The sequence below is a fragment of the Paraburkholderia sp. GAS32 genome, assembly GCF_050434225.1.
Taxonomy (GTDB): domain Bacteria; phylum Pseudomonadota; class Gammaproteobacteria; order Burkholderiales; family Burkholderiaceae; genus Paraburkholderia; species Paraburkholderia madseniana.
The window spans coordinates 1-45693 of record NZ_JBNPVS010000067.1; the positions used below are offsets into that span (position 1 = coordinate 1).

Annotated in this window: 42 protein-coding genes and 6 pseudogenes; 36 read left to right on the forward strand and 12 right to left on the reverse strand. The window is 57.1% G+C overall.

Features of this window, described 5'->3' with window-relative positions; translation table 11 throughout:
* The coding region (locus P3T25_RS44220; RefSeq protein WP_429363682.1) for an aldehyde dehydrogenase family protein at positions 1 to 542 on the reverse strand (542 nt) is incomplete at its 3' end.
* 120 nt (positions 543 to 662) lie between these two features.
* Between P3T25_RS44220 and P3T25_RS44225 the strand changes: the two are divergent.
* Positions 663 to 1200, forward strand: a pseudogene (locus tag P3T25_RS44225) (IS6 family transposase); the annotation flags it as partial.
* A 36-nt stretch (positions 1201 to 1236) separates the two neighbouring features.
* On the opposite strand, the gene P3T25_RS44230 reads toward P3T25_RS44225, so the two are convergent.
* A complete protein-coding gene (locus P3T25_RS44230) occupies positions 1237 to 1935 on the reverse strand; it encodes a GntR family transcriptional regulator (RefSeq protein ID WP_429363684.1) in 699 nt (232 codons plus the stop codon).
* A 151-nt stretch (positions 1936 to 2086) separates the two neighbouring features.
* On the opposite strand from P3T25_RS44230, the gene P3T25_RS44235 reads away from it, so the two are divergent.
* The 10 genes from P3T25_RS44235 to P3T25_RS44280 all read left to right on the forward strand — a co-directional run bounded on the left by P3T25_RS44235 (position 2087) and on the right by P3T25_RS44280 (position 9964).
* Positions 2087 to 2224 carry a hypothetical protein gene (locus P3T25_RS44235; RefSeq protein ID WP_429363764.1) on the forward strand — a complete coding sequence of 46 codons (138 nt, stop codon included), beginning with the start codon at positions 2087 to 2089 and terminating at the stop codon, positions 2222 to 2224.
* A gap of 31 nt (positions 2225 to 2255) precedes the next feature.
* Complete coding sequence (locus P3T25_RS44240) at positions 2256 to 2615, forward strand: 2Fe-2S iron-sulfur cluster-binding protein (protein ID WP_429363760.1); 360 nt, start codon at positions 2256 to 2258, stop codon at positions 2613 to 2615.
* A 21-nt stretch (positions 2616 to 2636) separates the two neighbouring features.
* A complete protein-coding gene (locus P3T25_RS44245) occupies positions 2637 to 3557 on the forward strand; it encodes a catechol 2,3-dioxygenase (protein ID WP_429363686.1) in 921 nt (306 codons plus the stop codon).
* A 156-nt stretch (positions 3558 to 3713) separates the two neighbouring features.
* Positions 3714 to 4541, forward strand: a complete 828-nt coding sequence (locus P3T25_RS44250; RefSeq protein ID WP_429363688.1) for a 2-keto-4-pentenoate hydratase — start codon at positions 3714 to 3716, stop codon at positions 4539 to 4541.
* Positions 4538 to 5305 (forward strand): 2-keto-4-pentenoate hydratase, encoded by a 768-nt coding sequence (locus P3T25_RS44255; RefSeq protein WP_429363690.1) that lies wholly within the window; start codon positions 4538 to 4540, stop codon positions 5303 to 5305. Before P3T25_RS44250 ends, P3T25_RS44255 begins: the two co-directional genes overlap by 4 nt.
* A gap of 63 nt (positions 5306 to 5368) precedes the next feature.
* Positions 5369 to 6160, forward strand: coding sequence for a 2-keto-4-pentenoate hydratase (locus P3T25_RS44260; protein ID WP_429363692.1), 792 nt, complete (start codon positions 5369 to 5371; stop codon positions 6158 to 6160).
* Positions 6161 to 6318: 158 nt separating this feature from the next.
* A complete protein-coding gene (locus P3T25_RS44265) occupies positions 6319 to 7515 on the forward strand; it encodes an aromatic ring-hydroxylating oxygenase subunit alpha (RefSeq protein ID WP_429363694.1) in 1197 nt (398 codons plus the stop codon).
* Entirely contained in the window at positions 7512 to 8012 is a 501-nt protein-coding gene (locus P3T25_RS44270; protein ID WP_429363696.1) for an aromatic-ring-hydroxylating dioxygenase subunit beta, read from the forward strand. The genes P3T25_RS44265 and P3T25_RS44270 overlap by 4 nt, the downstream gene beginning before the upstream one ends.
* A 238-nt stretch (positions 8013 to 8250) precedes the next feature.
* Positions 8251 to 8586 (forward strand): non-heme iron oxygenase ferredoxin subunit, encoded by a 336-nt coding sequence (locus P3T25_RS44275; RefSeq protein WP_429363698.1) that lies wholly within the window; start codon positions 8251 to 8253, stop codon positions 8584 to 8586.
* 139 nt (positions 8587 to 8725) lie between these two features.
* Positions 8726 to 9964, forward strand: coding sequence for an NAD(P)/FAD-dependent oxidoreductase (locus P3T25_RS44280; protein WP_429363700.1), 1239 nt, complete (start codon positions 8726 to 8728; stop codon positions 9962 to 9964).
* A gap of 155 nt (positions 9965 to 10119) precedes the next feature.
* Here the strand turns inward: P3T25_RS44280 and P3T25_RS44285 are convergent, their stop codons facing one another.
* Entirely contained in the window at positions 10120 to 10917 is a 798-nt protein-coding gene (locus tag P3T25_RS44285) for a helix-turn-helix transcriptional regulator (RefSeq protein ID WP_429363702.1), read from the reverse strand.
* Between the two features lie 293 nt (positions 10918 to 11210).
* Between P3T25_RS44285 and P3T25_RS44290 the strand changes: the two genes are divergently transcribed.
* The 6 genes from P3T25_RS44290 to P3T25_RS44315 all read left to right on the forward strand — a co-directional run bounded on the left by P3T25_RS44290 (position 11211) and on the right by P3T25_RS44315 (position 15189).
* Positions 11211 to 11690, forward strand: a complete 480-nt coding sequence (locus tag P3T25_RS44290) for a hypothetical protein (protein WP_429363704.1) — start codon at positions 11211 to 11213, stop codon at positions 11688 to 11690.
* A gap of 53 nt (positions 11691 to 11743) precedes the next feature.
* On the forward strand, positions 11744 to 12274 hold the full coding sequence (locus P3T25_RS44295; protein ID WP_429363706.1) for an amidase family protein: 531 nt from the start codon (positions 11744 to 11746) through the stop codon (positions 12272 to 12274).
* Positions 12275 to 12385: 111 nt separating this feature from the next.
* Positions 12386 to 12763 (forward strand): porin, encoded by a 378-nt coding sequence (locus P3T25_RS44300; RefSeq protein ID WP_429363708.1) that lies wholly within the window; start codon positions 12386 to 12388, stop codon positions 12761 to 12763.
* Complete coding sequence (locus tag P3T25_RS44305) at positions 12753 to 12965, forward strand: hypothetical protein (RefSeq protein WP_429363710.1); 213 nt, start codon at positions 12753 to 12755, stop codon at positions 12963 to 12965. The genes P3T25_RS44300 and P3T25_RS44305 overlap by 11 nt, the downstream gene beginning before the upstream one ends.
* Positions 12966 to 13293: 328 nt before the next feature.
* Positions 13294 to 14127, forward strand: coding sequence for an alpha/beta fold hydrolase (locus tag P3T25_RS44310; RefSeq protein WP_429363712.1), 834 nt, complete (start codon positions 13294 to 13296; stop codon positions 14125 to 14127).
* Between the two features lie 276 nt (positions 14128 to 14403).
* Positions 14404 to 15189: a 1,6-dihydroxycyclohexa-2,4-diene-1-carboxylate dehydrogenase gene (locus P3T25_RS44315; protein ID WP_429363714.1), complete on the forward strand. Its 786-nt coding sequence runs from the start codon at positions 14404 to 14406 to the stop codon at positions 15187 to 15189.
* A 209-nt stretch (positions 15190 to 15398) separates the two neighbouring features.
* On the opposite strand, the pseudogene P3T25_RS44320 reads toward P3T25_RS44315, so the two are convergent.
* Positions 15399 to 15596: pseudogene (locus tag P3T25_RS44320) on the reverse strand (IS481 family transposase); the annotation flags it as partial.
* A gap of 838 nt (positions 15597 to 16434) precedes the next feature.
* On the opposite strand from P3T25_RS44320, the gene P3T25_RS44325 reads away from it, so the two are divergent.
* Positions 16435 to 17268: an alpha/beta fold hydrolase gene (locus tag P3T25_RS44325; protein ID WP_429363716.1), complete on the forward strand. Its 834-nt coding sequence runs from the start codon at positions 16435 to 16437 to the stop codon at positions 17266 to 17268.
* Between the two features lie 368 nt (positions 17269 to 17636).
* A complete protein-coding gene (locus P3T25_RS44330) occupies positions 17637 to 18782 on the forward strand; it encodes a porin (protein ID WP_429363718.1) in 1146 nt (381 codons plus the stop codon).
* Positions 18783 to 19086: 304 nt separating this feature from the next.
* Here the strand turns inward: P3T25_RS44330 and P3T25_RS44335 are convergent, their stop codons facing one another.
* Positions 19087 to 20025, reverse strand: a complete 939-nt coding sequence (locus P3T25_RS44335; protein WP_429363720.1) for a LysR family transcriptional regulator — start codon at positions 20023 to 20025, stop codon at positions 19087 to 19089.
* Between the two features lie 153 nt (positions 20026 to 20178).
* On the opposite strand from P3T25_RS44335, the gene P3T25_RS44340 reads away from it, so the two are divergent.
* The 5 genes from P3T25_RS44340 to P3T25_RS44360 all read left to right on the forward strand — a co-directional run bounded on the left by P3T25_RS44340 (position 20179) and on the right by P3T25_RS44360 (position 26045).
* Positions 20179 to 21765: an efflux transporter outer membrane subunit gene (locus P3T25_RS44340; RefSeq protein ID WP_429363722.1), complete on the forward strand. Its 1587-nt coding sequence runs from the start codon at positions 20179 to 20181 to the stop codon at positions 21763 to 21765.
* A 14-nt stretch (positions 21766 to 21779) separates the two neighbouring features.
* Positions 21780 to 23987 (forward strand): FUSC family protein, encoded by a 2208-nt coding sequence (locus P3T25_RS44345; protein WP_429363724.1) that lies wholly within the window; start codon positions 21780 to 21782, stop codon positions 23985 to 23987.
* The gene (locus P3T25_RS44350; protein WP_429363726.1) at positions 23977 to 24177 is read left to right on the forward strand and encodes a DUF1656 domain-containing protein; all 201 of its coding nucleotides are present in this window, start codon (positions 23977 to 23979) and stop codon (positions 24175 to 24177) included. Before P3T25_RS44345 ends, P3T25_RS44350 begins: the two co-directional genes overlap by 11 nt.
* Positions 24178 to 24190: 13 nt before the next feature.
* Complete coding sequence (locus P3T25_RS44355; RefSeq protein ID WP_429363728.1) at positions 24191 to 25051, forward strand: efflux RND transporter periplasmic adaptor subunit; 861 nt, start codon at positions 24191 to 24193, stop codon at positions 25049 to 25051.
* A 316-nt stretch (positions 25052 to 25367) separates the two neighbouring features.
* Positions 25368 to 26045, forward strand: a complete 678-nt coding sequence (locus P3T25_RS44360; RefSeq protein WP_429363730.1) for a TetR/AcrR family transcriptional regulator — start codon at positions 25368 to 25370, stop codon at positions 26043 to 26045.
* Positions 26046 to 26116: 71 nt separating this feature from the next.
* On the opposite strand, the gene P3T25_RS44365 is transcribed toward P3T25_RS44360, so the two are convergent.
* The 5 genes from P3T25_RS44365 to P3T25_RS44385 all read right to left on the reverse strand — a co-directional run bounded on the left by P3T25_RS44365 (position 26117) and on the right by P3T25_RS44385 (position 36098).
* Entirely contained in the window at positions 26117 to 27568 is a 1452-nt protein-coding gene (locus P3T25_RS44365; protein WP_429363762.1) for an efflux transporter outer membrane subunit, read from the reverse strand.
* A gap of 176 nt (positions 27569 to 27744) precedes the next feature.
* Entirely contained in the window at positions 27745 to 30882 is a 3138-nt protein-coding gene (locus P3T25_RS44370) for an efflux RND transporter permease subunit (protein ID WP_429363732.1), read from the reverse strand.
* A gap of 15 nt (positions 30883 to 30897) precedes the next feature.
* Positions 30898 to 32199 (reverse strand): efflux RND transporter periplasmic adaptor subunit, encoded by a 1302-nt coding sequence (locus tag P3T25_RS44375; RefSeq protein ID WP_429363734.1) that lies wholly within the window; start codon positions 32197 to 32199, stop codon positions 30898 to 30900.
* Positions 32200 to 33528: 1329 nt separating this feature from the next.
* Complete coding sequence (locus P3T25_RS44380) at positions 33529 to 34101, reverse strand: TetR/AcrR family transcriptional regulator (protein WP_429363736.1); 573 nt, start codon at positions 34099 to 34101, stop codon at positions 33529 to 33531.
* 1790 nt (positions 34102 to 35891) lie between these two features.
* Complete coding sequence (locus tag P3T25_RS44385; protein WP_429363738.1) at positions 35892 to 36098, reverse strand: hypothetical protein; 207 nt, start codon at positions 36096 to 36098, stop codon at positions 35892 to 35894.
* A 732-nt stretch (positions 36099 to 36830) separates the two neighbouring features.
* Here P3T25_RS44385 and P3T25_RS44390 point away from each other — a divergent pair.
* The 3 genes and pseudogenes from P3T25_RS44390 to P3T25_RS44400 all read left to right on the forward strand — a co-directional run.
* A pseudogene (locus P3T25_RS44390) lies at positions 36831 to 37191 on the forward strand (integrase core domain-containing protein); the annotation flags it as partial.
* A gap of 330 nt (positions 37192 to 37521) precedes the next feature.
* Positions 37522 to 38409, forward strand: a complete 888-nt coding sequence (locus P3T25_RS44395; protein WP_429363740.1) for an alpha/beta hydrolase — start codon at positions 37522 to 37524, stop codon at positions 38407 to 38409.
* A gap of 175 nt (positions 38410 to 38584) precedes the next feature.
* A pseudogene (locus tag P3T25_RS44400) lies at positions 38585 to 39001 on the forward strand (IS6 family transposase); the annotation flags it as partial.
* A gap of 159 nt (positions 39002 to 39160) precedes the next feature.
* On the opposite strand, the pseudogene P3T25_RS44405 reads toward P3T25_RS44400, so the two are convergent.
* A pseudogene (locus P3T25_RS44405) lies at positions 39161 to 39441 on the reverse strand (hypothetical protein); the annotation flags it as partial.
* Positions 39442 to 39584: 143 nt separating this feature from the next.
* Positions 39585 to 40181, reverse strand: a complete 597-nt coding sequence (locus P3T25_RS44410; protein WP_429363742.1) for a TetR/AcrR family transcriptional regulator — start codon at positions 40179 to 40181, stop codon at positions 39585 to 39587.
* A gap of 156 nt (positions 40182 to 40337) precedes the next feature.
* On the opposite strand from P3T25_RS44410, the pseudogene P3T25_RS44415 reads away from it, so the two are divergent.
* The 9 genes and pseudogenes from P3T25_RS44415 to P3T25_RS44455 all read left to right on the forward strand — a co-directional run.
* Positions 40338 to 40882: pseudogene (locus tag P3T25_RS44415) on the forward strand (IS6 family transposase); the annotation flags it as partial.
* Positions 40883 to 41452: 570 nt separating this feature from the next.
* A complete protein-coding gene (locus P3T25_RS44420) occupies positions 41453 to 41635 on the forward strand; it encodes a hypothetical protein (RefSeq protein ID WP_429363744.1) in 183 nt (60 codons plus the stop codon).
* Complete coding sequence (locus tag P3T25_RS44425) at positions 41632 to 42333, forward strand: IS6 family transposase (protein ID WP_429363746.1); 702 nt, start codon at positions 41632 to 41634, stop codon at positions 42331 to 42333. Before P3T25_RS44420 ends, P3T25_RS44425 begins: the two co-directional genes overlap by 4 nt.
* Positions 42334 to 42397: 64 nt before the next feature.
* On the forward strand, positions 42398 to 43231 hold the full coding sequence (locus P3T25_RS44430) for a DNA-binding protein (RefSeq protein ID WP_429363748.1): 834 nt from the start codon (positions 42398 to 42400) through the stop codon (positions 43229 to 43231).
* 4 nt (positions 43232 to 43235) lie between these two features.
* Entirely contained in the window at positions 43236 to 43439 is a 204-nt protein-coding gene (locus P3T25_RS44435) for a hypothetical protein (RefSeq protein ID WP_429363750.1), read from the forward strand.
* 11 nt (positions 43440 to 43450) lie between these two features.
* Entirely contained in the window at positions 43451 to 44323 is an 873-nt protein-coding gene (locus P3T25_RS44440; RefSeq protein ID WP_429363752.1) for a hypothetical protein, read from the forward strand.
* A 16-nt stretch (positions 44324 to 44339) separates the two neighbouring features.
* Complete coding sequence (locus P3T25_RS44445; protein WP_429363754.1) at positions 44340 to 44774, forward strand: hypothetical protein; 435 nt, start codon at positions 44340 to 44342, stop codon at positions 44772 to 44774.
* Between the two features lie 61 nt (positions 44775 to 44835).
* Positions 44836 to 45219, forward strand: a complete 384-nt coding sequence (locus P3T25_RS44450) for a hypothetical protein (RefSeq protein WP_429363756.1) — start codon at positions 44836 to 44838, stop codon at positions 45217 to 45219.
* Complete coding sequence (locus tag P3T25_RS44455; protein WP_429363758.1) at positions 45219 to 45590, forward strand: hypothetical protein; 372 nt, start codon at positions 45219 to 45221, stop codon at positions 45588 to 45590. The genes P3T25_RS44450 and P3T25_RS44455 overlap by 1 nt, the downstream gene beginning before the upstream one ends.
* The last annotated feature ends 103 nt before the right edge of the window (positions 45591 to 45693 follow it).

The window sequence follows — 45693 nt, forward strand, 5'->3', positions numbered from 1 at the left end:
TCCGGCGCCTTGACGAGGAACGAGCAGCCGCACGCGAGCGCCGCGCTCAGCTTGCGCACGACCTGATTGACCGGGAAATTCCACGGCGTGAAGGCCGCCACCGGGCCGATCGGCTCCTTGAGCACGGTTTGCTGCACCGCCAGATTGCGCGGCGGCACGACCCGGCCGTAGACGCGGCGGCCTTCGTCAGCGAACCACTCGATGATGTCCGCCGCGGACAGCACTTCGACGCGCGCCTCGGCGAACGGCTTGCCTTGTTCCTGCGTCATCAGGCGGGCGATGTCCGAAGCACGTTCACGCACCAGCGCCGCGGCTTTGCGCATGGTGGTGGCACGTTCGTTGGCCGGAATCTTGCGCCAGGCTTCGAAGCCGCGCTGCGCGGCGGCCAGCGCCCGGTCCAGATCGGCGATACCGGCGTGAGCCACCTTGCCGATGGCCTTGCCGGTGGCGGGGTTGATGACGTCGAGGGTTTTGCCGCTGGCGGCGTCGCACCACTCGCCGTTGATCAGAAGACGGGTGTCGGTATAGCTCGAGATGGCCATGCTGGGTTCCTGTAAGTGGGGAGAACGACAGGTCGCGCGGTCGTGATGCATTGGGCTGAACTCGCGCGGACAAAATTTGGGCTTAGTCAGTTTGTTGGTTCAGTCGGGCAATATGACTCGCTGAAAAGGTCGAAGTCGCTCCATCATGGTCACCGCTTCCCCGCTGGCGTCATCAGTCGTGCAGTGTGCTGGCATTTCCGCTTCCAACCGGACTTGTGCGAAATCGAAGAGCTGTTAGAGCACGCGTGATCGTGAAGTACGAGACGATCCAGTGCTGGTGCGACAAGTTCGACAAGAACTTTGCTTGCCGCGGGTAAGCAGCGCGCCGCGGGGCTGGCAGTACGTGGCATCTTGGCGAAATGTTCATCGCAATGCGCGGTGAGTCTTACCCGTTGTGGCGTGCTGTCAGACGGACACCGCGCCGAACCCAGCGCTCTGCGTGAAGCTATCCGGCAGCGAAGGCCGATACACCGTACTGGCTAGCGTAAAACACATATTGATCAAAGCGGCAGTGAAGCAGAACGATCGGTTGCAGAACAGCCATCAACCGACACCTCAGCGAGCGGCGAATCCCCAAAGGGGCTTTTTTCGCGACGTGTGCGGCTTTCGCGACCCGAAACGCACATGGAAAGGCATCTCGTGTTTCGCGCTGATCAGGTAACACTTCGCACCGGAGCGATATCTGCCTTGCTATCTATTCGTCGCGGGCAATGACCGCCGTCAGCTTCTCAACTGCCCGCTTGATGTGCTCGCCCTCGAGCCGGCAGACAGTTGTCACATCGCGCGCCAGCGCAGCTTCCATAATGGCCTTATGCTCCGCGTGCACATCGCGCTCTATCTCGGTGTGCGTCAGGGAAATGCGTCGATAACGTTCGGACTGCTGAAAGAGGATCGCTTGAAACTGCAAGAGCCATCGTAACGGGCAAGCGGCTACCAATGCCCGATGGAACTCTCGGTTGCATTGCTCATACTCTGTGATCAAGCTCGGCGAAGGGCTTGCTAGTTTTTGTTCGACTTTGGAAAGACGATGATAGGCGAGAATCAAGTTTCCTTCCCAACTGTCATTCGCGGCCAGAATCGATTGGCGCACGGCCTCAACCTCGATGAATTTCCGAGTCTCGCTTAGGTCGATGAAATCAGCCAGGGAGACGCCCGCCACGCGAAAGCCACGCTGCTCTTCGGATGTCACCAAAGCTTCCCCCCCAAGACGGGTCAACGCTTCTCGAAGGGTTGAGGCACCGACGCCATAGCGGTCTTTAAGAATTTCCACACGAAGCCTCTCCCCAGGCAGCAAGGTGCCATTCATGATGTCATCGCGCAAAGCGACATAAGCTGCTTCGACCAGACTACGCGCCGATACGCCATCTCGACGCTGCGGTTCGATCACTCTCATTGACGTGCCCCATTCTCAGTCTGCTTGACCACTTACGACTCCGCTCGACCACTGTGTGGCGAGGGGCAAGATGTGCTATATGTTCGATATATGCTAACAATCTCGGAAGATTCGTGCAAGTCTCGAATGTACGGAAATTATGGAAAATACGATGATGATTAAAAATCTCGACATTTTTCTTGACGACGGATATTTTCGTGGATATGATCCAAATCAACGCTATGAGCTTGATTTCTTGCCAAAAAAAGTTGGCGATCGAATGGATTTGGGAGACTGGGATGGCATTTGATCGGCCGCAAATTCCACCAGATGAGGCGGAGATGGTCGGCGCTGCCCCAGAGTCTTTTGTCGTAGCAATAGACGGGGTGGGTCACGTTCCCACTTTTTCCGATGAGCGTGTCCTTGTTTCGCTTGAACGCGCACAGAGCCTTGGGAGGCTCCCTGAATTGAAGACCAAGCTGCCGGTTGGTTGTCGTCGGGGGGGCTGTGGCATTTGCCGCGCGCGGGTTTTAAAGGGAAATTACCGATCCGAGGCGATGAGCCAGGAACATGTGTCGCCAGAGGGTCGCGATCTCGGAATCGTTTTGTGCTGCTCAATATTTGCGCTTTCGGATATCACGCTCAGGCTTGAGCCGGCGCCGAAAGCAAGACCGCGGACCGTTGTCGCCGCGGACTTATAAAAATCCAGGAGGAGAAAAAGCATGGCGCTTACCGGCGTGCTTCGTCCAGGCTTCATCCAAATTCGCGTGCTCGATTTGCACGCCTCCGTTGAGCACTACGTCGCGCGTGTCGGCTTGCACAAAGTCGCGACCGGAGAAGACGGCCGTGTCTATCTCAAGGCTGCCGATGAAGTAGACCATCATTCGATCGTGCTGCGTCAGGCGGCATCTCCTGGCTTCGACCTAATGGCTTTCAAAGTTGCCCGGGAAGCCGATTTAAATGAGTTCGAGCACCGTGTCAAGGACTTCGGCTATGACGTAGATCATGTACCCGCTGGCGAACAGCCGGGGATCGGTCGGCGCATCGGCTGGACATTGGAATCCGGGCATCGCCTGGAGTTGTATCATGCCGCCGAACCATCTCACCCTCGTCCATCATTTCAAAACCCCGAGGTTTGGGAGCATGAACCTCATGGTATGCGGGCTCGGCGATTCGACCACGCCCAATTAATTGGACCGCATATCGAGCGAGTCCTGGAATTTTTTGAAAAAGTTCTTGATTTTTCTTTGGTGGAGCGGATTGAGGGGGAGGATGGCCTCATAGCCGTTTTCCTTTCCTGTGGCATGAAAGCGCACGACATCGCCTTCCTGAGTTTCCCCGAGCCAAACAAACTACACCATGTCTCCTTTGAACTTGAGACCTGGAACGATCTTGGACATGCCGCGGATATTATCGCCCGTTACGATGTATCGATCGAAATCGGTCCCACACGCCACGGTGCAACACAGGGCAGAACTATCTACTTTTTCGATCCGTCCGGAAACCGCAACGAGGTCTTCACAGGTAGTTACACGTTTTATCCGGATCACCCAGTTCGGACTTGGAGCGGACGGCATATACCTAAAGGCGTTTTCTATTACGAACGGAAAATCATTGAGTCATTTCTGTCAGTTATGACCTAAGTTCTACTCCGCGAGGACAACAACCCCAGCCATTCACTATGGCCGGGGAGGCGTATGAAATTTATCTGGTTAGCGTTCTACAAAATTATGTAGAACGAAACGTAATTCAGATCAAGCTGAAATTCGTATACACATTAACGGACAAGGCGTCAGAAAGTGACTCTAGACCCTAATATCGCCATATCGGCGGAGAGGTTGATCCAGGCTGCGGCGACGCTCGAACCATGCGCGCCAATCCGAACGCTTCTTCCTCCTGGTGACCTTGACGCCGCCTATGCGGTGCAAGCTCTTGTTACAGAGGCCGCACTAGAATCGGGCCGTCGGCTCGTGGGCCGCAAGATCGGGGCGACTTCGGCCGCCATGCGCAAGCAGCTCGGCGTCGTTGAGCCGAACTACGGCGTCTTGTTCGCCGATATGTCCCGATACGAATCCGAAGAAATTTCGATGGCGAACCTGATGCTGCCGACCATCGAAGCAGAAGTTGCGTTTGTTATCGGCCGCGATTTGAACGAGCCACAAATTACGCTCGCCGACATGCTTCTCGCAATCGAGTTTGCTCTTCCTTCAATTGAGATTTGTACCTCGCGGTTCCGTAACCGTGATTTCGATCTCGTCGATGCCATTGCTGATAACGCCTGTTCAGGATTGTATGTGCTAGGTTCCAATCCTGTTCGTCTGTCGGATTTCGACGTCCGCCTTTGCGGCGCCGTTATGGAAAAGGGGGGCGAGCCGGTCTCGGTCGGTGCCGGCGCGGCTAGTATGGGCAACCCCGTGAATGCGGCGTTGTGGCTCGCGCGGAAGATGGCGGAGGTTGGACTGCCGCTCAAAACAGGTGACGTTATTCTTTCCGGAGCTCTCGGGCCAATGGTCCCGGTCGGATCAGGTGACGCGTTCGAAGTACGAATCAATGGACTTGGGACGGTAAGCGCCGTATTTGCCGATGACTATGTTCCGTCGTCTAGCTTATTGAGGGATGCCGCATGAAAAACTGGTCGGAGTTTGCGCGGATGCTCGACGAAGCTGCGGACAAGGCCTCAGCCATTGTTCCGCTCACGGACACGGCCTCCTTGACAGTAGAGGACGCTTACGCGATTCAGGCCGCATCCATTGCGAGACGTCGCGCCCGCGGCGATACACGCGTGGGAGTTAAAGTGAACCTTACCTCAAGGACAGCGATGCGGCACGGTGATTCGCCGCAAATTGTTTTTGGGTGGCTCACCGAAGCGGCGCGTCTTGCCGAAGGTAGCGACTTGTCGCTCAGCCGCTATTTGCAGCCTCAGGTGCAGCCGAGCCTCGCATATATTTTGGAGCAGCCATTACGGAGCAGTGCCAGCGCGGCCGAGGCGTCTGCGGCGATCGCGGCCATTGCTCCTGCGCTCGAGATTATCGATAGCCGCTACGGTGCCGCCGAGTATTCTCTAAAGGATATGATTGTAGATAATGCTTTTGCTGCAGGCTTCGTTCTTGGCGGCATCTCCAAACCCAGCACAAATATCGAAAATCTCGGAGTCCTCCTTGACATCAACGGTCGTACTGTTCAAATCGGCTCGACTGCGGCGATCCTTGGTAATCCTATGCGTGCACTGCTAGAGACCGCGTGCGCTTTGGAACGTACCGGCGGAGCGCTGCAGCCTGGAGATGTCGTGCTAATAAGTGGTGCGACGCCTGCGCATCCGCTTATGCCGGGCGACTACGTTTGCGCGACGACAGAGGCGTTGGGAAGGGTGGCACTCCATATCACCCCATAGAATTCAATCTAAAGCAATCTCGCAGACGCGTATTCGGCCAAAGCCGGAAAAGGGAGAAACCAGATGTCAATTAATCACGATACATTAGCCGCCCGTCTAAGGCTCGCCTATTCTCAAGGCCCTGTGCCGCCGCTGCGTGATGGGCTTGAGCCGTCTGACGAAAGCTCCGCCTATATCGTACAGGATATCAATACCCGTTTCTGGGAACAGGAGGGTCGACGCATCGTAGGGCGCAAAATCGGCCTCACTGCCAAAACGGTGCAAGCGCAGCTCGGTGTTGATATTCCCGATTATGGCGTGCTTTTCGATGATATGCAGATTCAGAATGGCGGAACATTGTCAGTCTCCAAAACAATCCAACCGAAGGTGGAGGCCGAGGTCGCGCTAGTACTTGGACGTGAACTTAACTTATCGGATCCGACTCCGGACGACGTAGCAGACGTAACTGATTATGCAGTTGCTGCTATCGAAATTGTCGATAGTCGCATTACAGATTGGAAGATCACCTACGCCGATACCGTCGCAGACAACGGTTCTTCTGCATACTTTGTCCTTGGACAGGAGCGCAGGAAACTTTCCAGCCTCGATCTTTATACCTGCGGAATGGCACTCGAGGTCAACGGCGAGGTCCGCTCGGTAGGGGCCGGCGCTGCATGTCTCGGGCATCCGTTGAAAGCGGCGGCTTGGCTGGCAAAGACCCTGACTTCACTCGGCATCAGCCTCAAGGCCGGCGATATCCTGCTGACTGGCGCACTCGGGCCTATGGTTTCGATGACGCCAGGCGACCATGTGCAGGCAGTAATCGGAGGATTGGGTGCTGTGAGCTTTACGTATCAGGATGATCGTCGACTTTAATTCAATGACGAAAACGGTGCTTAGAATCAAACAAGATTGAGGTGTAAGCATCACGACCGCGCAAATCCAACGCGTCTTTGCCTTTTACTTGGTGTGAAGGACGTCTGAGGCTCTGCTTGCGCATAAGGTTCGATTTGACTTGTTTAGGGAGTAAACTGATGGATTATCAACCGCTAACGCCTCATCTTAACTGGCCACAAAATTTCAATGAAGTTCCCAAGGAAAGTTTTGTTCGTCCCGATATCTATAAAGCGGAAGTCGAGCGAATTTTCTACGGCCGGGAATGGCATCCGATAGCCCACGAAAGCGAGCTTCCGAACCCGGGAGATTTTAAAACGACGAAACTGGTTGATGTCCCTTTGCTGATTGCTCGTGGGCAGGACGGCATCGTTAGAGTATTTTATAACGATTGCTCGCATCGCGGTAACCAGTTGGAGACAGCTCCCTTCGGTACCAAGAAAGAATTCGAATGTCCATACCACCGCTGGTTGTTCAGTACGGAAGGGCAGCTGATTGGTTGCCCAAACCAATCAGGATATTCGCCGGGATTCGATCGGAAGGACTACCCTTTAAGTCAGCCGCGGAGCGATAGTTATCTGGGGCTGATATTCGTGACATTTTCTCCCGATACGGAATCTCTCGATGAATTCCTTGGCGAAGAGATGAAACCAACCCTTGCTGACCTGATGGGTGGGGACGGGCGCTTGAAGTTGCTGGGATATCAGAAGGTTTCTTATCGCTCGAACTGGAAGGTTTACGCTGATAACGATGGCTATCATGCCCCGTTGCTACACAAGGCTTTTGGATTGCTTAACTGGCAGGGTGGAAAGGGCCGCCAGTTCACGGCGACGAAGCGCGGGCATATCGGTTTTGAAAGCCAACTTTCGGTTTCTACTGGCGCTAACGTTCTGAAAGATCCATCTATCATAGCGTTCAAGGGAGAAGACCCTTCCATTGGTACGCGGATCGTTGAACTGTTTCCAACATTCGTTTCTACGAAACATTTGGATGTTATCAATTTACGGTTCGCGAATCCGGTTGGCGTTGATAAGGTCGAGGTCCACTATGCTTATTTCGCCCATCAAGACGACAATGAGGAACTGCTTCGCCATCGCTTGCGGCAGAGTTCGAATCTGCTCGGGCCGTCAGGCATGGTCAGCCTTGAAGACGCATCGATTTTCAATCGTGTGTTTGCCGGTAGTTTTACACCGGGTAATGCCGTCTTTCAGAAGGGCGTGAAGGAGTTCAGGAAGCTTCCCGCTACGGAATTGGAGCAAAATGAGGAGAGCGGAAACCTGGCACGGTGGGAGTACTATCGCACGGTAATGGACTTTTCGCGGGGTGAGCAAGCATGAGTGAGATAAGTGCTAACGCATTGGCGGCCATTGATGCGATTAATCTCAAATACGTCGAAGCGCTTGATAGCAAAGAAATGAACAAGTGGCTGGATGCATTTTCAGGCGATGATATCGCTTCATATATTTGTATTTCACGAGAAAATGTCAATCGGGGATTGCCGCTTGCGTTGATGATGGATGACTGTAAGGCTCGTCTTTTCGATCGCGTTACCTATATTACAAAGATATGGGCAGGCACGTTTGAAGATTACCAAACGCGCCATTTCGTCCAACGAGTGCGCGCTGAACGGATTTCAGATCTAGATTTTAAGGTCTGGTCCAATTTTTCAGTGCTATATACGCCGGACAACGGTGGCAGTTCAGGGGTTCTTGCGACGGGGGTATATGAAGACGAGATTCGGCTGACTTCTGATCAAAGTGGCGCGCGGATACTCTCTAGGCGAGCCGTCCTTGATACAACTGTTTTGCCGCGTTATCTTGTTTACCCTCTTTGAGATGGTAAAGACGGTACCACACCGGTGTATAGGGATATTTACAAATAAAATTTAAGGAGATTAAAGGAGGAGGTTTCATGTTCAGGGAGCCGGTACATCGCCATAATTGCCGAATCACGCTGTCTTGGTTTGTCCGCTCCCAATGAATCAGGCAAAAAAGGTTGTGTAAAAGACATCAGGTTACTGTTCCATATTGTCATTGGAATATTGGAAAACTCTACTAGCTAGAGGAAATTTTATGCAAGATCACGTCCGTTTGTGCGAAATCACTGCTGTTAAGGAAGGTTCGCCAGTTGCTATTAATCTTCCGTCGCTGCCTTCCCTAGCCGTCTATCAAATCGGCACGGAGTACTTCGTTACCGATAACCAGTGTACCCATGGAAATGGCATTCTTACGGAGGGATTTCAGGATGGCGAAGTTATCGAATGTCCATTTCATGGGGGTGCTTTCAACATAAAAAGTGGTGCAGCGAGCGTGCCACCGTGCCAAATTCCGTTGCGAACTTATTCGGTTGAGATTGATGACGGATGGATATCAATTCGCCATTCGATTTCTGAGGGTGCGGCTGCTTGATTTTGGATTGTGTAGTTGACACGTTTGTGAATGTGATGCTTTCCCCATTATGCGGAACCTGAGAGAGTTATCGTCAGTCTTCGAAAGAGGAAATGTCGGAATGTTTGATCAGTGAGTCGTACGCAAGCAGGCAAGGTACATGATTAAATCAATAGTCGTCGTAGGTGCTAATCTTGCTGGAGGGCGTTCGGTTGAGGCCCTTCGACAAGCCGGTTTCGACGGAAGAATTACTTTAATCGGGGAAGAGCCTTGGCGTCCCTATGAACGACCGCCGCTCTCGAAAGAGGTTCTTTGGGAGCCCGGCAAGTCGGCGCAAAAAATTTTCCTGCATTCGGAAGATTGGTATCAAGCGAATAGAGTAGATTTGCGGCTTGGGGCTCGTGCTGTGGAATTAGACTTTTCCGCGGGGGGTGTCCGGCTTTCGGACGGCGAGCTAATTACGGCGGAGAAGTTTTTGCTTGCAACGGGCGCTCGGGCGTGCTTGTTGCCACTCTCGGGTGCCGGTGCGCCGAACGTACATCATCTTCGAACTAAGGATCAAGCGGACGCTCTCGCGCGGGATTTGTATCCGGGAGCCAGAATTGTTGTCATTGGTATGGGCGTGATCGGCTCGGAGGTTGCGGCCAGCGCTCGTAAAATTGGTTGTGAAGTATTCGCAGTCGAGCCGACGCGGGCGGCCATGATTCGGGCTGTCGGCGAACGTTTTGGTCATTGGCTTGCTGAAAAGCATCGTATGAAGGGTATTCACGTCAGGTTCGGAGTTTCCCCGATAGCCTTACGGCAACGAGAGGGGAAAGTCCACGCAGTCGAACTGTCGAATGGCGAAAGTATTGACTGCGATGCCGTGGTCGTTGGGATTGGCATCGTTCCGGCAACGGAACTGGCGGCTGGCGCTGGACTGGTAGTGGACAATGGAATTGTCGTCGATCGCTCATCACGTACCAGTCACATGAATGTTTTTGCGGCGGGGGACGTTGCCAGCCAACCTGGTTTCTTTGGGGGACGGGTGCGTTTAGAAACGTATCAAAACGCCATCGATCAGGCCTCCGTCGCCGCCCAGGCCATGCTTGGTCAGACTGTCGAATATTCCAAGCCGGCTTGGTTTTGGTCGGATCAGTATGATTTAAACATCCAGGGTGTTGGGAGGCTTGACGACAGTTTATCCATTGTTGTGCGTGGTGATTTGGAAGCCGATGACTTCTCCGCGTTTTTCTTGAATGGGAACGTTGTTGAGGGTGTTCTTACTGTCAATCGCGCTTTTGAAATGGGAATCGGAAAGCGTCTTGTTGAACGAAGAATATCGGTCAATCCAGACGAACTCGCTGATTCTTCCACCGAGCTACGTGATCTTTTGAAAGTCAGATCAGATGCAGCATAGACTTTGTTGAGCCGCCGCACGCAGAGCTGCTGCACTGGAGTAGGAAGCTCTTCGAGCCTTTCGAATCTCCCCTTAGGGGGTGTCGCGCGACGCCTTCAAAGCCTGGAGTGGTGGACGGCGAGGGCAACTTGTCAGTAGACGGGGTCGCCCCTAACTTACTTCTTTTGCGCTGCACGCCACGCTGTCGGTGCGACACCGACCACCTTCCGGAACATTTCGGCGAAGCCAGTAGCGGACGCGAATCCGCACTGGCCTGCGATGTCGCCGATGGCGTACTGCGTGGTGGATAGCAGGTGCCACGCGCGCTCGATACGGCGGTCCCGAAGGTACTGATACGGCGACGAGTTGGTCGACGCCTTGAAGAGTCGCAGGAAATGGAACTTCGTTATACCGCATAAACTGGCGAGATCGTCGAGCGATAAATCGTCGGCCAGGCGATCGTTGATGAATGCGATCGCACGGCCTAGCGCCTCCGGAGAAAGCCGACCGGTCTGCTTCGCACGGGCCGACATTGCTGTCCAACGCTTCGCGAGCTGGAAGACGATCGTCGCGCAATAGGAATCGATTAGCAGACCTGGGCATTCACCCGTCGCCATCTGCTCGGCGAGCGCGGCGATTGTTGCGTACACGTATGGCTCGGCGAATCCACGCTGGGACAACATCCAAAGCCCGTCGAGCGGATTCGCGATGCCGAGTTCATCGAAAATGCTGAAGGTCCTGTCTGCGTCAATCGTCAGGAAGGTCGCTCGCGCGGGACCGTTCAGTACCCACGAGAAGTCCGCACCGGGCGGGAAGATATGGATCGGATGCGGCGCGCTCGAAAAGTGCTCACGAAAGCCCCAGCCGAAGTCCATGAGCGCGGAGCTGAGCTGGTACTCGTGCCCGGCGAGGATCACTAGTTCGGGCAACGCCGGGCTGCGCAGTTCGTTTGCTTCGAGATTGCATGTGATCATCGAGCCGACACGACCACCATCCAGGTGAGAACCGCGGTCGACTATAACGCCCTGCCTGCCTCCAAGAACCCTTTCAAAGGGGTTAATGATTTCGTGCGCGTTGGACATGGCATTTGTTGGATACCATTGTTGTCGCGGTGACCATTCGTGTCAGAGAAGTCGGACGCTGAATGCAACTTGTCAATATTGCAAGAGCAACAATCAGATGGCCGGCGCAATAACGCGAAGGTCGGCTTTTTGGCAGTCGGTAGAGTTCAGTCCATATTCACTCTGCCAACCAACAGGAAAACAACATGACCGCTCCGTCCTTCACGTCGACAGACCTCATCGCTGCTGCCCGAGACATCGGAATTGGTGAACTCACCGAAGCGGAGGTCGGCGGTCTCGGCTCTATTGTCGGGGAGCTGATCCACGGCCACGCTTTCGTTGACGCAACTGACGACTACCTGCCCAACGCGTCGACCGCAACGCGCCCCTTCTCGATCCTGGAAGGAGCGGACAACCGGAACAACTCGTGGTCGCTGAAGTGTTCGATTCGCGAAACAGGAGAGGGGAAGCTGGTTGGCAAGCGCATTGCCATCAAGGACAGCATTATGGTCGCCGGTGTGCCGATGCTAAGCGGTGGTGTCGCCGTATACGCAGAACATCGCCGAGGGCATCGATGGCTTGCGCGTAGGCGTGCTCAAGGAGGGATTCGGGCACCTCAACTCGGAGGCAGACGTCGACGGCAAGGTCCGTGCGGCAGCCGACGCGCTGGCCAGACTTGGCGCTAATGTCGAGGACGTTAGCGTGCCGGCCCATCTAAACGGAGTGGCGATTTGGGGGGGTGATTGCACTCGACGGTCTCACGAACCTGATCACGGCTGGGAACGGTTTCGGCATTGGCCGAGCTGATGCCTATCCGACGGACTTCATGGACCATCTTTACCGAGCGGGTAGTGACCGCCGCGGCCTACCTGCAGGCATCAAGGGCATGCTGCTTACCAGCACACTCGCTACCCGTCAGCGGGGCCACGCGCTGTACGGAAAGGGTGTGAATCTGGCGCGCCGGCTCCGCGCGCAATACGATGCGGCGCTCAGTCAATTCGACGTTTTGGTGCTGCCCACGACGCCGATGCAGGCGACACCGATCCCCGATGCATCGGCGGATATTGGCCTGCATTGGCAGCGCGCAACTGAGATGCTGGCCAACACATGTGCTTTCGACATCACGCATCACCCCGCAATCAGCCTGCCATGTGGGATGTCGGACGGGCTGCCAGTCGGCATGATGCTGGTCGGACGTCATTTTGAAGAAAGTACGCTGTTCCGCCTGGCACATGCGTTTGAGACTAGCCAGCACTGGGCGACCCGCTGACAGACGATTGAGCTGGATCTTATTGGTTCATACTCAGTGTCGGTTGACTAATATTCTTGCATATTATATTTAGTGAACCTAAGCATGTCGGTTAGAAAGATTGTCCTCCCAATGGCAGTTGCAGGCTTAATCGGCGTAGCGCATGCGCAATCAACGGTCACGCTGTGTGGGACCATCGACACGGGAATTCAGTACCTGTCGCACGCGAACTCGGACGGCAAGGCGTCGATCGGTATGCAATCCGGCAACTCGATTCCGTCGCACTGGGGGCTAACCGGCAGAGAAGACCTTAGCGAGGGCCTGTCGGCGTATTTCAAGATCGAGAACGGCTTTCTCGAGAACAGCGGTTCAATGACGGTGCCAGGTGATCTGTTCAACCGCTTTGCGCTGGTCGGCCTGAAGGGTCCGTGGGGTTCGGTGGAATTCGGCAAGCAACCGAACTTAATGTTCGCGCAGACGCTGACTGCTAGTGCATGCGATGCGCTATGACACTTCGAGAGGGCCGGGCTATCCGACGTGGGCGATCTTCGGCAGTATCTACCGCCTGTCCGTGCGCACGTTTGTCTATGGCTACGCCGGCTATCTCGACAGCCTAGGCGCGAAGACAGTCAGCCTGAACTCGTTTGACCCGTCCCAGACGGGTGGCATGAGCCAGACCGGTATCCAAATTGGGATCAATCACTCGTTCTGACGGCTTCGCCAGGTGTCGTTCCAAATACGTTCACCCAAAGTCGTTGAATGTTTGCGGCGCAAACGGCCGTGCCTGAAAAAGCCGCGTTTCCATAAAATCTCGTGATTTGTATTGACAATCGAGATTGTGGGATTGATGATGGAGGCAGAGTTTGGTGAGACTTCGAACCTGTCTGCACGAAAGCGGGCGCACGGTCTCTTCGGATAGAGGCTTTCAGGGAGGAATAAACAGCTATGACAGTACAGTGTTCCAGCGGCAACCGATCGGGCGCGGTGTCCGGAAGATGCCGGCATTCGGCGCGAGCCTGGTTTCTCGACACGGTACGCCCATGAGCACGGCCCTTTCCGCAACACGGCCCGAAGTCGGCCGTATGGTCCAGACGGGCCCATGGCGTACAAATGTGCTGGAAATGGGGGAAGGCCCACCGGTGATTCTGGTTCATGGATCGGGCCCGGGCGTTTCAGCCTACGCAAACTGGCGTCTGACGATGCCGGTACTCGCATCGCGTTTCCGGGTGATTGCCCCCGACATGTTCGGCTTTGGGTTTAGCGAAGGTCCGCAAGGGCTGGTGTGCAGCATCGGGACGTGGACAGACCAGTTGTTCAATCTGATGGATGCGCTTGGCCTTGAGCAGGTCGATCTCGTTGGTAATTCATTCGGGGGGGCGGTGGCGCTCGCGGCCGCGATTGCCCGGCCTGAGCGCGTAAGGCGGCTGGTGTTGTGCGGTAGTGTTGGTGTTCCTTTCCCAATAACGCCGGGTCTGGACGCAGTGTGGGGTTATGAGCCGACGGTTGAAAACATGAAGCGTCTGCTTGACTGGTTCGCCTTCGACGATGAGTTGATTACCGACGAGCTTGTGGAGCTGCGCTACCGCGCGAGCATCGAGCCGGGATTCCAGAAATCGTATGCCGGCCTGTTCCCGGCGCCAAGGCAGCGTTGGGTCGACGCTCTGGCGTCGGATGAGGCGGCGATCGCAGGGCTGCCACACGAAACCTTGATTCTTCACGGTCGCGAGGATCGGGTGGTTCCGGTTTCCAATAGTTTCCGCCTCCTTGAGCTGATCCAGCGAGCTCAGCTCCACGTATTTGGGCGGTGTGGTCACTGGACCCAGATCGAACGTGCCGCGCATTTTTCCAGGCTGATCGCCCAGTTCCTGGAGTAAGCGCTTCCGACGATTCGATGCGCTCTGGCGCAAGCTGACAGTGGAACGGCACTAAGCTCAGTGCACCAGCCGCCACGCGGACTGGTGTACTGAGCCACACGCTTTGCCAGAAAGGCACGCCGAACACCAACAGAAGCCGGTTGCGGCAACGGTGCGGAACCGTGTAATAGATGAGCCCTTCACTGCTTATCTATGCAATACCCATTAATATTGCCTGATAGATTTAAGGTTCTGCGGCGATACCACAGCGAAATACGACGGAGATTGGGAGTAGATATGAGCCATTTGCGATTTGATGGAAGTATTGCGTTGGTGACCGGCGCCGCACAGGGAATTGGCTTTGCAGCAGCACGTCAGTTAGCACGCGAAGGAGCGACCGTGATTGTCGCTGACCGGGCAATTGAACCTGCGCAGGCCGCAGTTCAGCAGATCAAAAACGATGGCGGCAATGCGATCTATGCCGTGCATGACCTTGAACATCAAGAGGGATCCGTTGATCTCGTTAAGAATATCGAGCAAGACTTTGGGCGTATTGACGTGGCCGTACACAATGTTGGTGGCACCATTTGGTCTAAACCCTACTGGGAGTACGCACCGGAGGAAATTGTTGCTGAGATCCAGCGATCTCTCTGGCCGACGCTTTGGGGATGCCATGCCGTACTGCCGGTGATGTTGCGACAAAATTCTGGCGCGATCGTCAATGTAGGATCAGTAGCGACCCGGGGTATCAATCGCGTTCCCTATGCGGCAGCCAAAGGCGGTGTCGCTGCGATCACTGCCGCTCTGTCATTAGAGTTGGGCACGACTGGTATTCGCGTTAATTGCGTAGCTCCCGGAGGGGTGGATGTTGGCACCCGCGCCACACCACGCAATTCAAAGCCGCTAAGCGACATAGATGTTCGTGGTTTTGAAGGCGTTGTGGAACAGACGCTGCGCGACACCCCAATGGGAAGATTCGGAAGACCCGAAGAACTTGCTGCCGCGATATGTTTCCTCGCCTCCAAGGAGGCATCTTACATTACCGGTCAGACTCTATATGTGGCAGGAGGTGGAGTTGGCTAATTCGCAATTAATTCGGTTTTATCGCAATGAGAATCAAGATGCGAGATAAATCGATATAGAAAGTACTATTTATATTACGAGATCGTGGAGTTGATCCGCGGCGAATGAATGGGCTTCGCGAGTATGCCGCGTCCGTCGGCTGGCGATCATATGTATTAGCCTAGACCGGACCTGACAGGTAGTCGGAGAAGCGAGATAAGGAAGCAGATCTAGTGAGGGATCAGTTTCTCCCTGGCAAGTTCGAGTGAATCGAGGAAGGTACGCATAGGTGTTTTGCCATAGCACCATCGTCCCTGATGTTCGCGCTCATTGTTGTACTGGTCAAGCCATGCCTCCAGATCGGTTTGCAAGGCCGGGATGGAGTCATAGATCTTCCTGCGGAAGGCGACCCGGTAGAACTCATCGAGCTTTCAGTCGTTCACGTTGCTCCGCACCCCATAGCGGATCACCTTCTCGCGACAGAACTCGCATTCAGCTGAGCGGTCTTCCGGGAACCCGGACGCGACGTCTCGCTGTTTGCCTGAATAGAGGCTGCGTGTCGTTGTGACGAAATCATCGTGCGTATTGTCACTTGTCATTGGCGATCTGAAAGTCATCTAAGGCTGGCGGCGTGAAAGTATCGTTTCTTCGTTCGTTTTCTTCGAACTCATCTCTCTAACGCCGAGCTCTTCTTCGTTTCTTCTTCGGTACTTTCTGTCACTCCCCGTAGTGTTTCGCATGTTCTTCGTAATGGGCCATGTGAGGTTGGTCGCGACGTGGTGGTGGCGAATGGTCTCCGTCACTATGGTGAGTTTGAAACCGTCCGTTTTACGTGAATTTGGCGCCGCCGCCAATAGTCACTGGCATTTCCGCTTAGATCTTTGAGGAAATCGCCCGCGTTGCAGTCGCGATCTGCTAGGTGCTGATTGCCGCGGTGACTCTCGTCAGTTCCGACACTCGTCGCGCGTACGCCCGAAGTCGTTGAGTGTTTGCAGCGCAAACGGCTGCGCCTGAAAAGCCGCGTTTCCATAAAATCTCGTGATTTGTATTGACAATCGAGATTGTGGGATTGATGATGGAGGCAGAGTTTGGTGAGACTTCGAACCTGTCCGCACGAAAGCAGGGCGCACGGTCTCTTCGAATAGAGGCTTTCAGGGAGGAATAAACAGCTATGACAGTACAGCGTTCCAGCGGCAACCGATCGGGCGCGGTGTCCGGAAGACGTGGGCGTTTGGCTCGAGCCTGGTTTCTCGACACGGTGCGCCCATGAGCACGACCCTTGCCGCTACACGGCCCGAAGTTGGTCGTATGGTCCGGACGGGCCGGTGGCGTACAAATGTTCTGGAAATGGGGGAAGGCCCGCCGGTGATTCTGGTTCATGGATCGGGCCCGGGCGTTTCGGCCTACGCGAACTGGCGTCTGACGATGCCGGTGCTCGCATCGCGTTTCCGCGTGATTGCCCCCGACATGTTCGGCTTTGGGTTTAGCGAAGGTCCGCAAGGGCTGGTGTGTAGCATTGGGACGTGGACAGACCAGTTGTTCGATCTGATGGATGCGCTTGGCCTTGGACAGGTCGTTCTCGTGGGCAATTCATTCGGAGGGGCGGTGGCGCTTGCGGCCGCGATTGCCCGGCCCGAGCGCGTAAGGCGGCTGGTGTTGTGCGGTAGTGTTGGCGTTCCTTTCCCAATAACGCCAGGTCTGGACGCAGTGTGGGGTTATGAGCCGACGGTTGAAAACATGAAACGTTTGCTTGACTGGTTCGCCTTCGACAATGAGTTGATTACCGACGAGCTTGTGGAGCTGCGCTACCGCGCGAGCATCGAGCCGGGATTCCAGAAATCGTATGCCGGCCTGTTCCCGGCGCCAAGGCAGCGTTGGGTCGACGCTCTGGCGTCGAATGAGGTTGCGATCGCAGGGCTGCCGCACGAAACCTTGATTCTTCACGGTCGCGAGGATCGGGTGGTTCCGATCTCCAATAGTTTCCGCCTCCTTGAGCTGATCCAGCGAGCTCAGCTCCACGTATTTGGGCGGTGTGGTCACTGGACCCAGATCGAACGTGCCGCGCATTTTTCCGGGCTGATAGCCGAATTCCTGGAGTGAGCGTTTCCGACGATTCGATGTGCCCTGGCGCAAGCTGACAGTGGAACGGCACTAAGCTCAGTGCACCAGCCGCCATGCGGGCTGGTGCACTGAGCCACACGCTTTGCCAGAAAGGCACGCTGAACACCAACAGAAGCCGGCTGCGACGACGGTGCGGAAAATCGACTCAATGCCAGCTCAACGTTGAGAGCAAGCCGGTTTTGATGCGACGCGCCGAGCGGATGTAGTTGAAGCACGGATGGCGAAAACACCTGCGGCTCGGGATATGCGGAGGTATCGAACCGAACAGACTAGATGCTCATGGGTGTCTTGACTAAGCGGAGGAAGATGCTGATTTAAATTAGTAGTACTATATAAATGGAGGAGACATGAGGCGAATCGTAGTTGTGTCCATCATCGCTGCGGCGGTCCAGGTAGGTGGTTGGTGTACCTCTGCACAGGCGCAGAGCGTTTTGCTCTATGGTTTGGTCGATACCGGTGTTGAATATATTCACAACGCAAATTCTGCCGGCCACTCGGTCGCACGTTTGCAGGGCCTCACGGGGGAGCTTCCGTCGCGCTGGGGGGTGAAGGGGGTCGAGCCTCTCGGTGATGGCTATAACGCTATATTCACGCTCGAAAGCGGTTTTAACGCCGGTACAGGCAACCTTGGTCAGGGTGGGCGCCTGTTCGGGCGGCAAGCGTTCGTAGGAATTGACGGACCACTCGGCGCATTGACCTTCGGTCGTCAGTACACGATGCTGGCGTGGGCATCCGTGTACGGCGATTTCATTGGGCCTGGCATATATGGGATTGATTCGCTTGATGCGGGTTTCTCTGTCCCGCGCAGCGACAACACCGTGGCTTACCGGAAAAGCTTCAGTGGCCTGACTGTCGGCGCAAGCTATTCGTTTGGTCGGGACGCGTCACCTGCGGGTGGTTCGAACACGCCAGGCGCGAGTCCATGCGCGGGTAGCATTCCGGGCAACGCCCAAGCATGCCGAGAATGGTCGATGCTGCTGGAGTATGACGCAAAATACTGGGGTGTCGCGGCGGTCTACGATCGCCAGAACGGTGGTCCGGGTGCCTCCGTCAACCTGTTCAATGGCCTCACACCACTTCCCATGTCGGGCAGCGGAGATCACGACTCGCGCCTACTTGTCGACGGCTACTTGAAGTTCGACAAGTTCATGTTCAGTGCGGTTTGGATAAATCGACACGTCGAGGCGGATTCGCTGTTGACGCCCGACGTTACGTCGAATCAGTTTGCGCTGGAAGGGCAATACAAGGTGACACCGTCGCTGATCATTGACAGCTTGGTGCAGCGGATCGTCAACAGCCGGCAAGATACGCGGGCGAACATGGAGATGATGCGAACGACTTATTTGCTATCGGTACGCACGGCGGTCTATGCACAGGTAGCCTTCCTGCAGAATAGTCGGAATGCAGCTTACGCGGTCAGCGCCGCAGGCGGCACGCCGGGCAAGGGAATGAATCAGGCAGCCGCCATGCTTGGGATACGACATTCGTTCTAGGTGGATCGGTCGATCGATGCGAAGCGGAGAATATACAACGCGGTGCGGCCTGATCGCTTTCAGGCTGCTGTCCGACGACAACTTTGCGCAGTTGTCGTTGCGCGATCTAACGTGACCATCTCTCAAAGGTGACTGAACTCTCGCGGTTAAGGGACAACAGGACAATTCTGTACAACGCTGTCGACACGGATGCCGCAACATCGAGTTTCTGTTGTGTGCCCGTTGGTTGAACCATGTTCGAGGCGCTCAACGCCGAGCTCAAGGAACCTATAAAGATGCGTTGCACCGGTTTCATATTCAGGAATCAGCTACACGCGAACTTGCATAATTCAGCGTGATCGGCGGCCAGCGTGGGCGGCAGTTGGTCGCGCAGGAATTCGACCCACGTGCGGATCTTTGCGTCGAGATACCGGCGCGAGGGATATAGCGCGTAAAGATTCATCTCCTGCGATGTGTACTCCGGCAGAATCCGCACGAGCTGGCCGCTGCGCAGGCCGCTGATCGCCGAGTAGATCGGCACGAGGCCGATACCCATTCCCTCCCGCACTGCTACAGCCAGTGCTTCGAAGGCGTTCACCTGGAACGCTGCGGCCCCAAGTTCGAACGTTTCCCGGCCGTTCGGGCCATCGAAGATCCATTCGTTGGCCGGAAAAACTGGCGTGACCATTTGCAGACAGGTATGGCGGTTGAGATCCGCCGGAACCTGCGGCACGCCACTACGTTCCAGATAAGCGGGCGACGCGCAGGCAATGCTGAATGCACTGCCCAGGCGCTGTGACACAAAGATCGAATCGGGCAAACCCAGCGCGAGTGTCAGCGCGACGTCGTAGCCCTCTTCGATCAGGTCGGGCACTCGCTGCGCCAGCGTCAACTCAATGTGCACTTCCGGGTAACGCTGTTGATATTGCCCAATAGCCGGCACCACATAGTGCTGGCCGATGCTCGTCATGGCATGGACTTTCAGCTTGCCGGACGGCCTTGCATGAGCATCGCTCGCCTCTGCCTCGGCCTGATCCACGTAGGCGATGATCTGCTCGCAACGTTGCCGATAGCGTTGCCCTGCCTCGGTCAACGCGAGGCGGCGCGTGGTCCGATTCAATAGCCGTGTACGCAGATGCGTTTCCAGGTCGGAGACCGCGCGCGATGCGTACGCCGTGGTCGTATTCAGGTGTTGCGCTGCACCCGTGAAGCTGCCTGCTTCCACGACGCGGAGAAACACGCGCATGTTTTGAAGCGTGTCCATATATATCCTTACTGAGCTAGGATAATTGTTACACGTTTAGCAAGAACGATTGTCTCAATTTTAGTAAGGATTACTTGTATTTTTACGACTTATTCACGAATGGATCAAAAAATATACTGAAACGCCGAGACCGTGCCACATAAGGGAAGAATTGTGCAATTTCCGCTGAAGAAAAACGGTGCAGCGCTCGTCATTCTTGCGATCTCACTAACAATGGCAGGCTGTGCCAGTACTCGAGGAATCGCCCCGCAAGCCAGTGGCATTGCGCTGGCCTCTCTCGATGCTGGTGCCGCCGTTCGTGCCGCCAATATCGAGGCGCAATGGCCTGTTGTCGACTGGTGGCGTGCTTACAACGATCCGCAGCTCAACGCGTGGATTGACGCGGCAGTGGCCGGCAATCCAACGCTCGCGATTGCGCAGGCGCGGGTGCGCCTGGCGCAATCGCTGGCCGGTGTGGCACACGCGGCATTGTCGCCGCGGGTCGACGGCAGCCTCTCGATCGAACGCGAGCACTGGCCGGACAATGTCCGTTACGGACCGGGCCGGCTTTCCAACGCAAACACTTGGAACAACACCGGCACGATTGGCCTGTCCTATCACCTCGACCTGTGGGGCAAGGACAAGAACGCCGCAGAGCGCGCGCTCGACGCCGCTTATGCCAGTGCGGCCGACGAACGCGCCGCACAGCTCGAACTTGAAGGGAATGTGGTGCGGGCATATATCGGCATGTCGTTGAATTGCGCGCTGCTCGATATCGCGAGGGCCACGCTTACCCAACAGCAGCAGATCGCCGGTCTCGCAACGCGCCGCCTGAAAGGCGGTCTCGGCACCCAACTCGACGTAAGCCAGTCCGAAACGCCGCTGCCCGAATACGAACGGCAGATCGACGAGCTCGCAGAGCAGATCGCACTTAGCCACAATCAGCTCGCCGCGCTGGCTGGCAAGGGGCCGGGCGCGGGCGATTCGATCGCCCGGCCGACGCTAGCGTTGAATGCCCCTGCCGGTTTGCCTTCGGCCTTGCCTGCTGAGCTGCTCGGCCACCGGCCCGACGTCGTCGCGGCGCGCTGGACCGTAGCGGCGCAGGCGCGCGGCATCGACGTCGCCAAGGCCAACTTCTATCCGGACATCAATCTGCTCGCGTCGATGGGCGGCTATGCCGCGGCGGGTCCGCTGTTTCAGTTCCTGCGGTCGGCGAGCGGCGGCTGGACGGCTGGTCCGGCGCTGTCGCTGCCGATTTTCGACGGGGGTCGGCTGCGTTCGGAGCTGGGTGCAGCGGATGCGGGCTACGACACGGCGGTCGAGCAGTACAACCAGACTATCGTCGGCGCACTGAAGGACGTGGCCGACCAGGTGGTGCGCATTCGCTCGCTGGAGACTCAGGAAAGCGATGCGGAGCGCTCGGTTGCCATCGCGCGCAAAAACTATGACCTGGTGAAAGAAGGCTACCGGCGCGGTCTGACGGATTACCTCAATGTGCTGGTCGCGCAGAACCAGTTACTGCGGGCTCAGGAGGGTGTCGCACGTATCCAGGCCCAGCGCCTCAGCGCCCACACCTCGCTGATGACCGCGCTTGGCGGCGGCCTCGCCGATCCCGCGGACGGCCCAAAGCAGGATGAGACGCTGGCCGCGCACGGTCACGGCAACGCACCGGCTACCGCGCCGGCCGCCGCCGCATCAGCAGCCTCTGCGACCGCCAACACGGTCAGCAAGGCGTCCACCCACGCGGCTGTTGTGCAATGAAGGCCAAGGCGATCATGTCTATCTCCCCCCCATCGGCTCCCCGCCGGCTGCTGACTCTCACGACCCTCAACTCGGCGGCGGTCTACTGGGCGCGCACAGCCGGCCGCACGTGGATCTATCTGTTCAAGGTGCTGGCCGCCGTGTTTCTTGCGCTCTTCGTTGCGATGAAGCTTGACCTGCCGCAGCCGCGCACCGCGATGCTCACCGTGTTCATCGTGATGCAGCCGCAAAGCGGGATGGTGTTCGCTAAGAGCTTCTACCGGATCTGCGGCACGCTGGCCGGTCTCGTGGCGATGCTGGTATTCATCAGCCTGTTTTCTCAGCAGCCCGAACTGTTTATCGCCTCGACGGCTATCTGGGTCGGCATCTGCACTGCGGGTGCTGCGCGTAACCGCAATTTCCGCACGTATGGGTTTGTGCTGGCCGGCTACACGGCGGCGTTGGTCGGCTTTCATGGTGCACAACATCCGGATGACGCGTTCGTGTCAGCGCTGACGCGTGTGGCGGAAGTCGTGATCGGTATTGTTTGCGCGGGTGCAGTTAGCGGACTGGTGTTTCCGCAGCTCACCGGTGAACAGATGCGCACTACGGCACGCGCTCGTTTTAGCGCGTTCGTTGATTATATCGCGGCATCGCTGTCGGGACGGTTGGTCCGCACAGAAATCGAAGCGACTAACGCGCGCTTTGTTGCCGACGTCGTGGGCTTCGAAGCGATTCGCAGCGTCGCCGTGTTCGAAACGCCCGCTTCGCGGATGAGGAGCGGTCGTCTGTCCCGGCTGAACAGCGAGTTCATGGCCGCGTCGACACGCTTTCACGCCTTGCATCAGTTGATGAACCGGTTGCGTGATGCTGGTGCGTCCGCCGCGATCGAAGCAATCGAGCCGTATTTCAAGGAGATCGCGCCGCTACTCGACAAATCGGGCGAACCGGTTCTCACCGCTGCGGACGCCGCACATGCGGCGAGGCAACTTGAAGCCTACAAACCCGAGTTGCGAAAACGGATGCTCGCGACGCGCGACGTGCTCGAGGCGAAACCTGACGTGCCGCTACTCGATTTCGATACGGCCGCCGAACTTCTTTTCCGCTTTATCGACGATCTGCATGCGTATACGGCCACCTATGCATCGCTGGCTGTCGACGCGCACGAACGCGAGCGCTGGATCGAACATTACGAGCCGAAGACCAACGCATTTGTCGCCGGTGTCGCCGGCATCCGTGCGACGATCGTCTTGGCGTTACTCGGGGCATTCTGGATCGCGACCGCGTGGCCAAGCGGTGGCGAAACGCTGCTGCCCTTCGGCGCCGCAGTCTCCGCGTTGGCGTCGTCGTCGCCGAATCCGACCCGCGCCGCGTTCCAGATGGCGGGCGGTGCGATCCTGACGTCGCTGATGGCAATGATCGTGATATTCGGTCTGTATCCACGTATTGACGGTTTCCCGCTGCTGTGCGTTGCGCTTGCTCCATTCCTGTTGCTCGGCGTCTTTATGACGACGCGTCCCAAACTGGCCGGTTACGGCGTGGGCTACTGCATCTCCTTCTGCTTCCTCGCTGGCCCGGACAATGTGATCAGTTACGATCCGGCGGGGGTGATGAATGACGCGCTGGCGACTTTTCTGGGGATGGCCGTGGCCGCGGTGGCGTTTGCGCTCCTGCTGCCGCCATCGCTGCCATGGATGCGCAACCGGCTGTTGGTCGACCTGCGTCGTCAGATCGTGCCAGCCTGCCATTCCCGCCTCAAACGGCTCCGGTCCCGCTTCGAAAGCGGAACGCGCGACTTGATGTTCCAGATCAATGCACTTGCCGCAAAGGAGCCCGAGGTGCAACGGGACAGTTTGCGTTGGTTGTTCACGGTGCTCGAAGTAGGTAACGCGATTATTGACATGCGTCTGGAGATTGGGGCGCTGCCGGACGATGCCCGCTATGAGGTGAAGACGTCGTGGCGGGTGGCCGAGCGCAAGACGCGCGACGCAGTCGCGGCGCTGTTCGATCGCCCGGATACACAGCGCTTGTACGAAGCCCTGGCGGCCACGACCGATGCGCTTGCGGCTATACAGCAAGCGATGACGACGTTCACGTCGCCGGACGAAGAGCGTCATCAGCTGCAACGCATTTTGAGCCATCTGCATTTTATTCGTACCGCGCTGCTCGATCCGCAATCGCCCTTGGGAGCGCGGGTGGACGCACCGACCAATGTCCAGGACGGAGTTCGCCATGCCACGTGAAGTCGCTGTCCTTGATGCGTACGTGCCGGCAATCGTGCTGCTGTCTATCGTCGGCGTTGCGCTTACCTGGTTGCTGGATCGTGTGATCGCCTATACGGGCCTTTACCGCATTGTTTGGCACCCCAACCTGTTCCGCGCCGCCTTGCTCGTGTGTGTATGCGGCGTGTTGAGTCTCGCCGTTTATCGTTGATTAGAATCGAATCATGACCATCCGAAATGCTCTAGGTCTTATCGCAACAGCTGTCGTATTCATTGTCGCGATCCTGATTGGCCGTGCCTTGTGGGTTCACTACATGGATGAACCATGGACGCGTGACGGACGGGTGCGCGCGGACGTTGTCAACATTGCGCCGGACGTTTCAGGCGCGGTAGTGGCGCTGCCGGTACACGACAACCAGTTCGTGAAGAAGGGCGATTTGCTGATGCAGATTGACCCATCGCATTATCAGATCACGGTGGAGCAGGCCGAGGCGGCGGTTGCAGCACGTAAAGCCGAACTGCAGATGCGCCGCGACGACGCGCGACGACGCGCGGACATGGACAGCCTGGTGGTCTCGAAGGAGAGCCGGGATAACGCGACGCATACGGCATCGGCGGCGGAAGCTGCCTATGAGGAGGCGTTGGCCGCACTCGATGCGGCGAAGCTGAATCTGGAGCGCACGCGGGTAGTGTCACCGGTGGACGGATACGTGACCAATCTGAGCGTGTTCCAGGGGGACTATGCGACGGCGGGCTCTGCGAAGCTTGCAATTGTGGATAGTCATTCGTTCTGGGTGTATGGGTATTTTGAAGAGACGAAGCTGCCGCACGTCAACGTCGGCGACAAGGCGGAGATGCGGCTGATGAGCGGCGGGGTATTGCAGGGGCATGTGGAGAGCATTTCGCGCGGGATTTATGATCGGGACAATCCGCAGAGCCGAGAGCTGCTAGCTGATGTGAATCCTACTTTCAACTGGGTCAGGTTGGCGCAGCGGGTGCCTGTAAGGATTCGGATTGATCATGTGCCAGATGGTCTTATGCTTTCTGCTGGGACTACTTGTACAGTTGTTGTTAAACCAGGCTGATTGTTAGTTAATAGCGCCGGCTTTCCCTCGTACGATGTTCGCATGCACTTGTTTCCGCTAACATGATCGCCAACGAGGTGGCTTAGTATGCGTAATTCTCGATGTTAAGCTATGCGTGATAGACGCCGTCGGCGGGGCCGCTCGCTGGCCTGTTGAACTCGATGTCCGCGAGTTGCGAGCGGCACAATGTCGGGATCATGATGTGAGTTCATTTGAAGAGACCTGGGCCATAAGCTTGGGGATTCGATAGTTGGGATAGCAGTTCCTGCGAGGGAATGCACTGATTGAAGTGTCTGGCGAAAATGCACGAAAGACTATGAAGATTGCGGACCGACCTGCATACAAAGGGTTGTCGACGAAGAGGGAAGCGGACGCGGCGCTGTCCAAACGTAGCCAGCCGTTGCACCGTCGAAGTAGAGTTGCTGCGTGCGATGCAAGAAATACCATTCTGGAAGCCGCTGCGGAACTCTTTTGCTCTGAAATGTACGACTCTGTGGGCCTCGACCGTGTTGCGGCCGAGGCAGGCTTCCACAAAATGAATATCTATCGTTCGTTCGGATCGCGCGAAGGTTTGGTACAGGCCTGCGTTGTACAACTCTGTGAACGCGAGCTCGCTCAGTGGGACGCACTTCTGAATCATTTCTCAGGGAGTCCGCGTGAGCAACTACGGCAACTGTTTGTCGATCTATCGAACCGCTTGCTGGCCGGCGATTGCCATGATTGTCGTATGCACCGGCTTGTGAGGCACTTCCCAAATGCGGCACATCCTGTGCGCGTGACGATAGCCGAATATAAGCATGCGTTTCACGGATTGTTGCGGAAGCTCAGTCTAGCATCGGATGTGGCCGATGCTGCTGGATTGGCCGATACCTTGATGCTGCTATGGGACGGTGCAACCATGAATTTGCGTGCGCCGAGCGACACTCAGCAAGTCGCTCGGCGCCTACCCGCACTGATTCACGAAATATTGCGAACCTACGGAGCGGCTTGTTGAGGTTGGTAGAGGTCTTTCGGCGTGCAATACATTGATCGTCGATGTTCCACTTCAACATCACTTACCGGACGTCACCTGTTATTCGCAATCCGCGTGCTATCAGGAGCGTTCCAGCCGCCCCCGAGTGCGCGAAACGTGCGTACGGCGGCGCGCGCGGCATCCGCACGGCTACTGTCCACATCATCTCGCGCAATGAGTAGCTGGCGATTAGCGTCGAGGACGTCGGTGAGCTGTATCGCGCCCGCTTCATACGCGCGTTGAGACAGGTCGCGGGCACGGGTCAGCGACGCAACTTCGCCCTGCAATTCGTGCAACCGTACCTCTGTCTGTGAGAGTACGAAGAGAGCATCTTCGACGTCTTCTGTAGCTTTGAGGGCCGCCTGTCGATATTCGGCGAGCGCTTCCGCATTAGCGCCGCGTGCCTGCGCAACTTCTGCATTGACTTTGCCGAAATCGAAAAGACGCCACCGGAGCGCTCCTATCCCAATGGGTTGGAACGCTGAGCCCGTGAACAGGTGATTGGTGCTTGTGCTGTCGAATCCGAGTGCGCCGGAAAGCGAGATTTTCGGATAGTAGTCCGAGATTGCGGCTCCGATGCGCTCACTGGAGGCGGCCAGTCGCCGTTCCGCCGCCATGATGTCCGGACGGCGTCGGAGAACGTCCAACGGCTCGTCGCTCGCATCAATTGAGGGAATTGCTGGGATTTCGCTCGGATTTGCCAACTCCTTCGCATACGTTCCCGGCTGTGCGCCCATCAGAACGTCAAGTCGGTTAAGCTGTGCCTCCAATCCGGTGCGAAGCGCCGGGACAGTCGATGTTGCCTGTTTGAGCAGCGCCTCCGCCTGAGCCACTTCCCTGTCTTCTGCGGCGCCTAGCCGGCGTCGGACCTGAACGAGGCTCAGAAGATGTGTATCGGTTTCGATTTGATCATTCGCCACCGCCAATCTCGCCTGGAACCCTCTGATCTGCAGGTAGGCGTCGGCAGCATCCGCAGCAACAGTGATTCGTGTCCCAACCTGTTCGTCCTGCGCGGCTTGTACCTCATCACGAGCCGCCGCGGCATTACGGCGTAGGCCGCCGGCCAGATCGATTTCCCAACTCGAGAAGGCCCCTACGTTGTACTCTTTCTGATCGCGGGTGTATCCGGGGAGGGTGCTCCCAAGTGCACCCAGCGGGCTTCGGAGGCTTTGATGCTGGGCCGTTCCCGTTGCGTCAAGATCTACTGTCGGGAGGAGCTGAGCGCCAGCTGCGGTCGCCGTTGCCCGGGCCTGCTGGACTCGTGCAAGTGCAACTGCAAGATCAAGGTTCTCGTCCAGCGTCCGTTCTACGACTGTGACAAGTATCGGATCGTTGAAGCCCGTCCACCAACGGTCGAGGCCAGGCGCGGCCACCCGAGTTTTTGGAGCGTTCGTTGCTGTGATATTGTGAAACGGAGCGAAGTGGGCCGCAGGGGGTACGTAGTCGGGCCCAACAGCGCACCCGGAAAGTCCGAGAGCGAAACTTGCGACCATAACCCCGAGCATACGTCCCGAGTTTTTGCTTGCCGACACGCGAGGGATCGTTAAACGCCCGAGGCACACTCTCGCGCTCCCGCTCACTGTGAGAGAAGTTTCCGCATACCGTTGGCGTTCAGGCGCGGATCGCAGGTTGTGAGCTCCGAGAGCGCAGCAGCGCCGAGATTCGAAAGCGATTCTGGTCGTCATGCGCGCTCCTTGTGGCCAAATTTGCGGATGAATACATAAAATGCGGGTGTGAAAAGTAAGCCGAAGCAAGTCACACCCAACATCCCGAACAACACGGCCGTTCCAAGCGATTGCCGCATTTCAGCACCGGCGCCTGTTGAAACAGCGAGCGGAGCAACTCCCAGGATAAACGCAAAAGATGTCATGAGGATTGGGCGAAGGCGCGTACGCGCTGCATGCACTGCAGCGTCGGCGGGGAGCGTGCCTTCGTCTTCCTTCTGACGCGCGAACTCTACAATCAGAATCGCATTTTTGGCGGCAAGACCGACAAGAACAACGAAGCCGATCTGCGCAAGGATGTCGATTGACATACCGCGGAATATCAAGCCAGTTACCGACGCGAGCAGACACATGGGCACAATCAGAACGATCGCGAGAGGTAGCTTCCAGCTCTCGTACTGGGCAACCAGAACAAGAAACACGAATAGAGCGGCCGCACCAAAGACGAGAAGAGTCGGGGTGCCACGTTGCTGCTGTTGGTAAGCAAGCTCGGTCCACTCAAATCCAATGCCCTGCGGGAGAATCTGATGCGCCAGCTCCTCCATCCGGCGCAGTGCCGTTCCGGTCGCGACGCCTGGCGCAGCAACCCCTTGAACCTCGGCAGCAGGGTAGAGGTTATAGCGAGGCACGCGATACGGAATCGTACTGCTGCGCATTTGCGCGACCGTGCCAATCGGCACCATTTCGCCAGACGTGTTGCGCACTTTCAGTCGAGTTATATCCTGCGGGGTACGCCTGAACTGGCCATCAGCCTGGACGATCACCTGGTAGGTTCTGCCGAGGTAGTTAAAGTCGTTCACATACTGCGAGCCCAGATAGACCTGTAGCGCAGAGAAGACGTCAGTTGGGGTGAGCCCAACCTGCTCCGCTTTCACGCGGTCGATGTCAGCGAAGACCGAGGGCGAACCCGCATTAAACAACGTGAACGCGCCGGCAAAACTTGGATCCTTGTTGGCCGCGGCGACGAGAGCATGTGCTGCCTGCACGAGCGCTTCCGGGCCGAGGCCAGCACGGTCCTCGAGCATCATCTTGAAGCCACCGGCGTTGCCGATACCCTGCACCGGCGGAGGCGGAATTGTAAGGACGTACGCTTCATGGATTGCCGATAGGCGCTTGCGCAGGTCCGCCAATACCGTATTCGCAGTTACACCATGGATAGAGTGATTGTAGAGCGACGGTAACCCAGAAAAGATGGTGCCGGAGTTTGAGGCCACCGTGAAGGTCGTCGCATCGAGCCCTGCGAACGGGGCAACGTGTTCAACTCCGCGCGTCGTCAGGATGATGTCGGCGGCACGTCGAACTACCTTCTCGGTTCTGTCCAACGATGCGCCAGGTGGCAGTTGAACGACGGTGATCAGATAGCCCTGGTCCTGCTCAGGAATGAAACCGGTCGGAGTGTGTGAGAGTTCCAGTGCCGCCACGCCAATTAGCGCTAGATAGATCACTAGTACAACGGTTAGTCCCCGGACCATGCGGCGAGTGAGATTCCCGTATCCGAATGACAGCCTGTCGAAGCCGCGATTGAAACGGTCAAACCCTGCGTGCAGCAGCCGATACGGCCCGCCGGCGCGTGTAGCGTTGTGGGGTTCGTGAGCCTTGAAGAGAACAGCACAAAGCGCTGGGCTGAGGGTGAGTGACACGAAACACGAAATGACAGTCGACGCCGCGATGGTGACTGCAAACTGACGGAAGAAAAGTCCCGAGATCCCACTCAGAAACGCAGAGGGGACGAACACGGCACATAACGTTAGGGCAATCGAGAGGAGTGCGCCACCGACTTCGTCCATTGTTCGATGAGCGGCCTCTATCGGCGCCATCCCAGAGCGCATGTTACGCTCCACATTCTCGACAACAACGATCGCGTCGTCGACTACGATGCCGACCGCAAGGACTAGTCCAAATAGAGACAGATTGTTAAGCGATATCCCGAACGCATCCAGCACAATAAACGATCCGAGTAGCGAAACCGGGATCGCAATGACCGGAATAATTGTGGCGCGCCAATTTTGAAGGAAGATAAACACTACGCCGACGACAAGCAGAATCGCGACGAAAATCGTGATGATCACCTCGTGGACCGATTTGCCAATGAAGATTGTCGGGTCGTAAATAATCTTGTAATCGACGCCCTGCGGGAAGTCCTTCTTCAGCTCCTGCATGGTGGACAGGACTTCATGCTCGACCGCCAGGGAGTTGGCGCCAGGCTCAGCGAAAACCAGCAAAGACGATGAGTCGTTGCGATCCATGAAGGCCGTTGAGCCGTAGTCAGCTGCACCAACCTCGACGTGACCAATGTCGCGGATACGCGTCACACGTCCCTGGCTGTCGGATTTCACGACGATGTCTGCAAACTGCGCGGGCGTAGAAAGCCGACCAAGTGCTTCGACGTTAATCTGATACGCCGCGGTCCCGGGAGTGGGTGGCTGATTCAAAATGCCAGCCGAGACCTGCAGATTTTGAGCACGTAATGCTGTAAGTACCTCGCCTGCATTGAGATTGTTGGCAGCGACCTTGTCTGGATCGAGCCAGATACGCATAGCATATTCGCGTGCACCCAGGAACTGTACATCACCGACGCCTTCCAGTCGCGCAAGCGCGTCCTTCACGTGCAAAGTCGCATAGTTCGAAAGATAAAGCATGCCGTGCGATTTGTCCGGCGAATAGAGGTGTACCGCCATAAGTATGCTTGGCGTAGACTTCCTGACCTGGACACCTAGTCGCTGGACGTCTTCCGGCAGCCTTGGCAGGGCATCCTGCACGCGGTTCTGCGTCAGCATCTGTGCGACGTTAAGGTCGGTGCCGATCCGGAAGGTGACGGTTATCGCGAGCTTGCCATCGCCGGTGGACTGGCTGCTCATGTAAATCATGTTCTCCACGCCATTGATCTGTTGCTCGAGTGGCGTAGCAACTGTGCGTGCGATGGTCTCCGCCGACGCCCCTGGATAGGTCGTCGTAATCTGCACAGTCGGCGGAACAATTTCCGGATATTGTGCGACCGGGAGCACGAACATCGCCCCGAGTCCGATCAGTGTCAAAAAGCTGCTTACGACAGTCGCGAATCGCGGTCGGTCAATAAAGAAATGTGCAATGCGCATGGTTCTGGTTCGATCCTAGTCCTGGTTGGAGGAGTAACGAATCGCACCATCCTGCGTTACTACCTTTGCTCCGGGCGACACATACGGCAACCCATCTACAATCACGCGGTCATTCGCAGTGATGCCGGTGCGGATTACCCGAAGGCCTCCACGAATATCGCCGACTTCAACCTGTTTAGGCACAACAGTGCCGTCCGCGGATACGGTCATGACTATGTGTTGCGATTGGTCAGGAAGTACGGCTGCGTCTGGCACGAGCAGCGTGGGCACAGGACGTGCAACAATCAGCCTCACGCGCGCGAACTCTCCGGGAGTCAGAAGACGGTCAGGATTCGGAACGGTTGCCCGGGCGTGAATCGTTCCGCTTGAACGGTCGAGAACGTTGTTTATAAAGTCGAGCGTACCCTGACGCGAAAATCCGTTACCGTTACCAATTGCAAGCTCAACTTTGTCAGAAAGGACTCCGTTGGTCTGCGTACGGTATTCTGAAAAGGTCTGGAAGTCGGCCTCGCTCATGTCGAAGTCGAAATGGATAGGATCGAGCGACACAAGTGTGGCAAGGAGGGTCGTCGGACTGGTCGCCGCGCGACTGCCGGAAACTAGGTTGCCTACAGAAACAAGATGCGAGCCGATGCGTCCAGTGAAGGGCGCAGTGATACGGCAGTGCTCCATGTCGAACTGAGCGTCGTGAATCTGGGCTTTGGCGTCGTCGACTGAAGCTTGTGCCGTCTGTTGGTCAGACGTACGCTGTTCGACATTCTGGATTGTTCCAGCGTCGTTAAGTTGAAGTTTCTGCGCGCGACTGAGTTCGCGATTTGCAAGTACGAGCCGAGCCGTCGCCGTCTCAAGCTGGGATTGAGCCTGAGCAAGTCTTATCTCATACGGGCGCGAGTCGATCGTAAAGAGCGAATCACCCTTGTGGACGATGTCTCCATCCTTGAAAAGTATGCCGGTTAGGGTGCCGCCGACTTGGGGGCGCAGTTCAACCTGGTCGACTGCGGAGAATTGTCCGAGGAAACCGAGTCGTGTGTCGAGCTCCCTCATAAGCGGTTTGCTCACCGTTACGTGTGGGAGTGGCGCTGCGTGTGCGTCAGTGGAGGGAGACGCTCCGCTTCCTGAGCGAATCCATATGCCAATTCCGATGGCCAAGATCGCCGCCCCGCTTGCAAGCCAAAACCCGCGTCGCGCTTGCCTTTTCGCACCCCGGCCGACGGCCGCCTGTATCTGATCGTTCTCGTCTTTCGTCCGCGTGTCCACTTGCTCAAATTCCTCGAAAATCAACTTGCTCGTCTGGTTGAGGCCGGCCGATCCAGCCATAGCGCCCTCCTGACTGGGATATTTGCGTGGGATCGACTCCTTCGCATCCGCAGGCTATGACGGCGATCTCAATGTGGAGTATATATAACATCCAGAAAATTTGCGCGGGATGAAAGCGAGACTCAAAAAAATCATGGATGTCTGCGACTGCATGGTGAGGAGATGCGCGAATGGTGCTGTCACGTTGAGTGAGCGCTCGCATGACATGATGCGATGTCGAAAACGAAATCGCTTTATCAGAATCACCGGCTCCCGGATCCCGGCCATCAGTCATGCTGCGCGTTGCTATTTCCGATTCCAGAAAAGCCAGTGCGGCATCGGGAGTTGCTGTTCGAGCACGGAGTGACGGTCAGCTACAAGACGATTCGCCACTGGCCGAGGTGTTGTCATCCCACGAGTTGTAGTCGCAAACCGCTTTGTTGGGTTTGGATCATACCGCGGCGATCTTGGTGAGTTTTAAGGAGTATACATATACGCCACAAATCGAAAGAATATCTGAGGTGTTAGAGGATATCCTCTGAGAGGCAAAACGCGCGGCGGAAGGCGAATCCCCAGCGCTTCAGTAGCGTAAATTAGCGTGCAAGGACTACGTAGCGTTGCTACCACGGACACCACGAATAGATCTGAACTTGGCAGGCGTGAGTTTTGCTGACACGACGTGTCGCACGAGGTCGCTATGGAGAAGTGCCCGAGCGGGTCGGCGGCATTTTTTCAGCCGTGAACATGCCTGAACATCGCGTTTAAAAATATGTTGCTACGCTCGGTATGTTCAGGAGATGCCAGATGCAACTCTTGCGAGCTGGAGGGCGCGGCATACCGACAGAACGTGGCGGGGGTACACCACGGCGCCGGCATCGGCAGAGGGCGGCTGGCATTCTCTGGCCGGACCGTTGGCGATCCTCGATGTTGTTTGGACGAGACGTTGTGTTCCAGCGTGGGCGAAGGACGCGCGGCAAGTCGACCGTGGACGAAGACATCAACTTCGCCGCGCAGAAGAATGCAATTGCCTAGTTCGGTCTGAACGCGACGCGTGTGGTCTCCGGGGTGCTATATGCGAAATGCCGGTAACTGTTCGAGGCGCAGTGTTTCCGGCAGGTTTCGAACTGCTCGGGAATGCACCGGCCTATGCGTCTACAATTGATGCCGGGAAGCAGTCCTCCCGGTACATCTGTCTGTGTGTCGGTATGGATATGGTGCACCTCCGGCGCACGCAACGAGCGCCTTGTCAGTATCGTCCGAGGTTGCATCGGGCGGCGGTCAGGCAATCACATCTTTGCGTTAGTGGCCTGTATTGCGATTCGGCGCCATTATCCGATAATGGAACTATTTTCAGGTGTGCTGCACAGCGTATAACCCAACCAGTTCGTCAGCTACATTGTCCAGAATTTGCTTCGAGAGTTTCGGATCCGAAACGGTTCTGGCGAGCGCCAAACCTCCGACGCACGCACTGAAGAGAAGCATGGCTCTCGGGCGCTTACTTTCGGCCAAATCGGCAGGAAGAGCCTTCTCGAAGAAGTCGAATATCCGCCTAAGACGCATTGTATAGGCGTCGCGAGCGGCTTCGCTGCTCCGACTGACATCATTCACAAGCGCCGATAATGCACAACTTTCACTCAACGCATCGCGGTGAGTCTCAGACAGATAGCTGCGCATTGCCTTGCGGATGTTTGACCTGTGAGCAATCTCCCACCTGTCTAGGTCCGAAAGTGCGGCGGCCAAGGCTTCCACAACGAGGTCATCGCGTGACTCAAAGTGCTTATAGAACCCGCCTACCGTGAGCCCGGCTTCCGTCATGATATCTGCCACGCTGACGCCTTCCAGTCCAACCTCACGAAACCGCTTTGCGGCTACATCAACGATCCGTTGATGTGTCGCCAATTTATCTGCTTGGGAGTGTCCCATTGTTCTTCCGCCGAGGATTAATAGCCACCAAGATATCTAAAGTACCATCATAATCTTCATTTCGTGCAAAAGAAAGCGACTTCCTAGCAACGGATCATTTGATTTTTGGTGGGAGTCTTCGGATACGTCGGCACCTCGTTGCTGTATCTTTCTCGGGGGTTCCTGTGTGGGCGGTGATCGCAGGTTCCCTGTTGACGTTTAGCAATCGCATGGCAACGCGAATGAAAGGCCGTCGGTACGAAACACTATAGAGGAAAAAAACGAGCACGGAGAAGGCCGTGCTCGTGACGAGAGGGGACACACAGTGCTATAGGGATGTCCCTTGGTCGAAAACAGCGGCCGACAGGAAGGCTCGCTGGTACATTGCCACCCAGGCTGCTTGAGACATACCACACGGCAATATACGAGCGCTAGGATAGTGATGTTTTATTTCTGGGTATAGATGCCGCGCGCGAAAACACTATTTTCCGGATCGGAATAGTAGGCGGTATCCGGGCACCAGCGAAATCTGGGATGTGAAGTGTGTCAACTCGTTTGGAGTTGCACGAGTGGATAATGGTCATCGGAAGGCCAATCCCTCGCTAACATTCGGTTGCCGCTTGCCTGAAGATGAGCGACAGAAGAAATGCAACAGATAATGCTGGGGGCCACCACCTTTTTTGAGTGCATGAAATGCTCCGCAACTCATAGAATGCGACGCGCCGCCTTGGCACTGAGATTCTTCCGTTCTCTACATAAAATTTGTGGAGCATTTTCATACGCCACATGAACTCGAGAGTGCATTCGCTTTTTAGGCGCATGTTGCGCTCGACTAGTCAGCAGATGCTTTGCCAAGCGTGCCCGCCTGGTTCCAGGACTCCGGGCTCCGCGTTTCGGTCATCCAATATTCGCGGGCTCGGGGCTGCCTGCGAGGCTTTTATCTGCAGCTAAATGCGAAGATGTTTGCATGATGCAACGCGAGGTAACCTCCTATGCTGCGGAATCTTGATCGACTTGCCAAAAGGAAACACGCTCTCCCAGAGTGTTTTACGGTCGTTCGCCTGGTGGTTGTCTATGTTGGCGAGGAGTGCCACAAATCCGTTCCGGCCAACGTCGGCTCTTTTCCGCTCGAGATACGTGATTGGCAGAAGTCACCTATACCTGCCGTTCGGGCAACCGTGCCGACGGACTGCTCCGGGTCGGCTTTTTGCCGATGGCGATGTGATAGTTCAGCGCTGAAGGAGGGGAATCGCGTGCGACTGGGTCCTGCTGAGGCAGCAGCCGACAGCAATTCTGATGGACGAGGAAGCGGCATGCGGTTTGGCCTGCCGGAGTCTTTAGCTTGGCACGACGGCGGCTGAATCCGCAGGATCGGGCGGTACTGGAAGCGCGAATTCCTGCTCGATTAGTGTCCGGGGGATTTGTCGCTACTCACCAGTACATCGTTCGAGGCTGCCGTCTTGTTGCCCGAACTGATAGGTGCGCTCGCTGATTCTTTCGGCAAAAGTCAGATCGGGCATGCAGTCGTCTCCCCCTAAAACGGAGTCTCCGTGCCAGGTGCTTAGGCTCCCCTAAGCCGCAGACCATCTGCAACTTTGAAAATATGCTTTTCATCGGCGATGACGCATCACGTCCCAACATTGGCGTGGGTCCATTTGCTTGAGCATTCTCCGCCGTATCAATTCGCGACGGTAGTGACTGGCAACCAGCACTGCGGCGACGGCCAGTCCTAAAACCCCCACGACAATTCCCGCCCACGAGTCACTCAAGGAAGGCTCCCTTGGCTGAAGAACTGGATCACCCACTAAGTGTTATTTGTCGTCAAGCATGCGCGCAGCAGCCTTGAGAAAAAGCTGGCCGTCGTCGGTAACGCGAGGGCGTTGTTGACCGGAGGCGAGTTGCTCCAGTGTGACAAGTTGTTGTTCAAGAAGCGTTTCCAGATCTGCACGATCCAGGCTCATTGGGTCCGGCGCATCCTTGAGCAGCATGAGCGTGGCGAATTCATGTGGGCTGAGCATCTCCGTCTCCTGGCTACGCCTTCGTTTCGCTGGCAACCTAATCCGTTGTACTTGCTTCAGAAGCCGGATCAATTCGGGGATGGCGGCCGTGGAGAGCACGATTCAGGTGAGTGCGTATCGCGCGCCAACGTGTCCATATTAATATCGAGATGAACGAAAGATCAATATTTGGGAAATATTTTTCCGCGCAAGGTGAGGAAACAGCTTGCTGCGCAACCATGTCGCGGTTCGACTTCGGTAGGAGGGCGGAAAATCATGTTTCCAATGTTGCCGCCAGCTACCACACCAAGCCTCGGAGTCACGGCTGGCCGATCCATGCCGCCATGAGGATGTGCCGGAGCGCAAGGTGAGGGCGCGGACTTCGGTGGGTTTCGAGTCGGTGTGCGTTCTACAATTCCCCCCCGGAAGTGACCCTGGCTACCAGTCACGCAGGCGCAAGGCGATTGCCCACATGAGAGTGGACGCGCCGTCGCGCTGGTGGCTGGTGTTGCGCGCAGGCATTAACAAAATGGACTAATAACGCAACTAACCGTCTATGTTTAAAACATCAACCCGCAATGTCAAAACCGCTCAGCAGCAACGAGGGCTACCTGCCCATCCTGCGAATGCCGGTCGCGCGCAGCTCGTCGATAACGGCACTGGTTTTCGTTCCATCGATTCTTGTAAATTCGAAAAACGGCGGCGCATTAACTGATGCCGTTGCGGATAGATCTGACGCGGTTTCCCGTGGACGTTGTTGATTTCGCCACTAGCGTGTCGTCAGACGGAGGAGCGATCGTATTCCGTCGATCTGACCACCAGCGCAAACGTTGGGCGGTTGAAGACGGTATGGAAATGGCGCTCAGTGATCCAGGCAAGCCGTGGCAGAACGGTGCGGATGAGAGTTTCAGCGGTAAATTCCGCGACGAGCGTCTGAGCCTCGAGTGGTTTCGCACTCGTGCGGATGTAAAAGTCGTGATCGAACAGTGGCGGCGCCACTACAATGCGATTCGGCCGTAATCAAGTCTGGCGTACCTGACGCCCGACGAGTTCAGGCAGCGGTATTGTTCAACTGAATTCAACTGAAGCAGCCGAGGCCGTTCTCCAAGACTGAAAAATCAGACAGGTCGATCGACCCGCCATACTGGCCGGCGGCCAGGCGCCGTTTCCCGTCGCCCGAGGCTCATTCCTGGTCGGAATCACACCGCACCTTCAGGCTCATGCTTTATTTGACAAACTTGGTATTGACAATTGTGGCGTATGATAATAATCTTGAGTATCAGAATCACACAATGGCAATCGACATGTAGTTTGCGGGTCTGAAAAATTGCGGCGCCAATCGCCGCTTGGGATTGCTGACGAAAGGGCGAGACCAACACAAAGATCGGGGAGCAAATGAGGTCAATCGAGGGTGCCTCGGCCCAAACTCATCAGGAGAACGAATATGACCATGCAGCAACTGAAAAGAATTCTTGAAATTAGCGCCGAAAATCCCCCTCCGGAAAAGGCCACGCCGGACATGATGCGCGCATGGCTAGAGGATGCTACGAGCCAGTTGCCTGTGGCGGAGAACGTCAAAATCAAGCGCGTGAAGTGTGGTCCTTGTGAGGGCGATTTGATCTTGCCCGAAGGTGGGGATGACTTGCGCCTCATCATTCATTATCACGGTGGTGGCTTCGTCATTGGTTCGAGCCGCACACACCGTGTCATCGCTTCCAACTTGGCACGCGCCGCGGGGAGCGCCGTGTTAGTGCCCGATTACCGCCTCGCCCCCGAAAATCCAGCTCCTGCCGCCCACGATGATGCATTCGCCGTGTATCAATGGGCACTGAGTCAGGGTTACACCCCGGAGAGGATGGCCTTAAGCGGGGATTCGGTGGGAGGCAATTTGGCGCTTGCCACTGCGGTGCGTGCCAAGGAAGCTGGACTTCCGCTACCCAGTTCGTTGACGTTGGCGTCGCCCTGGTTGGATTTGGCGAGGGAAGGTGCTTCTTATCAGGAGGTTCACGATGATCCAATCATTTCTACAGAACTGTTGAACCTGTTGACGTCTTCGTTTCTTGGCGTGGGCGACCGCAAGTCGCCCAAAGTGACGCCGTTCTATTCGGACTTTAGCGGTCTGCCTCCGACGTTGGTGCATGTAGGTAGTTGGGAGAGATTGCATGACGACTCGATTACGGTTGTTGCGCGGATGCAGGCTGTTGGTGTGGCGGCTGATCTGAAAATTTTTGACGGCATGATCCATGGCTGGCAGCTGTACGCTCCGATGCTGGATGAAGGTATGGCTTCGATCGAAGAGTGTGCAGCGTTTATAAGGGCGCATCAGGTGTGACGTTCATGTCGATGCTGCCTCTGAGCTAGTCGGTTCTGCGGCGTCGTGAGCGATTCCTTTCCCGGAGGGTGATCTTCTGCAAGCGGCCAAAGTGAGTGACCGAGACGGTGGGACTTTGGTGAAAATCGGTGGACGGGATGGGCTACGCTTGGGTTTTCACAGGCGCGGGCACACAGTGAGTACGCTGGGAGACGTCGACTGGTTGTTCAATGGGCGGCCCTTTGACCGCGAAGTCATTGTCCTGTGTGTACGTTGGTACCTGCGTTACAAGCTCAGCTTTCTGGACCTCGCTGAATTGATGGCTGGGCGGGGCCAGTCGCTGGCGCACACGACGATCATGCGCTGGGTAAAGTATTTCACGCCGGAGTTCGTCAAATGCTGGAATCACCTGGCAACGGTAGCCGGTCAGTCGTGGCGCGTCGACGAAACCTGCGTGAGGATCCGCGGCAAATGGGCCTATCTTTACCGTGCAGTTGACCGAGTGGGGAGGACGGTTGATTTCCGGCTCAGCGCCAGGCGCGATGTGGCTGCAGCAAAGGCGTTCCTCGCAAAGGCGATCAGAACTCAGGGGCGTGCCCCAGCTACGGTCAGTTCAACCTCGCAAAGCTGCGTCTCAAAGATACAGCTGCGCCTGCCGTTTGGATGGCAGTCCTTTCAACACGTTGATGTGGCCGCGATTACGGCGCTTCTTTCTCGCGCTCGCAATTTGCTCCAGAGCCTATTTTCCACGTCAAATCCGGTCGGCGACGATCTAGTTATTCGAAATGCAACCTACGTGCTGATCTGATGTGGTTCCGGCTGGCGCCCACTGATCTGCAAACGTCGCGCCGATCTGCCGGGTAAGTTTCACTTCGTCGCCATGCAGATAGATTGACGTCGTCGGGATCGAGGCGTGGCGCATGTTATCTCGGATGGTTGTCAATTCGGCCCGCGCGCCCATTGCGAGCTCGCACGGCGCAGTTTTTTCGCAAGCGCCGGTCTTTCGAGTTTGATCACTTCGGCCGCCTGCACGAAGAACCGGCGCGCGATCTCCCGCGTGCAGGACACCGCTGATGTTTACCGCACTGCCCTGCTCTTGGGGCTGTCAATCAGCGGCCATCTGGCGGGTGTTACCAGCGGCATGTGCAGGAACGCGTGTGCATGGATCTCGTTACAAACGAGCGTGCCCATCACAATCAAGAGTTAGCAAGGGCAAGCAACAACTGTCGACGGCCGTCTTTCAATATTTCGTCGGCGAGGTCCGGATCAACGTCCACCACTGCACGCGACAGTATCAAAGTCCCGACCATTCGGCTCAGAATCGCACTAGCTCTCTTTCTGCGTTCCTTTTTATTCGTTCCGTCAAGGGCATCCGCGAGGTAGTCGAGATTCAACGCAACGCCGTCGGCGTAGGACTTGCGCGCCTCGGCGCCCAGTCGCCGGACATCGCCCGCGAAGGTGGAGATTGGGCAACCTGACTCGATGTCGTCACGATGACCGAGGGACAAGTACCAGTCGATCTGGCGCTTGATGGGATCCGCCCTCATCGCTCTGGACTGCGCGATCGCCGCGATCAGTCGTCTTGCACGGCTCTCCATGGCCTGGTTCATCACCGCAGCCACCAACGCATCCTTCGATTCGAAGTGGTTGTAGAAGCCGCCATGAGTAAAGCCTGCGGCCTTCGTCAGCTCCGTCAATCCCACCGCATCCACCCCACGCTCCCGGAAGAGCTTTTCGGCAGCGGTAATGATTAGCTGCCGGTTTTCAGTGGCTTGCTGCCTTGAGAGACCCATGAACTGTCCTCCTCGCCTGTGCGTCGATTTCCGTCATTTTTCCATAAATCGATGGTGAATACCATTGATGTTGGTTGGCGGTATCGCGGCGATGGATCTGTTGCAGTAAGGCATTGCGCTACGATGCGTGAAACGACACGAACAACTGAAAGCCCAATGAGGATGTTGAATCCGGCGCTGGCCCGAGTGCTCAAACGCCTGCATTATCCGCGCGATATAATACTGACTTGCGTGCGCTGGTACGTGGCCTATCCGCTGAGCCTGCGGAATCTCGAAGACATGATGGCTGGGCGCGGCGTTTCGGTCGATCATTCGACCGTGCACCGCTGGGCCGTGAAGTTGTTGCCGGTGCTGGAGAAAGCGTTCGCCTGCGCAAGCGGCCGGTTGGCAAGAGCTGGCGCATGGACGAGACGTACATTCGCGTCCAGGGCGGATGGCGATATCTTTACCGGGCCGTCGACAAGGACGGAAACACCATCGATTTTCTGCTACGCGCCCACCGGGACAAGACTGCAGTCTGACGTTACTTTGAGAAATCGATCGCCCAGAAAGGTGCGCCCGGGACGGTGATCATCGACAAACGCGGCGCCAATCTCGCCGAGCTCGAAGGGATCAACGTCGATCGTGAAACGCCCGTCGAGATTCGCCAGTCTAAATATCTCAACAACCTGGTCGAGGTGCGACACGAGGTCGCTTACAGAAGTTGTTCTCACTTCTCGCAGCATAGAAGGAGAGAACCACCGGTGTCACCCGGTGAATCTAGGAGCCTGAATCAAGAGCGGCTCTGACAACGTAACGAAGCGCCGCAAGGCGCGGGGTATCAATCGCGAGAGGCGTACCCTTCTGGCAGCCATACGCCGGATGAGTGCCGGATAGTCGGTATGGTGAAAACATTTGAATCTGCAATAAGGTCGTTAGGTTGAACGAGCGGAAATGGCTATTGCGCTCGAACCAAAACGGTACCGGAGGTGGGAACAGCGTCTCTCGATTACGCTTTTCGTGACCCATATACCTCCCGGCCCAGAGCAGGCACCTAACCCGACGTACTTCCATAAGCGGAACGTGGAAACCCCGTATCGCTCCCTTCGGGGACAGCAGGCTGCGAGGTCTGCCCATGGCGGTGCGGGCACAGGAACGGGGAAAAAGCGTATGCCCGGCTGTAATGGACGGGATACGGGTTGCAACATCACCCGACGCGAAAGCGGGCAGACTTCCTCATGGTCTCTCCTCACCAGAGAGTTTGCAGAACCATCTATACGGGAGGAAAGCAAATGAGTGCAGCAACACGGGCGCGTGCACCTTCCGGCGTGACGTGGGACGGCATCAATTGGGCCAATGTTCAACGCCATCTGCTGGCGGCAACTTCAACCTTCGTGATCATTCAAAGGGGTTTTGTCGCAATAAGGGGTTCTGGTAATCTGGCTCAATCGAAATGGTGCGTGGGCGAAGAATGAAGACGCTGGATCCGGGTGTGGCACGCGCGCTTAAACGGCTACACTATCCGCTGGAAGTGATCCTGACCTGCGTGCGTTGGTACGTCGCCTATCCGCTTAGCTTGCGTCATCTTGAGGAAATGATGGCCGAGCGTGGAATTGCGGTCGATCATTCCACAGTGCACCGCTGGGCCATCAAGCTTCTGCCCGTGCTTGAGAAGGCGTTCCGCCGCTGCAAGCGAGCAGTTGGCAAGAGCTGGCGGGTGGACGAAACCTACGTGAAGATCCGGGGCGAATGGAGCTGCCTCTACCGGGCCGTGGACAAGGAGGGCAACACGGTCGACTTTCTTCTGCGAGCTAGGCGGAACAAGGCCGCTGCCCAGCGTTATTTCGAAAAATCGATCCAGCAAAACGGCGTACCCGAGACGGTGACGATCGACAAAAGCGGAGCCAATCTGGCCGCGCTGCACGCGGTGAATGCCGGGCGCGACACACCCATCAAGATTCGTCAGGTCAAGTATCTGAACAACGTGGTTGAGCAGGACCATCGGGCCATCAAACGCATCATCCGACCGATGCTCGGGTTCAAGGACTTCCGCTGCGCGCGTGTCATTCTGAGCGGCATCGAGATCATGCATATGATCGCCAAAGGGCAGATGAAACACACTGGTAAAATCAAGCCGTCTGCAGCCTGCCAGTTCTACTCGTTGGTGACGTAAGCTATCCTCATCATATCGCCTTTGTACGACTCAACCGCCTTACCGCGACAGAACCCCCGCGGCCGTGCTCGGCGAGTTCTGGACGGAGTTGCGTGAAAAGAGTCGGGTGCGCATCGAGCATCCCGACCTGCCGGCTGATCTCGGTGCAGCAGCCGGCGAACTGGTGGCCACCCTCTGGACCCGCGCCACCGCGTCAGCGGAGGCCGCGCTTGACGCGCTGCGCGACGAGGTCGAGGCGCAGCGTGTCGAGGCGCAGCAGGCGGTCGTCGCCGCGCGGGACGAGCTGGGTCGCACCGAGACCGCGCTCGAGCAGCGCACCGCGGCGCTGCTGGCCGCGCAGGTCGAGATACGGGATCTCGACAGGGCACACGCCGAAGGCCACGCGCAGCGACAGGCGCTGGAGGCAGAACTGGCGCGGGTCCAGGCGGCACTGGCCGCGCGCGAGCGCGAACTGGTGGAGGCAAGGGAAAGGTTTTCGGGTGAACTTGAAAAGCTGCGCGCCAGTGCCGATCTGGCAGAAGATCGACTACGGGCAGCCGAGAAAAGTGCGCTGCTCGAGATCGAGCGTGAACGGGTTGCCACCGCGCGCCTCCAGAAAGAACTGGTGGCCACCACGCGAAAGGGCGAGCAGGGCGAGACGCGGCATCGCAGCGAACTGCAGGCCGTGCAGGCGCAACTTGCCGATGCGCGGCACCAGGCTGGTGTCATCGAGGGCAGCCTGGCGGCTGTGCGCGACGCCAGCGCCGGCTATGCGCGTGAGCTCGGGTTGCTGCGACAGCAGATGACGGGGGCGGTCGCCCCGCGCGGCTCAGGTCGCAAGGGTGGGGCTGTCACGGTACCCGCCCGCAAGCAGCCCCGTGCGACCCGCAAGGCGGCATCGACGAAGAAGCCGGGATAAGCGCATGAACCCGACCGCCCGGAAAAGGAAGAAGGCCGTCTGTCCATCGATCGGCGCGCTGATGCGGTATCGCGATCGCATCGTGCGCGTGATCGCTGAAGCGAGCGGTCAACGCGCGGTGATCGAATCGGTCGACGTCAATGGCCGGTCGTTCCGCAGCGTGGTGAAATGGGCTAATCTGGCCGGTCTGAACGATCAACTCTTCTGACGCTGACCATCATGCAGCTCGACATCTTTGCCGACAGCCGCGACGTCATGCTCCGCAACGATGTGGTGGATGCCCTCCACCGGCGCGATGCGGTCTCTGCCCGGCAGGCCTTGAAGAGACTGGCAGGCGAATTTCCCGATGACGACACCCTGGCCGGGTTGGCGACATTGATCGATGTGCTCGGAAACGATGTCCCCGCGCCGCTCGTCGATCATCCGGCGCTGGCGGCCGCCTGTGGTCGCCTCAATGATGAGGTTGAACCAGCGGCGCGGCGGTTACTGGGCGACGCACCCGGACGGGCGTGGATGGCGTCATGCTGGCGGACGCTCGCGCAGCAGGCCGCGGCCCTGCCGTTTCGCGCTGAGGTCAGTGACCTTCACGCGGCGCCGCTATGGCTGCGCGCGGGCGACTGGGGTGAGGCAAGACGGGCCGTCGAGCGGATCGAGTCGTGGCGCCGGATCCCGGCGCCGCTGACGTGGATGGCCGAGGTGCAGCATCGCGCGGATGGCCTGGAATCCGCGTTGCCATTACTCACTGAACTGGCGTGGCTGTCACCTGGCCGGCTGGCGGGTCTGTTGCAACGGCTCGCCGACGCGTCAATCGACACGTTGCGCAGAAAGTTCGACGCGAATTTCGAGGGTGCAGGCCAGACAGCCGACCTCGCGTGGTTTCCCGCGTGGGTGCTGATCGAAAAGCCAGGACTGGCACCGCTGCTGCGTGAAGCGCAGCCGTCGCGCCAGACGGCGCCGGAGCGGGCGACGCGGCTGTTGCTGCAGATCCTGAGCCTCGAGCGGCAGGGCAACCAGCATGAGCTGGTTGAGCGCCGCAAGGCGCTGCGCGATCTGCATGCCGGCCTGTACGCCGCTTATATGAAGACGCGCTGACACGGCATGCCTGAAGATGACGACCCGTCCAACCGCTCACAGGTGGACTTTCCCGGCACGGTTCCAGCGCGGCGCGTCTGGCCGGAAATCTGCGCTGCCGATCCAGCGTCTCAAGGAAGTCGTCGCGGAAATCCGGCAGATCGCCCGAAAGGAGCTTGTTGTCGCGGCCGATGGCGCCGTGTCCTTGCTCGAGAAGCTTTCACCCGCGCTCGAGCGGGTCGACAGTTCGTTCGGTGCACCCGGCACAGCCGTGAACCGTGCAGTCGACGCACCGGTACCAGTCATCGCCGGAGTCGATGCGCCAGCCGTCATGCGGGAACGCTGGCTAGAGCGTCTGTTCGATGCGCGGCAGAATAATCAGACGCCGTGCATCGACCGTCTCGGTGAGCGTTGGAGCGAACTGCGTGTAACGCCCGCGATGCCTCCGCATGGGCTCAATTGGCACGGTTAAGCGCAACGCGACGGCAGTCGGCATTTTTACTATGAACAGAAGTCAGTACAGGATTGACATCATGGAAGCGTACAACCCGGAGCGCGGGCCCGAGCCTCAATCATGGCTTGAACTCGACGAACAGGAGCGGATTCTTCTCATTGAAACCTGGCATCGCGTCGCCCGGATCAAGCTTCCCAACCTTACGGCACATGCCGCGCTACATGTGATCGTCGAAAACCAGATTGCCTTGGACCTTGAGCCCGTGGTCCGGGCAATGGATCGCCTCGGGAAACAGGGACTCACGCGACACGATGCTATCCACGCGATCGGCTCAGTTGTCGCAGAGAATCTGTTTGGCATTTTGAAGGCGGATCAGAACGACGATGCTGCTGCTTCGCAGGCGCGTTACTACGCGGCAGTGGAGCGATTGACTGCAGTGAGTTGGCGCAAAGGTGGGCAGTAATGCGGACGCCACCGAAACTTCAACCCTGGTTTGATGCGCGGCAGCGTTTCAGGTTGAGCCATATTCATATCCAGATGGCTCGCGAACTGGGATTGAATCCCCGAAAATTCGGATCACTGGCTAACGACCAGCAGGAGCCGTGGAAGCGGCCCCTCGCCGAATTTATCGCGCACTGTTATAGCAAGCGCTTTGGTCGTTCGACCCCCGAAGACGTGCAATCGCTGGAAGAAGTCGTGAAGCGTGCGGAACAGCGACGCAGCGAGCGGCGGGAGAGAAAAGCCAACAAAGCGGTTCTGCCAGCAGGGCCTCAACGTACCGATAGCGGATCAAACGGAAAGCTGCCTGACCTGCACGAACATGGCAGTGAATAGGTTCGAAGGTAAGCGCGAATTTATCAGCACATAGCGCCCGAATTGAGAGCAAGGCAAGCTGTGTCCACTGATTAACAGTGGACACAGCCCATGACTCAGATCG

Excerpts from the sequence above, each read along its gene's own strand:
- P3T25_RS44230 (WP_429363684.1), bottom strand. The coding sequence starts at position 1,935 with ATGAGAGTGATCGAACCGCAGCGTCGAGATGGCGTATCGGCGCGTAGT.
- P3T25_RS44235 (WP_429363764.1), top strand. The coding sequence starts at position 2,087 with ATGATGATTAAAAATCTCGACATTTTTCTTGACGACGGATATTTTCGT.
- P3T25_RS44240 (WP_429363760.1), top strand. The coding sequence starts at position 2,256 with ATGGTCGGCGCTGCCCCAGAGTCTTTTGTCGTAGCAATAGACGGGGTG.
- P3T25_RS44245 (WP_429363686.1), top strand. The coding sequence starts at position 2,637 with ATGGCGCTTACCGGCGTGCTTCGTCCAGGCTTCATCCAAATTCGCGTG.
- P3T25_RS44255 (WP_429363690.1), top strand. The coding sequence starts at position 4,538 with ATGAAAAACTGGTCGGAGTTTGCGCGGATGCTCGACGAAGCTGCGGAC.
- P3T25_RS44260 (WP_429363692.1), top strand. The coding sequence starts at position 5,369 with ATGTCAATTAATCACGATACATTAGCCGCCCGTCTAAGGCTCGCCTAT.
- P3T25_RS44265 (WP_429363694.1), top strand. The coding sequence starts at position 6,319 with ATGGATTATCAACCGCTAACGCCTCATCTTAACTGGCCACAAAATTTC.
- P3T25_RS44270 (WP_429363696.1), top strand. The coding sequence starts at position 7,512 with ATGAGTGAGATAAGTGCTAACGCATTGGCGGCCATTGATGCGATTAAT.
- P3T25_RS44275 (WP_429363698.1), top strand. The coding sequence starts at position 8,251 with ATGCAAGATCACGTCCGTTTGTGCGAAATCACTGCTGTTAAGGAAGGT.
- P3T25_RS44280 (WP_429363700.1), top strand. The coding sequence starts at position 8,726 with ATGATTAAATCAATAGTCGTCGTAGGTGCTAATCTTGCTGGAGGGCGT.
- P3T25_RS44285 (WP_429363702.1), bottom strand. The coding sequence starts at position 10,917 with ATGATCACATGCAATCTCGAAGCAAACGAACTGCGCAGCCCGGCGTTG.
- P3T25_RS44290 (WP_429363704.1), top strand. The coding sequence starts at position 11,211 with ATGACCGCTCCGTCCTTCACGTCGACAGACCTCATCGCTGCTGCCCGA.
- P3T25_RS44300 (WP_429363708.1), top strand. The coding sequence starts at position 12,386 with ATGGCAGTTGCAGGCTTAATCGGCGTAGCGCATGCGCAATCAACGGTC.
- P3T25_RS44305 (WP_429363710.1), top strand. The coding sequence starts at position 12,753 with ATGCGCTATGACACTTCGAGAGGGCCGGGCTATCCGACGTGGGCGATC.
- P3T25_RS44310 (WP_429363712.1), top strand. The coding sequence starts at position 13,294 with ATGAGCACGGCCCTTTCCGCAACACGGCCCGAAGTCGGCCGTATGGTC.
- P3T25_RS44315 (WP_429363714.1), top strand. The coding sequence starts at position 14,404 with ATGAGCCATTTGCGATTTGATGGAAGTATTGCGTTGGTGACCGGCGCC.
- P3T25_RS44325 (WP_429363716.1), top strand. The coding sequence starts at position 16,435 with ATGAGCACGACCCTTGCCGCTACACGGCCCGAAGTTGGTCGTATGGTC.
- P3T25_RS44330 (WP_429363718.1), top strand. The coding sequence starts at position 17,637 with ATGAGGCGAATCGTAGTTGTGTCCATCATCGCTGCGGCGGTCCAGGTA.
- P3T25_RS44335 (WP_429363720.1), bottom strand. The coding sequence starts at position 20,025 with ATGGACACGCTTCAAAACATGCGCGTGTTTCTCCGCGTCGTGGAAGCA.
- P3T25_RS44345 (WP_429363724.1), top strand. The coding sequence starts at position 21,780 with ATGTCTATCTCCCCCCCATCGGCTCCCCGCCGGCTGCTGACTCTCACG.
- P3T25_RS44350 (WP_429363726.1), top strand. The coding sequence starts at position 23,977 with ATGCCACGTGAAGTCGCTGTCCTTGATGCGTACGTGCCGGCAATCGTG.
- P3T25_RS44355 (WP_429363728.1), top strand. The coding sequence starts at position 24,191 with ATGACCATCCGAAATGCTCTAGGTCTTATCGCAACAGCTGTCGTATTC.
- P3T25_RS44360 (WP_429363730.1), top strand. The coding sequence starts at position 25,368 with ATGAAGATTGCGGACCGACCTGCATACAAAGGGTTGTCGACGAAGAGG.
- P3T25_RS44365 (WP_429363762.1), bottom strand. The coding sequence starts at position 27,568 with ATGCTCGGGGTTATGGTCGCAAGTTTCGCTCTCGGACTTTCCGGGTGC.
- P3T25_RS44370 (WP_429363732.1), bottom strand. The coding sequence starts at position 30,882 with ATGCGCATTGCACATTTCTTTATTGACCGACCGCGATTCGCGACTGTC.
- P3T25_RS44375 (WP_429363734.1), bottom strand. The coding sequence starts at position 32,199 with ATGGCTGGATCGGCCGGCCTCAACCAGACGAGCAAGTTGATTTTCGAG.
- P3T25_RS44380 (WP_429363736.1), bottom strand. The coding sequence starts at position 34,101 with ATGGGACACTCCCAAGCAGATAAATTGGCGACACATCAACGGATCGTT.
- P3T25_RS44385 (WP_429363738.1), bottom strand. The coding sequence starts at position 36,098 with ATGCTCAGCCCACATGAATTCGCCACGCTCATGCTGCTCAAGGATGCG.
- P3T25_RS44395 (WP_429363740.1), top strand. The coding sequence starts at position 37,522 with ATGACCATGCAGCAACTGAAAAGAATTCTTGAAATTAGCGCCGAAAAT.
- P3T25_RS44410 (WP_429363742.1), bottom strand. The coding sequence starts at position 40,181 with ATGGGTCTCTCAAGGCAGCAAGCCACTGAAAACCGGCAGCTAATCATT.
- P3T25_RS44420 (WP_429363744.1), top strand. The coding sequence starts at position 41,453 with ATGAGTGCAGCAACACGGGCGCGTGCACCTTCCGGCGTGACGTGGGAC.
- P3T25_RS44425 (WP_429363746.1), top strand. The coding sequence starts at position 41,632 with ATGAAGACGCTGGATCCGGGTGTGGCACGCGCGCTTAAACGGCTACAC.
- P3T25_RS44435 (WP_429363750.1), top strand. The coding sequence starts at position 43,236 with ATGAACCCGACCGCCCGGAAAAGGAAGAAGGCCGTCTGTCCATCGATC.
- P3T25_RS44440 (WP_429363752.1), top strand. The coding sequence starts at position 43,451 with ATGCAGCTCGACATCTTTGCCGACAGCCGCGACGTCATGCTCCGCAAC.
- P3T25_RS44445 (WP_429363754.1), top strand. The coding sequence starts at position 44,340 with ATGACGACCCGTCCAACCGCTCACAGGTGGACTTTCCCGGCACGGTTC.
- P3T25_RS44450 (WP_429363756.1), top strand. The coding sequence starts at position 44,836 with ATGGAAGCGTACAACCCGGAGCGCGGGCCCGAGCCTCAATCATGGCTT.
- P3T25_RS44455 (WP_429363758.1), top strand. The coding sequence starts at position 45,219 with ATGCGGACGCCACCGAAACTTCAACCCTGGTTTGATGCGCGGCAGCGT.